General features: G+C 56.2%; 48 protein-coding genes and 1 pseudogene (2 of these 49 running past the window's edge). 16 read left to right on the top strand and 33 right to left on the bottom strand.

The features are described from left to right. From CXK91_RS01025 to sdhC, 5 genes are all read right to left on the bottom strand, one after another. Positions 1–1,318 carry the beginning of a 2-oxoglutarate dehydrogenase E1 component gene (locus CXK91_RS01025; protein WP_103454563.1) on the bottom strand. Its footprint begins 1,514 nt before the window's first position, so only the first 1,318 of its 2,832 coding nucleotides appear in the window; it begins with the start codon at positions 1,316–1,318; its stop codon lies off the left edge, out of view. A gap of 292 nt (positions 1,319–1,610) precedes the next feature. Next, complete coding sequence (locus CXK91_RS01020) at positions 1,611–2,315, bottom strand: succinate dehydrogenase iron-sulfur subunit (RefSeq protein WP_003285442.1); 705 nt, start codon at positions 2,313–2,315, stop codon at positions 1,611–1,613. A gap of 10 nt (positions 2,316–2,325) precedes the next feature. Continuing rightward, positions 2,326–4,098: a succinate dehydrogenase flavoprotein subunit gene (gene sdhA / locus CXK91_RS01015; protein ID WP_103454562.1), complete on the bottom strand. Its 1,773-nt coding sequence runs from the start codon at positions 4,096–4,098 to the stop codon at positions 2,326–2,328. Between the two features lie 3 nt (positions 4,099–4,101). Beyond that, positions 4,102–4,470 (bottom strand): succinate dehydrogenase, hydrophobic membrane anchor protein, encoded by a 369-nt coding sequence (gene sdhD, locus CXK91_RS01010; protein ID WP_102825659.1) that lies wholly within the window; start codon positions 4,468–4,470, stop codon positions 4,102–4,104. Next, entirely contained in the window at positions 4,464–4,838 is a 375-nt protein-coding gene (sdhC, locus tag CXK91_RS01005; protein ID WP_102825658.1) for a succinate dehydrogenase, cytochrome b556 subunit, read from the bottom strand. The genes sdhD and sdhC overlap by 7 nt, the downstream gene beginning before the upstream one ends. 360 nt (positions 4,839–5,198) lie before the next feature. Between sdhC and gltA the strand changes: the two genes are divergently transcribed. Next, entirely contained in the window at positions 5,199–6,470 is a 1,272-nt protein-coding gene (gltA, locus tag CXK91_RS01000) for a citrate synthase (RefSeq protein WP_103454561.1), read from the top strand. Positions 6,471–6,789: 319 nt separating this feature from the next. Here gltA and CXK91_RS22850 read toward each other — a convergent pair whose 3' ends face one another. Then, positions 6,790–7,041 carry a YkgJ family cysteine cluster protein gene (locus CXK91_RS22850; protein WP_103454560.1) on the bottom strand — a complete coding sequence of 84 codons (252 nt, stop codon included), beginning with the start codon at positions 7,039–7,041 and terminating at the stop codon, positions 6,790–6,792. 125 nt (positions 7,042–7,166) lie between these two features. Between CXK91_RS22850 and CXK91_RS00990 the strand changes: the two genes are divergently transcribed. Beyond that, complete coding sequence (locus CXK91_RS00990; protein ID WP_103454985.1) at positions 7,167–7,508, top strand: DMT family protein; 342 nt, start codon at positions 7,167–7,169, stop codon at positions 7,506–7,508. A 96-nt stretch (positions 7,509–7,604) separates the two neighbouring features. After that, the gene (locus tag CXK91_RS00985; protein ID WP_103454559.1) at positions 7,605–7,886 is read left to right on the top strand and encodes a pyrimidine/purine nucleoside phosphorylase; all 282 of its coding nucleotides are present in this window, start codon (positions 7,605–7,607) and stop codon (positions 7,884–7,886) included. A gap of 75 nt (positions 7,887–7,961) precedes the next feature. Here CXK91_RS00985 and CXK91_RS00980 read toward each other — a convergent pair whose 3' ends face one another. The 5 genes from CXK91_RS00980 to CXK91_RS00960 form a co-directional block, all read right to left on the bottom strand. Then, on the bottom strand, positions 7,962–8,249 hold the full coding sequence (locus CXK91_RS00980; protein WP_103454558.1) for a flagellar protein FliT: 288 nt from the start codon (positions 8,247–8,249) through the stop codon (positions 7,962–7,964). 65 nt (positions 8,250–8,314) lie between these two features. Further along, positions 8,315–8,692: a flagellar export chaperone FliS gene (fliS, locus tag CXK91_RS00975; RefSeq protein WP_103454557.1), complete on the bottom strand. Its 378-nt coding sequence runs from the start codon at positions 8,690–8,692 to the stop codon at positions 8,315–8,317. 237 nt (positions 8,693–8,929) lie between these two features. Further along, positions 8,930–10,327 carry a flagellar filament capping protein FliD gene (fliD, locus tag CXK91_RS00970; protein WP_181003895.1) on the bottom strand — a complete coding sequence of 466 codons (1,398 nt, stop codon included), beginning with the start codon at positions 10,325–10,327 and terminating at the stop codon, positions 8,930–8,932. Positions 10,328–10,391: 64 nt separating this feature from the next. Further along, positions 10,392–10,766 carry a flagellar protein FlaG gene (locus tag CXK91_RS00965; RefSeq protein ID WP_103454556.1) on the bottom strand — a complete coding sequence of 125 codons (375 nt, stop codon included), beginning with the start codon at positions 10,764–10,766 and terminating at the stop codon, positions 10,392–10,394. Between the two features lie 77 nt (positions 10,767–10,843). Beyond that, entirely contained in the window at positions 10,844–12,046 is a 1,203-nt protein-coding gene (locus CXK91_RS00960) for a flagellin (RefSeq protein ID WP_103454555.1), read from the bottom strand. A gap of 397 nt (positions 12,047–12,443) precedes the next feature. On the opposite strand from CXK91_RS00960, the pseudogene CXK91_RS22845 reads away from it, so the two are divergent. Continuing rightward, positions 12,444–12,542: pseudogene (locus tag CXK91_RS22845) on the top strand (IS66 family transposase); the annotation flags it as partial. A 143-nt stretch (positions 12,543–12,685) separates the two neighbouring features. Here CXK91_RS22845 and CXK91_RS00955 read toward each other — a convergent pair. The 18 genes from CXK91_RS00955 to moaA all read right to left on the bottom strand — a co-directional run bounded on the left by CXK91_RS00955 (position 12,686) and on the right by moaA (position 39,204). Continuing rightward, the gene (locus CXK91_RS00955; protein ID WP_103454983.1) at positions 12,686–16,174 is read right to left on the bottom strand and encodes a glycosyltransferase; all 3,489 of its coding nucleotides are present in this window, start codon (positions 16,172–16,174) and stop codon (positions 12,686–12,688) included. 45 nt (positions 16,175–16,219) lie between these two features. Further along, a complete protein-coding gene (locus tag CXK91_RS00950; protein WP_103454554.1) occupies positions 16,220–17,500 on the bottom strand; it encodes a CDP-glycerol glycerophosphotransferase family protein in 1,281 nt (426 codons plus the stop codon). Then, positions 17,497–18,768 (bottom strand): ATP-grasp domain-containing protein, encoded by a 1,272-nt coding sequence (locus CXK91_RS00945; protein WP_103454553.1) that lies wholly within the window; start codon positions 18,766–18,768, stop codon positions 17,497–17,499. The genes CXK91_RS00950 and CXK91_RS00945 overlap by 4 nt, the downstream gene beginning before the upstream one ends. Continuing rightward, complete coding sequence (locus CXK91_RS00940) at positions 18,765–19,460, bottom strand: WbqC family protein (protein ID WP_146048114.1); 696 nt, start codon at positions 19,458–19,460, stop codon at positions 18,765–18,767. Before CXK91_RS00940 ends, CXK91_RS00945 begins: the two co-directional genes overlap by 4 nt. Beyond that, positions 19,457–20,569, bottom strand: coding sequence for a DegT/DnrJ/EryC1/StrS family aminotransferase (locus tag CXK91_RS00935; protein WP_103454982.1), 1,113 nt, complete (start codon positions 20,567–20,569; stop codon positions 19,457–19,459). Before CXK91_RS00935 ends, CXK91_RS00940 begins: the two co-directional genes overlap by 4 nt. Before the next feature lie 224 nt (positions 20,570–20,793). Next, complete coding sequence (locus CXK91_RS00930) at positions 20,794–22,707, bottom strand: CDP-glycerol glycerophosphotransferase family protein (protein ID WP_103454551.1); 1,914 nt, start codon at positions 22,705–22,707, stop codon at positions 20,794–20,796. An 89-nt stretch (positions 22,708–22,796) separates the two neighbouring features. Continuing rightward, the gene (locus CXK91_RS00925) at positions 22,797–24,059 is read right to left on the bottom strand and encodes a glycosyltransferase (RefSeq protein WP_181003894.1); all 1,263 of its coding nucleotides are present in this window, start codon (positions 24,057–24,059) and stop codon (positions 22,797–22,799) included. Between the two features lie 146 nt (positions 24,060–24,205). After that, positions 24,206–24,604, bottom strand: coding sequence for an adenylyltransferase/cytidyltransferase family protein (locus CXK91_RS00920; RefSeq protein ID WP_103454549.1), 399 nt, complete (start codon positions 24,602–24,604; stop codon positions 24,206–24,208). Positions 24,605–24,691: 87 nt separating this feature from the next. Further along, positions 24,692–25,825, bottom strand: a complete 1,134-nt coding sequence (locus CXK91_RS00915; RefSeq protein WP_103454548.1) for a phosphonoacetaldehyde reductase — start codon at positions 25,823–25,825, stop codon at positions 24,692–24,694. After that, positions 25,822–26,940 (bottom strand): phosphonopyruvate decarboxylase, encoded by a 1,119-nt coding sequence (gene aepY / locus CXK91_RS00910; protein WP_103454547.1) that lies wholly within the window; start codon positions 26,938–26,940, stop codon positions 25,822–25,824. Before aepY ends, CXK91_RS00915 begins: the two co-directional genes overlap by 4 nt. An 11-nt stretch (positions 26,941–26,951) precedes the next feature. Next, positions 26,952–28,259 carry a phosphoenolpyruvate mutase gene (gene aepX / locus CXK91_RS00905; RefSeq protein ID WP_103454546.1) on the bottom strand — a complete coding sequence of 436 codons (1,308 nt, stop codon included), beginning with the start codon at positions 28,257–28,259 and terminating at the stop codon, positions 26,952–26,954. A 149-nt stretch (positions 28,260–28,408) separates the two neighbouring features. Continuing rightward, a complete protein-coding gene (locus CXK91_RS00900) occupies positions 28,409–28,831 on the bottom strand; it encodes a sugar 3,4-ketoisomerase (RefSeq protein ID WP_103454545.1) in 423 nt (140 codons plus the stop codon). 25 nt (positions 28,832–28,856) lie between these two features. Next, positions 28,857–29,966, bottom strand: coding sequence for a DegT/DnrJ/EryC1/StrS family aminotransferase (locus CXK91_RS00895; RefSeq protein ID WP_103454544.1), 1,110 nt, complete (start codon positions 29,964–29,966; stop codon positions 28,857–28,859). After that, positions 29,963–30,436: an acyltransferase gene (locus tag CXK91_RS22975; RefSeq protein ID WP_272868023.1), complete on the bottom strand. Its 474-nt coding sequence runs from the start codon at positions 30,434–30,436 to the stop codon at positions 29,963–29,965. Before CXK91_RS22975 ends, CXK91_RS00895 begins: the two co-directional genes overlap by 4 nt. 427 nt (positions 30,437–30,863) lie before the next feature. After that, positions 30,864–33,245, bottom strand: a complete 2,382-nt coding sequence (ligA, locus tag CXK91_RS00885; RefSeq protein WP_103454542.1) for an NAD-dependent DNA ligase LigA — start codon at positions 33,243–33,245, stop codon at positions 30,864–30,866. 247 nt (positions 33,246–33,492) lie between these two features. Then, positions 33,493–34,314, bottom strand: a complete 822-nt coding sequence (gene zipA, locus CXK91_RS00880; RefSeq protein WP_103454541.1) for a cell division protein ZipA — start codon at positions 34,312–34,314, stop codon at positions 33,493–33,495. Between the two features lie 182 nt (positions 34,315–34,496). Next, positions 34,497–37,985: a chromosome segregation protein SMC gene (gene smc / locus CXK91_RS00875; RefSeq protein WP_103454540.1), complete on the bottom strand. Its 3,489-nt coding sequence runs from the start codon at positions 37,983–37,985 to the stop codon at positions 34,497–34,499. Between the two features lie 223 nt (positions 37,986–38,208). Next, the gene (gene moaA / locus CXK91_RS00870; RefSeq protein ID WP_103454539.1) at positions 38,209–39,204 is read right to left on the bottom strand and encodes a GTP 3',8-cyclase MoaA; all 996 of its coding nucleotides are present in this window, start codon (positions 39,202–39,204) and stop codon (positions 38,209–38,211) included. A gap of 264 nt (positions 39,205–39,468) precedes the next feature. Here moaA and CXK91_RS00865 point away from each other — a divergent pair, with 264 nt between their 5' ends. Both CXK91_RS00865 and CXK91_RS00860 read left to right on the top strand, forming a co-directional pair. Further along, positions 39,469–40,311 carry an ion transporter gene (locus tag CXK91_RS00865; RefSeq protein ID WP_103454538.1) on the top strand — a complete coding sequence of 281 codons (843 nt, stop codon included), beginning with the start codon at positions 39,469–39,471 and terminating at the stop codon, positions 40,309–40,311. Between the two features lie 143 nt (positions 40,312–40,454). Further along, positions 40,455–40,868: a CopD family protein gene (locus CXK91_RS00860; RefSeq protein WP_103454537.1), complete on the top strand. Its 414-nt coding sequence runs from the start codon at positions 40,455–40,457 to the stop codon at positions 40,866–40,868. A 120-nt stretch (positions 40,869–40,988) separates the two neighbouring features. Here CXK91_RS00860 and CXK91_RS00855 read toward each other — a convergent pair whose 3' ends face one another. Next, entirely contained in the window at positions 40,989–41,465 is a 477-nt protein-coding gene (locus tag CXK91_RS00855; protein WP_103454536.1) for a DUF2231 domain-containing protein, read from the bottom strand. 147 nt (positions 41,466–41,612) lie between these two features. Here CXK91_RS00855 and coxB point away from each other — a divergent pair, with 147 nt between their 5' ends. The 4 genes from coxB to CXK91_RS00835 are packed head-to-tail and all read left to right on the top strand — an operon-like array spanning position 41,613 to position 46,226. Further along, on the top strand, positions 41,613–42,503 hold the full coding sequence (coxB, locus tag CXK91_RS00850; RefSeq protein ID WP_103454981.1) for a cytochrome c oxidase subunit II: 891 nt from the start codon (positions 41,613–41,615) through the stop codon (positions 42,501–42,503). Beyond that, positions 42,500–45,028, top strand: coding sequence for a cytochrome c oxidase subunit I (gene ctaD / locus CXK91_RS00845; protein ID WP_103454535.1), 2,529 nt, complete (start codon positions 42,500–42,502; stop codon positions 45,026–45,028). Before coxB ends, ctaD begins: the two co-directional genes overlap by 4 nt. Beyond that, positions 45,028–45,387, top strand: coding sequence for a hypothetical protein (locus tag CXK91_RS00840; RefSeq protein WP_103454534.1), 360 nt, complete (start codon positions 45,028–45,030; stop codon positions 45,385–45,387). Before ctaD ends, CXK91_RS00840 begins: the two co-directional genes overlap by 1 nt. Continuing rightward, the gene (locus CXK91_RS00835; protein WP_103454533.1) at positions 45,378–46,226 is read left to right on the top strand and encodes a cytochrome c oxidase assembly protein; all 849 of its coding nucleotides are present in this window, start codon (positions 45,378–45,380) and stop codon (positions 46,224–46,226) included. Before CXK91_RS00840 ends, CXK91_RS00835 begins: the two co-directional genes overlap by 10 nt. 31 nt (positions 46,227–46,257) lie before the next feature. Here CXK91_RS00835 and tusA read toward each other — a convergent pair whose 3' ends face one another. Next, the gene (tusA, locus tag CXK91_RS00830) at positions 46,258–46,509 is read right to left on the bottom strand and encodes a sulfurtransferase TusA (RefSeq protein WP_038660916.1); all 252 of its coding nucleotides are present in this window, start codon (positions 46,507–46,509) and stop codon (positions 46,258–46,260) included. 63 nt (positions 46,510–46,572) lie between these two features. After that, on the bottom strand, positions 46,573–47,622 hold the full coding sequence (gene rlmM, locus CXK91_RS00825) for a 23S rRNA (cytidine(2498)-2'-O)-methyltransferase RlmM (RefSeq protein ID WP_103454532.1): 1,050 nt from the start codon (positions 47,620–47,622) through the stop codon (positions 46,573–46,575). A gap of 164 nt (positions 47,623–47,786) precedes the next feature. On the opposite strand from rlmM, the gene acnA reads away from it, so the two are divergent. Together acnA and CXK91_RS00815 are read left to right on the top strand one after the other, a co-directional pair. Continuing rightward, entirely contained in the window at positions 47,787–50,462 is a 2,676-nt protein-coding gene (gene acnA / locus CXK91_RS00820) for an aconitate hydratase AcnA (RefSeq protein WP_103454531.1), read from the top strand. A 347-nt stretch (positions 50,463–50,809) separates the two neighbouring features. Then, on the top strand, positions 50,810–52,378 hold the full coding sequence (locus tag CXK91_RS00815; protein ID WP_102819783.1) for a methyl-accepting chemotaxis protein: 1,569 nt from the start codon (positions 50,810–50,812) through the stop codon (positions 52,376–52,378). A gap of 54 nt (positions 52,379–52,432) precedes the next feature. On the opposite strand, the gene CXK91_RS00810 is transcribed toward CXK91_RS00815, so the two are convergent. Then, the gene (locus CXK91_RS00810; protein ID WP_103454530.1) at positions 52,433–53,122 is read right to left on the bottom strand and encodes an alpha/beta family hydrolase; all 690 of its coding nucleotides are present in this window, start codon (positions 53,120–53,122) and stop codon (positions 52,433–52,435) included. Positions 53,123–53,185: 63 nt separating this feature from the next. Between CXK91_RS00810 and ccoN (CXK91_RS00805) the strand changes: the two genes are divergently transcribed. The 4 genes from ccoN (CXK91_RS00805) to ccoN (CXK91_RS00790) all read left to right on the top strand — a co-directional run. Next, entirely contained in the window at positions 53,186–54,610 is a 1,425-nt protein-coding gene (gene ccoN, locus CXK91_RS00805) for a cytochrome-c oxidase, cbb3-type subunit I (RefSeq protein WP_103454529.1), read from the top strand. A 13-nt stretch (positions 54,611–54,623) separates the two neighbouring features. Continuing rightward, on the top strand, positions 54,624–55,235 hold the full coding sequence (ccoO, locus tag CXK91_RS00800; RefSeq protein WP_103454528.1) for a cytochrome-c oxidase, cbb3-type subunit II: 612 nt from the start codon (positions 54,624–54,626) through the stop codon (positions 55,233–55,235). Positions 55,236–55,332: 97 nt separating this feature from the next. Further along, entirely contained in the window at positions 55,333–56,268 is a 936-nt protein-coding gene (gene ccoP, locus CXK91_RS00795) for a cytochrome-c oxidase, cbb3-type subunit III (protein WP_103454527.1), read from the top strand. Between the two features lie 359 nt (positions 56,269–56,627). Next, a protein-coding gene (ccoN, locus tag CXK91_RS00790) for a cytochrome-c oxidase, cbb3-type subunit I (RefSeq protein WP_103454526.1) crosses the window boundary here: on the top strand, positions 56,628–57,671 show its 5' portion. Its footprint extends 384 nt past the window's final position; the window shows 1,044 of its 1,428 coding nt (coding positions 1–1,044); the start codon lies at positions 56,628–56,630; the stop codon falls past the right edge of the window.

Here is a 57,671-nt window from a genome sequence, read left to right as displayed (position 1 = left end):
TGACGAACAGCACAGCCTCGGGATCGTCTGCGTTCACATGGAAGATCGGCGCCTGAATCATCTTCGCCACATCGGTCGCGTACTCGGTAGAACGAGCATCTTCCTGCTTGTTGGTGGTGAAGCCGACCTGGTTGTTGACCACGATGCGGATGGTGCCACCTGTGCGATAGGCACGGGTCTGCGACATCTGGAAGGTTTCCATCACCACACCCTGACCGGCGACAGCAGCATCGCCGTGGATGGTTACCGGAAGCACCTTGTCGCCAATCGGATCGCAACGACGATCCTGACGAGCTCGCACCGAGCCCTCGACCACCGGGGAAACGATTTCCAGGTGAGAGGGGTTGAACGCCATGGCCAGGTGAATTTCGCCACCTGGAGTCATCACGTTGGAAGAAAAGCCCTGGTGGTACTTGACGTCACCCGAGCTCAAGCCTTCGACCTTCTTGCCTTCGAACTCGTCGAACAGGTCACGCGGGTTCTTTCCGAAAGTGTTGACCAGTACGTTCAGGCGACCACGGTGGGCCATGCCAATAACGATTTCCTTGGTGCCATAGGAGCCGGAACGCTGGATGATTTCATCAAGCAGCGGAATCAGGCTCTCGCCGCCTTCCAGACCGAAGCGCTTGGTACCCGGATACTTGGTACCCAAGTACTTTTCCAGGCCTTCGGCAGCAGTAAGGCGCTCAAGCAGATGGCTTTTGATTTCCGGCGAAAACTCGGGGCGGGCACGCACGCTTTCCAAGCGCTGGACAAACCAGCTGCGCTGCTCGGAGTCGACGATGTGCATGTACTCGGCGCCAATGGTGCGGCAGTAGGTTTCTTGCAGCGCCTTGACGATTTCGCGCAGAGTAGCCTGGCCGTTGACCATGGCCAGATCCGCCGTGCGGAACACGGTGTCAAGATCGGCGTCGGTCAGACCGTAGTTGTTGATTGCCAGATCAGCAGGGACCGCACGCTGCTGCAGACCAAGCGGATCAAGCTGGGCTGCCTGATGGCCGCGCACTCGATAGGCCTGAATCAGGCGCAGGACTTCGATCTGCTTCTTCTCGTGCTCACTGCTGACGCTACCTGCGGAAACAGGCTGGGCACGACGCTGGTTCTTGGCCAGCAGGACGAAGTGGTCGCGAATCGTCGAATGCGATACATCGGCTGAAGCGCTGCCACCGGAGGGCAACTTCTGGAAATAAGTGCGCCACTCTTCGGGCACAGCGTTGGGATCGTGCAGGTAGAGCTCAAAAAGCTCTTCCACATAGGCAGCGTTACCACCGGATAGGTGGGCACTGTCCCACATGCGCTGCATTACGCTTTCTTGCATGTCTGGTCACCTTCGATAAGGAGACACCACCAGCGTGGAAACCGCAGCATGACTTCCCAAGTTCTGAAGCAGCGACTCAGGTAAAGCCACTACGGACCGCGCAGATAGTTCCCGGGCACAACCCGGATGCTCCTGCTGGTCATCAAGTTTTCAGAGTGAAATCCCGGCTTTGTGAGCTGGGATTCCTACTAAAACTACGGCGCCGAGCTTCAACTTCGGCGCCGCAGGTGTAACGGGTAAAGCGATCCGGCCGTTCCAGGCTAGCGCATAACCTTTCGCAGCCGGGGTGTCATCAAGTACCGCTCTGCAGCAGCATGTTGCGTATGTGACCAATTGCTTTGGTCGGGTTCAATCCTTTCGGACAAACGTCAACGCAGTTCATGATACCGCGGCAGCGGAACACACTAAACGGATCGTCCAAACCGGCCAAACGATTCTCGGTTTCAGTGTCGCGGCTGTCGGCCAGGAAACGATAGGCCTGCAGCGACGCGGCCGGACCGAGAAACTTGTCCGGATTCCACCAGAAGGACGGGCAGCTGGTCGAGCAGCAAGCGCACAGAATGCACTCATACAGGCCGTCCAGCTTCTCACGCTCTTCCGGGCTTTGCAGACGTTCGATAGCCGGAGGCGGCGTATCGTTCATCAGATACGGACGCACCTTCTCATACTGCTTGTAGAAGATGCTCATATCGACCGCCAAGTCACGAATTACCGGCAAACCCGGCAACGGACGGACGACCAACTTGTTGCCCTTGACCACAGCAGACAACGGAGTGATGCAAGCCAGACCATTCTTCCCGTTGATATTCATCCCATCGGAACCACACACGCCTTCACGGCAGGAGCGACGATAGGAGAAACCCTGATCCTGTTCCTTGATCAGAGCCAAGACGTCGAGAACCATCAGGTCTTTACCGTCGGTATTGACCTGAAAATCCTGCATGAACGGCTTTTCGTCCTGATCGGGGTTGTAGCGATAAACACTCACTTGCAACATATCGGCGACCTCAATAAGTCCGAACCTTGGGCTCGAATGCCGGAACGGTCTTCGGAGCGAAGTTCACGGCACGCTTGGTAACGCGCTTGTCACCCGGGAAATACAGGGTGTGGCACAACCAATTCTCGTCATCACGCTCTTCGAAATCTTCGCGAGCATGCGCGCCACGGGATTCCTTGCGGTTTTCCGCAGCAATTGCGGTAGCCTCGGCAACTTCCAGCAGGTTCTGCAGCTCGAGCGCTTCGATGCGCGCAGTGTTGAACGCCTGGCTCTTGTCCGAGATCTTGACGTTAGCGATACGCTGACGCAGATCCTCCAGCTGAGCGATACCCTTCTGCATGTATTCGCCAGTACGGAATACACCGAAGTAGTTCTGCATGCAGCTCTGCAGCTCTTTACGCAGCGGCGCAACATCTTCACCGGTGGTGCGTTCATTGAGACTGGCTAGGCGGTTAAGCGCGACATCCAGATCAGTCTCGCTCGCTCCACGATGCTCGACGCCTTCCTTGAGTGCCTTTTCCAGATGCAGACCGGCAGCACGGCCGAATACGACCAGGTCGAGCAACGAGTTACCGCCAAGGCGGTTGGCACCATGTACGGATACGCACGCCACTTCACCCACCGCGAACAGACCATCAATGATCGTGTCTTTGCCGCTGGCGTCCTGAGTAATGGCCTGGCCATGAATATTGGTGGCAATACCACCCATCATGTAGTGACAGGTCGGCACAACCGGCACCGGAGCAGTCACAGGATCTACGTGTGCGAAGGTCTTCGACAGCTCACAGATACCCGGAAGACGGCTGTGCAGAACCTCTTCACCCAGGTGATCCAGCTTCAGCATCACGTGATCGCCATCTGGACCACACCCGTTGCCAGCCAGGATTTCCTTGACCATCGAACGCGCAACCACGTCACGGCCAGCCAGATCCTTCGCGTTCGGAGCATAACGCTCCATGAAGCGCTCGCCATGCTTGTTGATCAGGTAACCACCTTCACCGCGGCAACCCTCGGTCACCAGCACACCGGCGCCGGCAATACCAGTCGGGTGGAACTGCCACATCTCGATGTCCTGAACCGGCACACCAGCACGCAGCGCCATGCCAACACCGTCGCCGGTATTGATCAGAGCATTGGTAGTCGATGCGTAGATGCGACCGGCACCGCCAGTGGCAAGAACCGTAGCCTTGGAGCGGATATAAACGGTTTCACCGGTTTCGATGCAGATGGCAATCACGCCGACGACCGCACCGTCCTGATTCTTCACCAGATCGACGGCATACCACTCATTCAGGAAGACGGTATTGTTCTTCAGGTTACCCTGATAAAGGGTATGCAGCAGCGCATGACCAGTACGGTCAGCAGCCGCACAAGTACGAGCAGCTTGACCACCCTTACCGAAATCTTTCGACTGGCCGCCGAACGGACGCTGGTAGATGCGACCTTGCTCGGTACGGGAGAACGGCAACCCCATGTGCTCAAGCTCGAACACCGCTTCCGGCCCGACGGAACACATGTATTCGATAGCGTCCTGGTCACCGATGTAGTCGGAGCCCTTGACGGTATCGTACATGTGCCAGCGCCAATCATCGTTCGGATCGGCCGAAGCGATTGCGCAGGTGATGCCACCCTGAGCGGAAACAGTATGCGAACGAGTCGGGAAGACCTTGGTGACTACCGCGGTCTTATGGCCGCCTTGAGCCAGCTGCAACGCAGCGCGCATACCGGCGCCACCGCCACCGACAATGATGGCGTCGAAGGAAAGCGTACGAATATTAGCCATGAATCAGATACCCCAAAGAATCTGCACGCCCCAGACGAAGAAAGTGAACATGGCGATGCCACACACCGTCTGGAATAGAAAACGAACGCCGGTAGCCCACTTACCGATCGCCATGTTGGTCAGGTAGTCGGTGGAAATCGTCCACATGCCTACCCACGCGTGCACACTCAAGGCGACCAGAGCCAACAGACTGAAGATGCGCATCCAGTTAGCCGAAAACAACTCGTGCCACTGGGCGTACTCCAGACCTGGGTTCGCAATCAGGTACCCAAGCAGGAACAGAAAATAAGCCGCAAGAACTACTGCAGAAACACGTTGCGCCATCCAGTCATACAGACCCGAGCGCGAGAAATTGGTGACATTGGTTACCATATCCACACCCCCGCCAGAACGATCAGCACCACCGAAACGGCGATTACGATTTTCGCGCCCAGCTTGCCGCCTTCCAGCGTCTCGCCATGGCCAGTGTCCATGATCAGGTGACGAACACCTGCCACAAGGTGATACAGCAGTGCGGACAGCAACGCCCAGCTCACCAGCTTAGCCAGGGGGCTGCTCAAATAGGCACGAACATCCTCGAAACCTTCAGGCGAAGACAACGAGGTATCGAGCGCAAGCAGCAACAAGGCGATACCGACGAACAGGATGACACCGGATACACGGTGGAGAATCGACGTGTAAGCAGTGATGGGGAGTTTTATTGTCCTAAGATCTAGGTTTACAGGTCGTTGGCTTTTCACGGCTTTTTTTCACACTTGAGAGCCCCAGAGCGCAGGGCAAAGTTGTTGGGAAGAGTACGCAGCAGTACCCGCTACCCACGAGTGACAACCTACAGAATACTGCCTGTAAGGCCCCTGCCGGTCGGTGTCCGAGTATAAACAGTTAGGTCACTAATGACAATGTGGTGAAGTGCCACTAAAGGCGGATAGCAGCCCCTATATAAATGCCGTAAACAGTGCATCCAAGCTGTACGCATCCCCCTGCAGAGCCCTCTACGGCATGGGTTCGCGCAAATTGACTTTGCGATTTATCACACTATAGTGATGCGGGCCCTGCGTGGGGGGCCATGATGATTCCAAGCACAAAACAGGAGGCCATACATGGCTGACAAGAAAGCGCAGTTGATCATCGAGGGCGCTGCCCCCGTCGAACTGCCCGTTTTAACCGGTACCGTAGGGCCTGATGTAATAGACGTACGAAGCCTGACCTCCACGGGTCACTTCACCTTCGATCCCGGCTTCATGTCGACCGCCTCTTGCGAGTCCAAGATCACCTACATCGATGGGGACAAGGGCATCCTGCTGCATCGTGGCTACCCAATCGAGCAGCTGGCGGAAAAGTCCGATTATCTGGAAACCTGCTACCTGCTGCTGAACGGTGAGCTGCCTACCGCTGAGCAAAAGGCGCAGTTCGTCAGCACCGTCAAGAACCACACGATGGTTCACGAGCAGCTGAAGTCCTTCCTTAATGGCTTCCGTCGCGACGCTCACCCGATGGCGATCATGTGCGGTGTTGTTGGCGCTCTATCGGCCTTCTACCACGATTCCCTGGACATCAACGATCCGCACCATCGCGAAATCTCCGCGGTGCGCCTGGTCGCCAAGATGCCGACCATCGCTGCAATGGTCTACAAGTACTCGATCGGTCAGCCGCTGATGTACCCGCGCAACGATCTGAGCTACTCGGAAAACTTCCTGCACATGATGTTCAACACCCCGTGCGAGATCAAACCGATCAGCCCAGTGTTGGCCAAAGCCATGGACCGCATCTTCATCCTGCACGCTGACCACGAGCAGAATGCGTCCACTTCTACCGTTCGCCTGGCGGGCTCCACCGGCGCCAATCCGTTCGCCTGTATCGCAGCCGGCATCGCGGCCCTGTGGGGACCGGCACACGGCGGCGCGAACGAAGCCGTGCTCACCATGCTGGACGAGATCGGAGACGTATCGAACGTCGAGAAATTCCTGGCCAAGGCCAAGGACAAGAACGACCCGTTCAAACTGATGGGCTTCGGCCATCGCGTGTACAAGAACTTCGACCCACGCGCCAAGGTCATGAAGCAGACCTGCGACGAAGTACTGAGCGAGCTGGGCATCAATGATCCGCAACTGGATCTGGCCATGAAGCTGGAAGAGATCGCACTCAACGACCCCTACTTCGCCGAGCGCAACCTCTATCCGAACGTCGACTTCTACTCGGGCATCATCCTCAAGGCTATCGGCATTCCGACCAGCATGTTCACCGTCATCTTCGCCCTTGCGCGCACTGTCGGCTGGATTTCCCACTGGAAGGAAATGATCGCCTCCGGGCAGAAGATTGGCCGGCCGCGTCAGCTGTACACCGGCCACACCAAGCGCGACCTGCCGCGTTAAGCGACAACCAGCACAAAAGAAAGGCTGCCTTCGGGCAGCCTTTTTTGCATATACACCACATCAACATCGACTGGCCGCTCCCTCGCTCGACCAGCCAAAAGAGGCTCAGCGCCCCAGTGCGCAAGCGAAGCTATCGTCACAGTACTGACGGAAAATCGGGAACACAGGGGGACAAGAGCGACCTCGGCGCCAGCACGCAGCAAATACCTCCATCTCACCTCGCCCACGAGGGTACAACGCCCAGAACATCTGCCTCGCAGAAATGCCATGCCAGGCCGCCCAACTTAGCCCGTCCGCATTACCAGCCACCAAACCCTCGTCAGGCTGTCGCCTCTTCCAGCCAGCCCAACAAGCGGATCGCTTCATCCCTGTTTTCGCCACAACAACCAGGATCGGCCGCAAAAGCGGCACACACAGACGGCCGCCGCGGATCACCAAACAATGAGCACAGAAAGTCAGCGCGCAGCTGAATGCACCGCTGCCCAGCTGCCTTGCCGTGCGGCATACCGGGGATAGGCGTACTAATCGAAGGGGCAATGCAGCAAGCACCGCAACCGGGCCGGCAATCCATGGATCAGCCACTCAAAGCAAAAGGGCGCCGATAATAATCCGCCTGAAGCGCTGACACTAGATATGCCATTGCAGACAGATGCGACAGGAAATACGCTAGCGCGTCTTCATCTTGAGTACATGTTCATGCCCGTCTGGCTGCAAACTGCCGCCCTACTCTGCTGCTCCAATCTATTTATGACGTTCGCCTGGTATGGCCACCTGAAGAGCCTGAACGGCAAACCCTGGCTCATCGCCGCCCTGATCAGTTGGGGTATTGCCTTCTTCGAGTACATGTTGATGGTGCCAGCGAATCGCATCGGCTATAGCGAACTGTCGATCGGTCAACTGAAGATCATGCAGGAGGTAATCACCCTGATGATCTTCGTCCCGTTCAGCGTGATGTACATGCAGCAGCCATTGAAACTGGACTATCTATGGGCGGGCATATGCCTGGTCGGCGCCGTGTACTTCATATTTCGCGCCTAGTGCCAATGCGCCCTTGGAAGGAGCGGCCGCCAGGTGACGCCACCATAGGCGCTTAGGCATACTGGCCACCTTTCTCAACCCTGCAAAGGAGTCTCAATGTTCAAGGTCAACGAGTATTTCGATGGCACCGTCAAATCCATCGCTTTCGAAATGGGAGCAGGTACCGCCACCATCGGCGTGATGGCACCCGGCGAGTATGAATTCGGCACAGCGCAGCTGGAAGTCATGCATGTAGTTGCCGGCAGCCTGGATGTCAAACTGCCCGGTAGCGAGAAGTGGGAAACCTTTGCTGGCGGCAGTCAGTTTACCGTTCCGGCAAACAGCAAGTTCCAGCTGAAGGTAACAGTGGACACCGCCTATCTTTGCGAGTATCGCTAAGCGAGAATCTCGGGCTCAGGTGGAAAGCAGCCACCGTTTTCCACCGCAGCCTGATGCCGAGGCTGAGAAAGCAGATCAACCGAACGCTTTATACGCCTGGTCAACCTGTTTTGATTGATTGAGGCGCGTTAAGTCGCTGGCGATTCGCTCACGCTCAGCGCGCGCGGCTTGTTGCAACTCTATATACAACCGCGACAAGGCTTCAATTTGCTCCCGAAGATCCGAATCAATGATTCCCGAATTGTTTCCCATCAACGCGCGACACTGTGAGTCCAGGACGCCGATCGCCTCCCAATCCCGGCTCTCCAGAGCCCCTGCCAGGGCGAGCCTGAGAGATTCCAGCGCCTCCAAACCGTGTTGCATATCGCCCCCAAGGATTCGGTTGACAAAACGAAGAAATTATTTATGTCTGCGCTTGCTCAGCTGTACTACGCAATAGCATCCCAGCCGGCCTTGACTTCGCGCAGTAACCCAGCAACCTCATCGATAATCGCCAAGTCGTTCTTCAGATTTGCTTCAAGCAAGCGTGAGCCCATGTAACCGTAGAGCCTATCAAGACTCACCGCAAGATCGCCACCAGCCTCCTGGTTGAGAGCTTCGCGCAGCCCCCCGATGATATCAACTGCCTTGCCGATCAAGGTTCCTTTGAGAGCTACATCGCCGCGCTCCATAGCACCCCGGGCCTGAGCTAGGCGCGCAAGACCGCCCTCCATCAGCATCTGGATCAGCCGGTGCGGACTTGCATCTACTAGCTGTGCGTTGGTATTGACTGACTGATATTGCTTCATAGCTGCCATGGCGTACATGGGGATTTCGCTCCAGATGTGCGGGACTATCCAGCTTATCGGCACCCGCCCAAGTAGCTTTAGCAGCAACTCCAAAAGGATCTTCGAAAAAGCATGCGGTCCGCAGAGCGCTTGCAGAAAGCAAAAGAACCAACGTTAGTAACCAGACCCCTAGGCACATGTAACGGAACGGATGGCAACGACCACCGCCCCTCTAATAGCCGCGACCGCCCGCCTTACGAGGAATCCAATGCCACTCTATCTACTGTTTTTCTTCACCACGCCAGGAAGGCTGGATAGCGTGCTATCTAGCCAACTACTAGTACTGGAAAGCTGAGCAACCAAAGTATCCATGGCGTTGAACTGTGCATAAAGGCGTGCTGTCATCGACTCAACGCGCAGCGCCAGCTTTTCTCGCTGGGCCTTAATGTCGGTGTTCGTTGCTTCCAGGCCGGAGACCCGCTGGGCCAAGATGCCTCCGGCCTGATTGAAGCCCTCAACCCGATTATTAAGACGGTTCATGAGGCCAGACTCACCGGTAAAGAAGCTGCCGACAGCGTCAAAGTTATTCTCGAGGGCTGCCTTCAGCTTCGTATCGTTGATCGCCAGAGTGCCATCTTTCTGCGTGGTGATGCCAAGATCGGACAGTACCCTTATACCGTCGCCTCCTCCGACTGAAATCAGCTCGTTCTGGATACCGGAAAGAATGCTGCGAACACTGGAATCACCTACCAAACCTCCCGTGAGCGGAGCACCATCCTCGCCAACCTTCGTCACCCGGGTTAGTGAATTGGTCGTGCTAATCAAATTATTGTAAGCCGCTACGAACTTTTTGATGTTAGCGGTAACACCTTCGCTATCCTGCGCAACCGTTACCGTGGAGGTCTTATCCTTATTCGCCGCCACCAGATTTAGCGTTACCTCAGGAATGGCCCCGGAAACCTTGTTGCTCGCACTTTGCAAGGCCAAACCATCAATGGTGAACTTAGCGTTTTGCGACCACTCCAAAACTCCCCCCGCCTCACCGGTAGCAGCATTGTCGGTATCAATTGCTAGAGCATCCAACCCATCACTGGCGTCGATCGAAACGTCTTTACCCTCCCCCGTGTTAGACGATGACATTACCAAACGGGTTTTGCCGGTGCTGGGATCGGTGAGGAGGTTGGCAGTAACTCCAGAGTCCTTAAGCGCTGTATTCAGTGCATCTCTTACGTCAGACAAAGAAGCGTTGCTACCAACATTGATGCTAACACCTGCATCGCTATCCCCAACCTTGACCGTCAAGGTTCCGGCAGCTCCCGTCCTGAAGTCGCCTTCCAATGCAGCGGTAGCTGTCTTGCTTCCCGTAGCCAGTTGCTCGACCTTAACAGTATAGGTTCCCGCCTGAGCAGTCTTGCTGGCAGTAGCGGTCAACAGGTCCGTGTTAGATGATTTGGCAGATCGATTTTCGAACAGCTTGATGTCGTTCAAATCCTTAAGCGCTGTTTGAAAGCTGCTCAACGACGTTCGCAATGTACCCAGAGCGGAAATTTTGGTGGTCGTAGCGGTTGCCAAACGGGTTAGCTGAGCTTCTTTCGGAGCTTTCTCCGCCGCAACCAGTGCACCGACCATCTTGTCGATGTCCATGCCTGAGCCAATGCCTGTGATACCTGCCATGTCACCACCTCGTCATCGTTTTGACGCTTTAAGCCATAGCTCTAAGAGAGCAAGAATCGCGCCGCTATGCCTTTGCATTGAATAAAAGACTACGGGCCTCTTCCAAGTTCTCGGCTAGTCGCAGAGCTTCTTCGGTCGGGATCTGCCTAACAACGTCGCCGGTGGCTCGATCCGTCACTTTTACCACCATCTGACCGCTAGAATCATCCAGATCAAAATTGAGATCACGACGGATGGTTTGCACGAAATCTTTGATACTGGAAACAGCCCCCTCAAGCGAGGCCGTAGTGGCCGTCCGATCTGGAGCGGGAACAGCCTTTTCGATAAATTCCCGGCTGGAAGATGGACTCGCAATGCTTCGACGCTCGCCCTCTGGCACCATCAATTGAACTGTTGTTTGAGCTGTATTGGTAGGCAGCCCTGAAAGCGCAATGTCCATTTTTCACCTCGCAACGGCAAAACGGGAGGAAGCGCCAAGCACTTCCTCCCGCGGTTACTGCAGACCTTCCGTATCAATCACTGCAGGAGGCTAAGAACCGCCTGCGGCAACTGGTTGGCCTGGGCAAGAATTGCAGTACCTGCCTGCTGCAGGATCTGGTTTTTGCTCAGTGCTGCAGTTTCAGCAGCGTAGTCGGTATCCTGGATACGGCCTCGGGCAGCCGATACGTTCTCGCCAATGTTCTGCAAGTTGGCAATCGTATTCTCGAAGCGGTTCTGCACCGCACCAAGTTCGGCTCGCTGCGAGTCGATCGACTTGATCGCCTCGTCGATGGCCTGGACGGCAATCTGTGCGCCTTTGGCCGTAGACAGGTCAATCTTGGCGATGGTTGTGGAAGTTGCCGTACCTGCTGTGGCCGCAACCGTTGTAGCACCCGCGGTGAAACCGGTACCGCTAGTCTGAGCCATGCTAGTAAGGGCAAATGCTGACTGCCCAGTGGTGTTAGCGTCCTCTTTAGCGACAACAGTTATTGCACCAGTAGATTCGTCTACGAAGGCACCCACGCCCGAGTTGGTATCGTTAATGGCGGCAGCCAATTTCTGGTTGATTTGTACGTCGGTATCGCCTTTGGCGAACTTTGCATCAACCGAATACGACTTGGAACCGACCGAGAAACCTACCGTAACGCCACCACTGGCCGCAGCGCCGGTCGCCGGAGAAGCGGCCGCGGTTGCGCTCGAAGCAGCGATAGTGGACTCGTAGTGCGTAGCATCAAGCGACTTGGAGCTCATCTCGCCAATGGAAACACTGATGATCTCGTTGGCCGCTGCACCCACCTGGAAGCTTGCAGTGCCGAAGTCGCCGTTGAGCAACTGACGACCACCGAAGGTAGTGGTATTGCTGATACGGTCCAGTTCTTTCTTCAGCTGGGTGACTTCGTCGTTTAGTGCACCACGCTCAGAATCACTGTTGGAACCGTTTGCAGCCTGCAGGGACAGGTCACGCATACGCTGCAGGATATTCGTAGACTGCTGCAGGGCGCCTTCAGCAGTCTGCGCCATGGAGATGCCGTCATTGGAGTTTTTAACCGCAACATTCAGACCACTGATCTGGCTTCCCAGACGGTTGGAAATCTGCAGACCGGCGGCATCGTCCTTGGCGCTGTTGATGCGGCTACCGGTTGACAGGCGCTGCATTGTGGTCTGCAGGGAGTTGGCGGAGTTGCTGAGGTTGCGCTGAGTATTCAGGGAAGCAACGTTAGTGTTGACGGTCAAAGCCATGATGTGTGTCCTCCATCGGACCTAGCTTGTTTGCCTGAGTGTGCGACCTTAGGGAGGGACATTACCCAGGCACCCATAAAGTTCGCATTCATGATTTATTTCGGCGGTACTCTCAAAAGCTTTAGGGGAAAAGAGAAAAAATCTTCGTCACCCTTGACTTCCTCGAACGCTCGTACCGACGCCTTGTCACTACATCGGCAAGTCGGCGGAGAACCTTAGGAACTAACTCATCATGGGGCGTGTGACAGCCGCGCAAGCCCCCAGGCGAGATCGAAGCCGTGCTAAGCGTTCACGAGCCCATAAAGAGAGGATGCTGCGCTCCTCTTTCTGAAGAGCTGGCTTCGCCGGACAAACCGGTGACTCTCTTCAAGTACTCGATCAGCCGCACAGGACGTACCTTGGAGATGGCATTGAGCGCCTGGCCTGCTGGACACATGCGCGGCGTACATTTATCGAAGCACAGAAGGCGCAGGCCGAACGCTCCGACATGGCGCTCCAGTGGCAACGCTAGCCGAATAGGGGAGTCGGTCCTTGCCAAGGCCAGACGACCTTATAGCGAGGTACCCCGGGAAGGGGCACCTTCGATTTCACCAGCCGAGTCGGGCCGCATCGCCTGATTGATGCAAACCAGCCAGCGGTCTAGGGAAGCCAAGCCTTTCGCCAGGATTCCAGATTCGCACCTTCAAGCATCCATTTGCTCAATACGACATTCCGTAGGTCATCACCTGCTCTGGAGGCTGCATCAAGATCGTTGATGTGAGCCCTGATCGCATCCACCCAATCTCGGAAGCGGTTCTTCACCAACATAACTGGAAGGTCACCTCGATAGCACCGAACATCACTGGCTATGACAGGGAAGCCGCAGGCGCCGTACTCAAGCAGGCGCAAATTGCTCTTGCATTCATTGAAAAGGTTTTGCTCGAGCGGAGCCAGTGCAAGATCCAGGTTCATGCTGGCTAGAACCGACGGATACTGATGAATCGACACGCCCCCATGGAATTCATGAACGTAAGGCCTCAGCTTATCGGGGCACATCCCAAAGAAGACCCATTCGACCTCGTCGGCGAGCTCTTTGATCACGTCGACAATTAGCTCCAAATCGCCCGTATGACCAACCCCTCCAGCCCAGCCAACCCTCGGCTTTAGACCAACCCGTCGTTCACTTTGCTTTCCCTTCCACCAGGTAGCTGGCAAGCGGTTCTCGATGACCTTGATATCGTCGTGCAACCCTGCGTAGGCCTCTGCCAACGGCTGGGTGGAAACCACAAAACGATCAACGTATCCCAGTGCACGCCGCAAAGTACGAACGATGTCCTTTGGCATATGCAGTCGGTGGATACTCTTGATCGGCAGGTTCGGCAGATAGTCGTCCAACTCGTATATTTTGAACGCGCTAGAAAACTCCCGCACCCGCCGCATCTGCTCCAACTGCTCTTCACCCACCTGACGTTGCAACAACACGACGTCAGGCGCGTAACGGGCCAGCTCGACCGGGGAAAGCAGGCCGACAGTTAACGCCCCCTCAATGAGACCGGCATCGCGCATGGCATTGAACGGTTGGATCACACGATAGTGGCCGCAACCCTCGCGATCCGCGTAGTGGCCCAAAACAACCGGCAGTGGTCGCCAGGATTGCAAGGGACGCCAGGACAACTGAGGATCGGCCAACTTGAAACCTTGCTCAACCTGCAAGCTGAACCCAGCGTTATAGGCAGGGTCGTGAGCCAAGACCGGCAACCAACGCCGGTAAAACTCATCTTCCTCCGCAGCGTTGGTGACCGCGTCAGGCGGGGCATCCATCAACAACTGTACCCGGGGAGTCCAGACGTTGAGATATCCCGACTGCTGCAAACGAAGGCAAAGATCCACATCAGCCCAACGCGCGAGCATAGGCGACTCATCAAAACCACCGAGCTGCTGAAATAGCTCTCGATGGACCATCAGACACTCGCCACTGAGGGCAGAATAGTTCTGGTCGATCTGCAGACGCTGCATATAGCCTGCATCATCAAACGAGGCCCCTTCAAAAGCACGGCCGACGGGACCGCAGAGACCGAGCAACAAGCCAGCGTGGCGGATATTGCCATCTGCCGACAATAATTTGCCGCTCACTGCCCCGACTTCTGATCGCTGACCATGGTTGAGTAGTTGCTGCAACCAGCCTTCTGCCATGACGCCGGCGCCATCGCCCAGCCATAGCAGGAAGTCACCTCTCGCTTGCTCGGCCGCCTGGTTGCACAAAGCCTCGCGCGACAAAGCAGAATCGAAGTGCAACACCCTCAATTGATCCACAGCCATCGCCTCGACGCCGGCGAGCCACTCACGCATCGGTGTTGACTGATTACCATGGTCGAGCAACAGCACTTCGTAATTTGCGTAGTCGGTATGCTCCAACAGTGTTTCCATGCATCGCTGAATCTGTGGCAAGCGATCCTTGACTACTATCAGAATGCTCACAGATCCCAGTTGCGCATGGCCATAATCGAGTTCATAGCGACCTGGCAGCCGGCTATCCACTTTAGCCTGCGCGTATCCTCTGGCATGCAAATGCCGCTCGATCACAGCGCGCTCCTGAGCACTGTCTCGGAGCGTAAATGCAACGCTTGTGAGGAGCGGCTCACTTATATGGCCTATACAGGCTAGGCCGTACCGCTCAACTAGGCGCAGCTGGTAGTCCAACTCGAACGCCTCTTCATATTCAACAGCAAAACCGCCCAGCTCCACCAACGCTTCGCGTCTTAACAGCCAGTGTTTGCAAAGCCCAGCGGGAAAACTGAGCAGTAAATCCAAGTTGAAATCCGGACGCAACGCCACCCCACTTCCACCATCTTCCAGACGCATCAGCTCATCTGCATATACGGCAAGGCAAGACTCCGGCGCGCCCAGCAGATCTAATGCCGCGATTAGCAAGCCGCTAGAGGTAAATTCAACGCCGGCCTCCGCCACCAACATCCACACAGCTTGGCTGGAGGTAGCGACGACATTATTGAGTACAGCAATTGGGGTGCTGCCAGCCAGCGGGAACAGCTCCGCCCGACCGTCGAGGCCCGAGAAGGCCATAGACGAAACCACTTGGATATCAATGTTTCGGTAGCAGTTAGTGCTTTCCAGACTCCGTATCGTCTTTTCTACAGCTTCTCGGTCCGCCTTTACATCAAGGACTGCCACAGCTATACGCGGCCCGCCATTGCTGCAAGCCAAGCGTTCCTCTATGAGTCGTCGCTGAACATCCTTCGGCCAGCGCTCCCCCTGCCAAGCCTGCAACGGGACAGTTCCCAAACCGATAGCCCGCATTAATGCTGCAAGCACGTTTACCGGCTTGAACACCCTTGCTTTGAGCTGAGTGATAGGTGCCACGCGCACAAACCGACTGTCCTCGTCAGTGCGATACCAGCCCAGATCGCGAATCATCTGCCGAAAATTCTCGTGCCCTTTTTCCCCTATACCTGGCTGGTCGCGACCTAATTGGCTGAACTGCTCCTCTGAGACCCGAAAATCGGACAGCGCCTCGCAACGCATCGCCAAGTTTCCCGAACGCAATAACTTGGCGTAGATGGCGAGATCACCAACCCAATGGATTCTCACACCATTCAATGTGCTTAGCTGATTGCCCATTGCCAATACATCGGCGCGCCGACACATAACGGAACTGGGCTCGCCTATGAAATTAATTGTATGGTCGACCAAGAATGAAACAAGCTGTTCGCCATCAATTAACGCATCAGTTTCGAAAGGAAATGCCGTGGCATATATATCAGGCAGTCGTTTGCCTGAAGGTCCTATACGACGCCGCCGGGAGCTGGCAAGTGAAACACTGGCATCGCCCTGCATGAGTTCCAACAAGGATGCCACGCATTCGGGGTGAAGCACGTCATCATCATAAAGAAATTTAACATACTCCCCGCTCGCCAACTCGATACAACGCGCAAGATTATTTATTTCATTTAAACGCTTCGGATTATGCTCGTATATCACCTTGAAGTCGGCACGCTCAATGAACCGCTCCACGATCTCGCGAACCTCACCTCCCCGGCAGTCATCACAAATTACTAGCTCCAAAGGCCGGTAAGTTTGTCGAAGCACGCTATCAAGAGCAGTTTCCAAATAAGCAGATTTGTAAGCCGGCATGGCCACGCTAACCAAGGGCTTGACGTCATTCGTATCAGTCACCGGTCACTCCTCAATACTTAGTGCGCGCAGCCTTTCGACGACTCGCCGGGAATTTTGATCATCTTGATAATTAAAAAAGAATTTCTTGCAGGTCCGATAGGCTTCGGAAGGTACTTGGTTAGCCTCGACCAACTCATCCTGTAATTTCACCAGCAAGTCGTCAAAATCGGTCACTACCGGTCCGGGGAAAACTAGATCCATGTCATACAACAAGCCATTCTGGCTGCTTTTATAGTGCCCTAGATCATAGGCAAAGCTAATAACTGGCTTATCCAAATAAAGTGCATCAATATACAGTGATGAATAATCAGTCACCACCAAGTCAGCCTCACGCAATATCGGGGCTATTTCACTAACAACCGCATGCCCTAAGTCGACGATTAACTCTCCGTCGGCATAATATTCGAGATTAAATAACTGATCGCCCTTGCGGAAGTAGTGCATCCGAAAACCTAAAACGGCGTCGTTCTGCCGTAATAAATCCTTGAGCCGCACCACCTGCTCCTCGTCAAACTGGTAACATCCAGCACCATTAAAATCAGCTTCACGAAAAGTCGGCGCATAAACCACCAAGCGCCTGTTCTTCTTAAGATTACGAATATATTCAACTTCATAACGAAGAAAACGCGGAAGCGCCTGCTCAGGCATAAGGAGAAAATCATTACGCGGCAACCCAGTGACCCAGACCCGCTCATAATCAATAGGATGAAATATGGCCGCCATCGCATAACTATCAATATCGGAGGAAGCGATAAGACCTCTATAGAAGCGCCGCTCTTTACGGCGAAAGGCGACCCTATCCGCACGCCGACGCTGTTCGCGATTAGCCAGAGCGAAAAGCCGTTTTAATGGAATGCCATGCCAAAGATTGACCAGCACGCGCCGCGTCAAGCTCGGCCGCACCACGCTAAAGGAACCATCTGCCCAGCGCCATGACATATCTAGGGCTACCGCGTTGGACAGCAGGTAGACTCCACACCGCGCCAGCTCAGCCAGGCCTCGCAGGCTCTGCACATCGATCACCTCGGTATTACAGGCGTCGTCAAGATGCAGATCTGCCGCTAGGTCGCGAGTGAACACTCGCTTGTGAATGCTTGGGTCGCCCTTCACCGCCTCAAACATGGCCCGCGAGTTTTCAACCAACTGGCTGGGCTTGAGCGGGTGGACGAAGAATGCCCAGTGATTGGCTCGTTTTATTGTCAGCCGGTCATAAAGCCACCACAGCGGCAGGATCAGCAAGGCAGCCAGCCACCTGCGCCGGATCGGTGCTTCCCAACGCTTCATGGAAACAACAGCTCCAACGCGTCCACATCGAACACCGGGATCCCACGGTTAAGCGCCACATCCAGACGCTCAGGGAAATGGTTGTCAATGAAGATAGCTGCTCCCTCGACCACGGAGGACTTCGGCTCACCCGATCGCAGATGGATGATCTCATCGAATAAAGATTCGGCGATTCGCGCTTCGGCCAGAGCAGCCTCAAGGCTGCCTTCATGGCGGGTGAGCAGAACCAGACGCCTGCCCATCTCCAGCACTCTGTAGGCAAAGCGCATGGCCTGAGGGTTAGCGCGCCCGCCGCAGACAAGCGTGTCGTCGAAGTCCATGTAAACAGTGTCGAAGGCATATGCCAGCACGGCATGGCTAGCGAGGCAGCGCTCGACCAGTACAACTCGGGGCTCGTCGAGCACTTTCAGATCACGTGCCATGAAATCTTGCACAGCCATCAACGGCAGGTTTACGCCAGCCACTCGTTGAACCACAGAACTGCTGGACAGGCGACAACTGACCTCGAGAAGTTTATAACCGCCCTGCTCGTCACGCTTGAGCTGAAAGAACCAAGGGCCACGAAATTTCAGGCGACCATGGATCGCTTTAGCGATCCGCCCCACCTCTTGAGTCACAGGAATGCGCCGCGAGCGCATGGCAATACCGCCTACCACCCGCTCTCGGCTACGAGGGCCGATATACAGCAGCTGCCCGCGCCAGTCACTGAAGCAGTCGACCGTCAGCTCCTCGCCCGGTAGGTACTCGCAGATCAGCGGCTGATCCAGAGTAGCCAGCGCCACCTCGGCGGCCATACGATCCGTGACCAGCGTCACGCCCTGCCCTCCCTGGCGCTGGTCTGGCTTGAGTAAAACAGGCCAACGCTCCACCTCATCTAGTCCCGCAAACAGCCTGGGAAGCCAGTCTTCCCCAGCGAGCAGTGCGTAGGTAGCCGCCTTGCTACGAGCAATCTGTGTGCTTTGCGGGTCGCCGTTAACTAGATGGACACGCCATGCCGCCATTCGCGGCGCCAGATAGGCCAAAACGCTGTCGTGAGTGGCGAACACAAGCTGAATATCCCAGCCCGCCAGCAACTCCGCGAAGCGTTCATCAAAATCCGCATCGACGATATTCGGCAGCTCGATGTAGCGCTCGAATGCCAGGCGACCATGATCGTCGCGGCTGGAGGCGCCGTGCAGATCGACGTGGATCGAGCGAGCGAGCGCACGCTGAATCTCCAAGCCCACTTCACTACCGCAAGGAAACACCAGCACGTTGATGCGCTTCATGCTGCCTCCACTAGGTCGAAATCCAGCAGCATCTCGCATACCTGCTCACGCGAGTTGTGCATCAGGACGTCAATAATCGACAGCCCTGGCACAAATGTTCCCACGCCCTGGTTGTACACAGCAAAACGATTGCTCACAAAGCGCAAGCGCACACCCTGCGCGGCAAAGTGCCGACTGTTATACAGTTCCTGCCCACCCGCCGCGTTGTGATAGGCGTCAGCGCCGAAGTGTTGGCACAGTTCGAGTATCCGTTGCTCACCACTCGCCGCAGTGCGCGGCATTGTTGAAGCGAACTGAGTGGAAAACGGCAGCTGAAGATAATCGAATACCGCGCATACCGACGCCGCACTCTTGCGTGCAACATTGCGTTCCGGTGCTAGGCAAACGGCCTCGACCAAGGCAAACACCTCGGCAAAAAAAGGCGCTCGGCTGTAGGCGTGGCGCAACTGCTCCAGAAAAGTATCGAACACACCGGTAAAATAGTGCTCGTCGATCCTGCGGTTCTGGCTGACCCGCTCCACCGCGATGCTAAAGGTGAACGGATGGCCGCTGAGCAGAATGCGATTGCGGTTGATGTAGCCCTTTTTGATAAAGGCCACATCGTCGAGAAACACAAAATGGTCGACACTCCCGGCCAACTGAAAATAGCCGAGGTAAGGAAACAAATAAGGCTGCATTACCGCGATAATCACCGTAGCCCCGCTGAAATAATGAGCTGGCAGATGATGTCCACTTCCTCGTCCGCCAGATCCGGATAAATTGGCAGGCAGATGACCTTACCGGCGATGGCGCGAGCCACCGGCAAGTTGGCGGGCTCCGCAGAGGGCAGGCCGCGATACATCGGGAAATCACTGATGAGCGGGTAAAAATAGCGTCGAGCTAAGATGTCGCGCTCGCGCAGGCGCTCATAAAGCTCGTCTCGCGCCAAGGGAAACTGCGCCTCAACCAGGATGGGAAAATAAGCGTGATTGCTGTTGTCAATCAGACCCTCGAAGCAGCTTATCCCAGCTACCCCGACCAATCGCTCGCGGTAATAGTGGTCAATCTGCTTACGGCGCGCCAATGCCTGGTCAATGTAGCGTAATTGCAGCAACCCGAAGGCAGCGTTGACTTCGCTCATCTTACCGTTGATGCCTGGCGCAATTACGGTTGTCTCGTTAACGAACCCGAAATTTTTCAGGTGCCCGATGCGCCGGTAAGTCTTCGCATCCGGGCAAATAATCGCCCCGCCCTCGAAAGTGTTGAACACCTTGGTGGCATGAAAGCTGAGCACGCTTAGATCGCCATGGCGAAGAATACTACCGCCCTCGTCGCGCACACCGAAAGCATGAGCTGCGTCGTAGATAACCCGCAGATTATAGGTGTCCGCAATACGCTCGATTGCCGCCACGTCGCATGGCCGTCCGTAGCAGTGTACCGGCATGATCGCCGTGGTCGAGGGGGTAATTGCCGCTTCTATTTTCTCTGGGTCAAGGTTGAGAGAAACCGGATCGATGTCCACGAACACTGGCTTGACGCCATTCCATAACAGTGAATGAGCTGTAGCGACGAAGGAATACGGCGTGGTTATGACCTCACCAGTTACACGCAGCGCCTGCAAAGCGGTAACCAGTGCAAGGGTGCCGTTAGCGAACAACGCCAAGTGCTCAACCCCTAGGTACTCGCACAGCGCCTGCTCTAGTTGCTGATGCATAGCCCCACCATTAGTGAGCATACGACTTTCCCAGATACGCTCGAGGTAGGGAATGAACTCATCCAAGGGGGGCAGTAGGGGGCTGGTGACGGTGATTGGCTTTTTAATTTTCTGTCCCCTGTCGTAATGATGAAGTAGAGGTATTTTCACCTGTCCGAGACACCACGTGCTAACTAATTCTGTAAGCGACCGCTTTTAAGTCGAAGCCCCTGCCATCGCCTAACCACTCACAAGGCGCATCAGAGCTATCTCCGTTCGATGCACATGGTGCTTAAAGTACCCCACAAAAAATTGACGTTAGGCTTATCCACATGAATGCATACCATGAAGACCTAGCGTATACCCTTAGATATTTCACTGACTATTCTTTCCGACGGCATTTCCCCAGCAAAGTAAGGATTAATTTCTTTGCTTAGAAAATCTTTGTGAGCCTGCAATATTTCCTTATCTGAAATAATCAAGCGCTCCACAAATACCACGACATCTTCAAAACAATAGCCAATTTCGCACCCTTTTAACGCAGCGGTGCCAAATTCAGAATAATATTCGCCCTGATTACTTTCAGCCAGCAAGTACAAAACTGGTTTTTCAACATATAAGAATTCAGCCAGAAATGAACCTGAATCGTGAATCATCGCATCGGACGAAAGAAACAAATCGGTATATTCACCTTCATCTAGCTGCGTGTGCGATTCATTTTTCCAAAAATCATAATATGCATCCGTTTTCTCTCGCCCCCAACAAGCATGCCTGTATAACTTTGCCTTTAGCAAAGGATGAGGCTTGAAACTCCAAACAACTTTTTCCTTCATCGACTCTGAGAAATCCCTGAACGCTTGCGCATACCTCAGAAAATTTGAGTACGGCAAAAACGCATCAACGATTGTATGATGCGGAGCCCAGATGATCCGGCGGCGATCGTCTTTGGATTTCCAAACATCCAGATATCGACCTTTTGCTTTCTTTTCTATCAGAGCCTCCATCGCAGGATAGCCTGAAACAACAACATTCTGTCCTTTTGCCACCGCCACATCCACATACGTTTTCATTGAATATTCGTGCGGCGCGAATATTCTCCAAAGCGCATTATGAAAATCCTGATTATATTGTGCTGCATCTCCCCCATAACGGCAAACCTCGTGGTGATACGGGACATAACAACTCAGATAATTTAAATAAGCGTCTTGATAGTATTCTCTGCGAGTCAAATTATGTGGATTGGTAAAAAAAACAATATCTGGCTCCAACTCCTCCAAACGCATCCAACGACTTTCAGATCCATTATAAGCAGAGGTAAACGGGTAACCCTTTTCTTCAAAAAAAACGCAACACTGCCGCATATCATCCCACATGCGCTCGTCCCCATAAGATATAAAGGGACAGACAAGAATCACCGGATCAAACAACGGATTGGCCAGCATCCTGTTAAATACAGAATCTACCTTCCATACACTGTGATGAATGGCTAGAAATACAACCCTTATACGATCTTTGCCCTCAATTTTCTTTAAAAAACACTTATGCTTCTGTCGCTGACCAACCACGAGACAGCCTTTCATTCTTCTCGAAAAAGAATCTAAAACGCTTATGCCATAGAAATAAACTTTACTATGATAAGCCGCATCCAAAGCAGTTAGATCATTGCCGTTCAACACCAAAATAACATCATTTTCTTCAAGTATTTCGCTGGGATAACTTTCCCGGCTATTAGCTATTACCAACTCAATCCCAGAGCACGGCAATTCATTGAAGTGTATGGTCTCGGTGACAACCACCGTCACACGAAGGCTTATCCCCCTGCCGGAAAATAGCGCTTGTTTCTTCTTGACTCTATTGCAGATAACCTTTAAGTCTTCCGAGCTTGAAACAACGGGATAAATACAAACGCTTCTATCGCTGTCTATTTGCTCCATTACTGACCGGCCATTCCAGGCGAGGCTTAACGGCAATATTATGTTTTTCGCATCGCACCCTTGCTCTAACAAATTATTTTCAAATACTCTACCAAGTCTATTTGAAGCAATTAAAAATTGAGAGCTTTTTAATTGGAGAGCAGTGAGGTCAGATCTTTTAACGACTGGAACGCCTAGATAGCTTTCCATAGTCGGTTGATCTTCAACAAAGCCCTGTAGCACGTTTTTCACGTCTAAATGCTCAACCTGTCTTTTATAAGACACTCCCATCATCCCTGCCCCGTAAATATACAAAGGCCTAGTAAAATCAATTTCGGGAAGAGGAAAAATCATAACACTTATCTCTACAGGTTATGCAGAATGACATCGCACACTTCTCACTTAGGATGGCCATGCTGTTGCAAAGCGAAGCACCAGCACTACTAATCACCCACTATCACAGAAGCAGGGACTCTGATTATTTTTCTGTCGTCGACATTTGCCTGCTCCATCAGTAATTTCTTTATTTTAAAGAAGTACCCGCTAGCCACAAGGACACAGTCAACCTCATTGATGATTAACTCAAGCTGCTTTAAATCAATCACCTTCAAACCAAAACAGATTTTTTCACTTAGATCTGGGTCAGTATTACATGCATACAAAATTTTAAACCCATCCCCAAGTCCATAAAAGGTATTCTTGGCACCTAATGCTGTTCCAAAAATCACAGCCTTTAAGGGAGGGGCATAATCCATTTGATCATCGCAGAGCTCCTTATTTCCCACCAAAAACCTATGCCTACGCAACATGTTCTTTCGCATCAAAGCGACAAGCTCGAAGTCAACCTTAACTTTCTCAGCCCGTACAGCAAGCAAATAATCATGCCATTGCTGCGTCACTATCTGGTGTGTGACAAAACAGTTAAAATACTCTTCTGCTAAGTTTCCATTTTTATCCAGAAAAAAAGACAAAAAAGGTGACGTCCTATTCATTGGGTGAAGAGGTTTTATCATCTGTGAAGTCCAGCCATTCTCATGCTTTCGATACCCCACAAGTATCTCAGGAAAATAATGCACTCCGTCAGCGAGTAATGCGCGAAAGTACATGAGATGATCTTCACAGTCAGGATAGGTCACCGGGGTACCGAAACTTTTGTAAGTATCTATCCGGTACGCAACAGCAGCACCTAAAAAATGTATTGCAAAATGATACTTTTGGTACTCAATCATGCTATACATGTTATTAGCATGAATAGAATAATCTTGATTATTATATTGAAAGGTTGCCAATCCACTAACGATAGCTCCGCTCTCATCTATCTCTTCTAGACCATGCGCCACCAAAGATGGTTTACCGGCCTCCAACCACTCTTGCACGATTCTAGAAACTCTATTCGGCTTTGATACATCATCGCCAGCACACATCACCACGAGTTCGCCGCCGACGAGATTTTCCATTAGGAAGGCAAAATGGCGGCCAATACCCAAGTTGACCGGATTCTGATTCACAACCACATCACAACTTCCCGCATAGATATCCAGCAAACCCCTAACAACACTAACTGTGTTATCACTGGAAGCATCGTCGGACACGACAATATTCAAGTTAGGATAATCTTGATACAAACAAGAATTAACTGCCTGCTCTATATATTTTTCTTGGTTGTAACATATTAGAGCAAGCGTAACCTTCGGAAGGTTAGCCATATCAGCAGTCCCACAATGCATTTTATGCCCCCGCAATGGCATCTAAAAAAATATCTTCACGATTATTAACCCCGAATAAATAAAGCGTCTGCGCCAATTTGTTACGGAATAGTCAATCTAGCCAACTTAGAGAGTCGATATAATTTTTACTTGGCCGCCTGAAGAATTAACGCCTGCTTAATGGCTGAAGAAGAAATGCCCTGGGTTCTATCAAGATAAACGACCCGGCAGATATTTGAGAGATAATCAAATTTTCCTGCCCAATCACAGCCCATCACAAATACATCGACAGCATGCTCTGCTATATCTCTTTCCTTTTGCTCCCAAGAGCATTCTGGTATTACCAGATCAACAAACTTTATCGCGCTTATGATTTCCCGGCGTTCTTCATAAGGTACCAAAGCCCGCTTACCTTTTAAAGCGTTGAACTCGTCAGTCGATACAGCCACGATTACCTGCTCACCCAGTTCACGCATACGCTCAAGCAAACGTAAATGGCCAACATGAAACATATCGAACGTTCCATAAGTGATCACTGTTTTCACCTTCGCCCTCTTCGTTTGCCTGTCACAAAATTCATAAATTTGCTTTATAGGGAACCTTATTAAGGGCCTTGGCAATAATGACTGACCTCACCCTAGGTCTTCGCCAGCATTTTTTACGAGCGCCAGACGACTTTCTGTGGCAGATAGAATTATTTTTTTGAACACTTCAGCCGAGATTAAGCCAGCATAATTCCCGACTCTGTCAGGATGATACATCTCACCGCTGAGTGAACAGATATTCTCTCTACTGACATACTTATTAATATGGGCATCTAGCTGAAAGCTTTTTAACATACCTTGAACGCAGCGCAATAACTTTTTTTCGGGACAGTTAACATTACTGTCTAAGTAATGATCGATAAGAGCAGGCAATGTAAAGCTACATGCCAATCCATGTGGAACACCATAATGGCTAGTTAATGGATAGGACATAGAATGCGCAATTGCTGTACGCGTTTGGCTGATTGCCAGCCCCGCTAATAGACTGGCCACTTGCATAGCGCCACGAGCTTTTAGATCAAAGGGATCTTCCAACACCTGCGGCAGAGAATTAACAGTTAACTCTAACGCCTGCAGCGCTAAACCCCGACTTATGGGATTGCTATTAATATTCCATATAGATTCGATGGCATGCGAGACTGCATCGAGCCCAGTGTATAATGTCTCTATTTCCGGCAAGCTAAGAGTTAGCTCCGGATCCAATATTGCTCTGTCTGGAAAAATCATATCTCCAGTTACGGAATATTTTTTGTGTTGAGTTCTATCCCAGACAGTAGCAAAAGGGGTAACCTCTGCACCTGTTCCCGAAGTTGTAGGTACGGCTATTAAGGGTATCTTTTTACTCCAAAGCTGCGGCTGCTTCTCACGTAAAATTTGAATCAGAGGTCGAGGCAGATGACTAGGAATTGACACAGAAAGCACCTTGGCTGCATCCAGCACACTTCCGCCTCCAATAGCTAAAATTCCTTGAACACCCTGACCACGATAATAACTTGTTAGCTTTTCTAAATCATCAAGCTCCGGATTTGGAGTGACCTGATCATATATAACTAGATTTATGCTCGGCAAAAGTTTCTGAACTTGGCAAGTCATGCCGCGACAGGTAAATCCGTTAGTTGTGACTAACAGCCAAGTCCCGGAACACAACCATTGCGGTAATTGCTTTAAGCTACCCTGCCCAGCATTAAGCTTAACGGGATTATGGAAAGACCAATTACTCACAACCCAGCGACCTGCATAAAGGCCCGTTTATTTTCTTGCGGCGTGCTGGTAGGGCGCCCCAGATCATCACGCGAACCTATGGCGATCTTTATTTCCAAAAACACCGGGCCAGGCTGCTTTTGAATAGCCCGCCAAGCTGCAGTTATACCTACAGCGTCACTAGCGACCTTATAATCCTTATAGCCACTTGCAAGTGCTATACTTTTGAAATCGATCTTCCCCCCCACCGTCGGCTGTCCTCCGACGGACTCATGGGCGGCATTATTCAATAGCACATGGACTAAGTTCTTTGGCGCCAGATCACCAATGATAGGAAGTGCCCCCATGTGCATAAGCACTGATCCATCACCATCAATACAGACTATCTGCTTATGTGGATTACCCAGTGCAGCTCCTAATGCAATCGATGCCGTGTGCCCCATAGCCCCAACTGATAGAAAATCACGCTGAATTCCGCCGTGCTCGGCACGGAGCTCAAATAACTCGCGCGAGGTCTTTCCCGTAGTACTTATTACTAGGGCGTCACCAATTAGACTTAGGAGACAACGTAAAGCGTCTTCGCGCCTCATTTGTGAAATAGAATCTGGCTTGCGCTGACTTTCGTATCTAGTAAAAGTACCGTTGCGTACGAGGATTGCTATAGGGGCGCCGGTCCTCTTAAGCTCTTGCATCGCAGCTTCTAGCGTTACATCTAAGTCAGAATCTTTGTCCAATATCCAATTCGGAATGCCAAGAATATTCAATTGCTGCTGAGTAATTTCGCCCTGCTTAACATGCTGCGGTTCGTCCTTCACGCCTGGCTCGCCGCGCCACCCAACAATCAATACCATTGGAATTTTATAGACCTTAGAGTCAGCAATCGAAGTTAACGGATTAATTGCATTCCCCAATCCAGAATTCTGCATATAAACTGCAGCCAGACTGCCGGTAGTCAGATGATACCCAGCGGCTATAGCTACTGCATTGCCTTCGTTAGCGGTAATTACATGCTCTCCAACCCCAGCATGATCCTCAATATAGGCACAAAGGTCCTTAAGCAAAGAGTCAGGCACTCCCGCGAAAAGGCCTACATCGAATTCTTTTAGTTTTGTATAAAAGGCTCGCGAATTGATCATGGTGTGCGCCCTTATTTTGTCCCCGGTATCAGTTCCAAAATCTCTTTGATCGGCAACATTTTTTCGTCACATTCTTTAGAGCGCTGGTGAAGCAAAATGGATTTTGCAGTTTCCAACATAGCTGGATAGGCACTACGCAAAAGCTGATTTGCGTAGATCACAATATTAACCCCTCTTTCCTGCAGCTCCGTCTCGAACACCCGGTTATAGCTTGAGGGCACAACTACCAATGGCTTCCGATTTTCAAATTTTCGGTAATGATCACAGAACTCGAATATCTCGGCCGGATCTTCCTTGCGGCTATGTATCATTATGCCGTCAGCACCAGCATTCAAGTACGCCATTGCTCTTGCGACTGCATCATCCATGCCTCGGTCAAGAATCAGACTTTCGATCCTAGCAATGATCATGAAATCATCAGTGGCCTGGGCTTTTTTACCAATTCTTATTTTTGCGGAAAAATTTTCAATGGTATCTTGTGCTTGAGCAACCTCATTGCCAAAGAGCGAGTTTTTCTTCAGCCCTGTCTTATCTTCGATTATCGCAGCAGAAACCCCAAGGCGCTCAAGCGTACGCACAGTAAATTCAAAGTGCTCCGACTGCCCACCAGTATCTGCGTCGTAAATTATTGGTTTGGTCGTAACTTCCAGCACTTCATTTAGGGTATTCATTCGAGCTGACACGTCGACCGCTTCAATGTCAGGCTTGCCCTTAGCAGTAGAGTCAGTTAATGAACTCCCCCACATACCGTCGAACTCGCGCAAACCTTCAGGCGTAGAGACTTTTGTGTTCTCGATTATCAGTCCGCTCAAAGCGTTATGAATATCAAGAAAACGTAACAATGGTTTGACTTGCAACATTCGACGTAAGGACTTTAAGCGCAGATCGGGGGTTGTACCAATTTCTCGAAGCGCTTTATTCAACTGTGTAGAAGAAATACCCGCAGTATAAGGAATCTCAATCAGCTCGCCGCCCCATTCGGTCAAAGCATCAATAACTCGTTGGCGGGTTTCGCGCTGAACGCCTTCACGCCAGTCATCACCATGAACTACATAATCGGGCTTAAGTGCGCGCAGGTTTGGCACATAATCCAGAGTGGTTTGCGGAACCACACGCGACACGCTTTTAATGTTCTCTATGACTAAGCGTCGCTGTTCGAATTCCATATACGGAATTCGCTTGTAACTGGCTATGGCCGCATCCGTTAGGAGCCCGACCACTACTTCACCATACTCGGCAGCTTTCTTAAGAATATTAAGATGGCCAGGATGAACAAGATCGGCGCTCATGCCAACGTAAACCACTTTACCTGCAGTCATTATTATCTCGATATCTAATACACTGAATGTAAACGACCTACCAATTTACTTGAGGAACCAATAGAAGCTTCGCTACGTATAAAAAAACTGCAAAATGACAAGCACATATTTCACTCATATCAGCCTTAACGCATAACCTACGCCTCGCATTAGCCATGCACCGAACCATTACCAACTGCCTGAGAGAACTCCTCATAATTACGATAGTAATCCTCTTCTGTATAATGAGACGACGCTAGCACCATGCAGACCGAGCCGCTAGAGAAGTTATCCATTTCCCGCCAGATCATAGGTGGTATATAAAGCCCATAGTAGGATCGGTTCAGGTGATACTTGAACTTTGTACGCCCATCATCAAGTGTAATGTCGAAACTGCCTGACATGGCGATCAGCAACTGATGAAGTTCTTTATGTGCATGGCCACCGCGATACGATCCGCCTGGCACATCATAGAGGTAGTAGACCCGTTTGATGTCGAAAGGTATATGTTGTCCGCCCTCAACAAAGGTCAGATTGCCTCGCGGGTCTTCTATCTTCGGCAGGTCGACGATCCTGCAATGCTGTAGTGACACGCCAATGCTCCTATATCTAATTTTGTTAACTTGCCATGAAACTATTGCAGGCATTGATTACCTGGTCAATTTGCGGCACTGACAACCCTGGGTAGATTGGCAGGCTAAGAACCTGTGTGCTGAGCATCTCTGTGACCGGCAAGGATAACTCTCTCATCTCACTGTATGCTGCCTGCCGGTGAATCGGCGTGGGATAGTGAATTAGCGTCTGCACTCCGGCCTTAAGCAGATGTTGCTGTAGGGCGTTTCTGTACTCGCTGCGGACAACGTAAAGATGCCATGCATGAACTTCATCGCCACTTCGCAGCTCGGGTAGATACAAGATTCGCCGATCCAGGTTCTGGGAATAGCGCACAGCGATCTCGTGGCGCGCCTGATTATCTGCGTCTAGATGTCTGAGTTTTATGCGCAGAAAAGCGGCTTGCAACTCGTCCAGCCGAGAGTTGCACCCCTTGCGATCGTGCTGATATTTGACCGGGGAACCATAGCTCTGTAACGAGCGAATGATAGTCGCCAGCTCCGTATCATTGGTCGTCACCATGCCCCCATCGCCGAGTGCACCCAGCGGCTTACCCGGAAACATACTGAAGCCCGCTGCTAGGCTCCAAGCACCCGCGCGACGTGGACCGAGCCGCGCGCCGTGCGCCTGCGCAGCATCTTCCAGTAACAACAAGTCGTGACGCTTGGCAATTTCGGCGAGGGCCTCCATGTCAGCCAAGCGCCCATAGAGATGTACTGCAAGAATTACCCGAGTGCGCGTGCCGATTGCCGCTTCAACGGCTCGCGGGTCGACGTTGAAACTCGACAATTCCGGCTCGACCAATCGTACTTTCAAGCCACATGCACTGACCGCTAAGACGCTTGCGATGAAGGTATTGCCCGGCACGAGGACTTCATCGCCTGGCTGCAACCGGCCTGCCTCTAGCAAGGCACGAAGAATCAGCACTAGGGCGTCCAACCCATTGCCGACCCCAACTGCATGGGCAACACCACAATAGCCGGCAAATTCGGCCTCGAATGCACGGCATTCCTCGCCGTGGATATACCATCCGCTAGCTAAAACGCTTTGCAGCGCGGCAGCGAACTCGTTCTCGAAGCGGCTGTTAAGCATCCGAAGGTCTAAGAACGGAATCATGACCACTCCTCTGCGTCAGCCAACGTGCGGACTACTCGTGCCGGATTGCCCACCACCAGTGTCCTAGGCGGTACGTCGTGAGTAACTACCGCGCCTGCTCCTACCAGAGCCCCATGACCGATAACTAATCCAGGTAGAATTACCGCACCTGCACCAATTGACGCGCCAGGTTCTATCACGGTGGCGGCAAAAGAATCCGGGTAATCACGCGATCGCGGATATAGATCGTTGGTGAAGGAAACATTAGGGCCTATAAATACGTCATCAGCCACTCGCAATCCGTCCCACAATTGCACACAGCTTTTTATGGTTACTCGATCACCGACAAGAACATCATTTTCGATAAAACAGTGTGAGCACACATTGCAGTCAGCACCTATACGAGCCCCCGGCAAGATCACGACGAATTGCCAGATGCGCGTATTCTCTCCTATAGAACTCGACTGAACGTCCGCCAATGGATGAATCATCCTCATATGTTATGCGCCGTTTCCATGTTTTACACACTACCCCCACCGTGATGTAGAGAGCATCTCTCGAAGTTACTCATCTTCGTTTTTTGAGATGCAGTATGGCCCACACCCCTCGGGCGCAGAGCCTTACACGTTCGTTCCACGCTTCATCCGCTGGGACCATAACTACGCACATACCGGATCCTCAGCGATGGCAGTGTGATCTAGCATTCTTGCTGGCTAATCGACAAAAAATTGCCACTGCTAACGCAGCAGCAAAAACCTGGCCAGAACGCACAAAATCTGCTCGAGACGTGCCCGCTCCTCACGACAGAAGGTGATTTATGCACTTAAGTCAGATTAGCTCTTAATCAGCTACCGGGGCGGGAATCGGATAAATTGTTGCGGCTGCTTGTAACGAGCACCGCTTATCCTTAATGCCGGATCAGACTACGACCTTTGCCTGTTCAAGCCGCGCAAGCCGCTCTAAAAATGCCTGTTCATCAAACACGCTTAAACCTAGCTGAGTGGCTTTGGCGAGCTTGGATCCAGCACCCGGGCCCGCTACAACGACACTGGTCTTGGCCGATACGGAGCCGGAAACTTTCGCCCCTAGCGCTTCCAATTTCTCCTTGGCCTCGTCGCGGCTCATGCTTTCCAGCGTACCGGTCAGGACCCAGGTCTGGCCGGCGAGCGGGAGGCCTGCGGCTTCCTTGCGCTCGCTCTGCCAGTGCATACCGAATTCACGTAGTTGCGCTTCGATCATGCGGGCGCGGTTGGCGTTTTCGGGGTTATTGAAGTAGTCGCGCAGTGAGCGGGCAGCTTTTTCGGTGAGGCGTTCGACCTGGCGCAGGTCAAGCCAGTCGGCGGCGATGATCGCATCCAGGCTACCAAAACGCTCTGCAAGCCGCTGGGCACCGGTGCGGGCGATGTAGGGAATATTGAGCCGATCGAGCATATCGGCGAGCGTTGCGCAGGCGGCGAATTCGGGGTGGACGTCGCCCTCCTCCTGCGGCTCGACGCCGCGTTCGCGCAGCAACGCAATCACAGTGCGATTGTGTTCGTCCTCGAAGAAGCTGTGGATCTCGTGCGCAACCTCGAGTCCCACATCGGGCAGGTAGACCAGTACATCCGGTAGCGCTTTCGCGATTCGCTCCAGCGAGCCGAGCGCTCGCGCCAGCAGCTTGGCTGTCTCCTCCCCTACATCTGGAATCCCCAGCGCAAACATAAAGCGCGCCAGGGTGGGTTTGCGGCTGGCATCAATGGCGCTGAGCAGATTGCGCGTTGACGTTTCAGCGAAGCCCTCAAGCTCGATGACCTGGGCATCAGTGAGGCAGTACAAATCCGCCGGGGAATTGACCAGACTCTTATCAACCAGCTGCTCGACAATCTTGTCGCCCAATCCATCGATATCCATAGCGCGGCGCGAAACGAAGTGGATGATCGCCTGCTTGAGCTGAGCCTGGCAGGCCAGACGGCCAACGCAGCGGTAGATCGAGCCTTCGCTGACCGACTCACGACCCTTGCTGCGTTTGATCAGCTGGGTGCGTTCCACCGCAGAGCCGCACACTGGACATTGTTGCGGCACATGCACAGCCTGCGCATCATCCGGTCGGCGCTCAGCAATGACACCAAGAATCTGTGGAATCACGTCACCTGCGCGCCGGACAATCACGGTATCGCCGATCATCACACCCAGGCGCGCCACTTCATCCATGTTGTGCAATGTCGCATTGGAGACGGTAACGCCCGCCACTTGCACCGGCTTGAGCCGCGCAACCGGCGTGATAGCGCCAGTGCGGCCAACCTGAAACTCGACGCCGAGCAGCTCGGTGATTTCCTCGCGTGCGGGAAACTTGTGAGCAATAGCCCAGCGTGGCTCGCGGGCGCGAAAGCCCAGTTCACGTTGCTGAGCCACGGAATTGACTTTGAACACCACGCCGTCAATTTCGTAGGGCAGCGCATCGCGCTTTTCGCCGATGGCGTCGTAGTAGGCTCGGCACTCGGCGACACCATTGGCTAGTTTCAGCTCGCGACTGATGGGCAGCCCCCAGCCTTTCAGCGCGTTGAGAATGCCGATGTGGGTGTCCGGAAGATCACCATCACTACGGCCTACGCCATATGCACAAAGCTCCAGCGGGCGGCTGGCGGTGATTTTAGAATCCAGCTGACGCAGGCTGCCTGCCGCCGCATTACGGGGGTTGGCGAAGGGTTTGCCACCGCCCTCCAGTTGCCGTGCATTAAGTGCCTCAAAGCCGGCCTTGGGCATGTAGATTTCCCCACGCACCTCAAGCACCGCGGGCCAGCCGCTGCCTTGAAGCTTCAACGGGATGTTGCGCACGGTGCGCACGTTGGCGCTGATGTCCTCGCCGGTGCTGCCGTCACCTCGGGTGGCGCCGCGCACCAGATGGCCGTTCTCGTAAAGCAGGCTGACCGCAAGACCATCGAGCTTCGGCTCGCAGCTGTACTCGATCACGGGGCCTTCACCAAATAGGTCCCCAGCGGGCAAGTCCAGGCCCTCGCGCACACGGCGGTCGAAATCCAGCAGATCCTGTTCTTCAAAGGCGTTGCCCAGGCTCAGCATTGGCACTTCATGACGGACCTGGCCGAACGCCGCAAGCGCTGCACCGCCGACGCGCTGGGTTGGTGACTCAGGAGTTACCAGCTCCGGGTGCTCGGCCTCCAGGGCCTTCAGCTCATTGAACAGACGATCGTACTCAGCGTCCGGAACGCTGGGCTCGTCAAGGACGTAATAGCGGTAGTTATGGGCATCGATTTCGCTGCGCAGTTCGGCGATGCGCTCGGCAGCGGTTTGGGCGGAAGGCATAGGACAGAGCCATGGCTGGGGCTGTACTGATTCAGACCAGATCAGTGCCCTTTGGTTGATATGAAAGCGCCGGATTTTAGCCGATTAAGAGCGTGACTGAAGGGTTGCGGGTATTCGGAGGAGCTTGGGGGAGGTGCCGCTGCGGGGTGACTGAAGCCCACCTTGTGACGCATTTCGAGAAAGCATCAGCATCGCGGCACTGTTCCGAGGAGGCATCGGTGGGCTGAAGCCCACCCTACGGTATTGCTCAGCGCTGTTTGACGGTCATCTGACGGCGCTCGAACTCGACTATGCGCTGCCGGTAGTGCTCGATGGTCTGGGCAGTCAGCACGCTGCGCTGATCGTCCTTCAGCTCACCGTTGAGTTCCTGGGACAGCTTGCGCGCCGCGGCAACCATGACATCGAAAGCCTGTTTGGGATGACGCGGGCCCGGTAGACCGAGGAAAAAGCTCACGGCCGGCGTGGTGAAGTGATCGATATCGTCCAGATCAAAGGTGCCAGGCTTGACCGCATTGGCCATGGAAAACAGCACCTCTCCATTGCCAGCCATGCTCTCGTGGCGATGGAAAATATCCATCTCGCCAAAGCGAAGACCGCTTTCGAGAATGTTCTGCAGCAGCGCAGGACCACGGAAACCGTGGGGATCGCGGCAGATGACGTTGATGACCAGCACTTCCTCTACAGGCGCCAGCTCTTTCTGCGGCTGATCCTTTTCGCCCTCATCGTCACCCACCACCGGATCGAGCAGCGTTGGCACGGGCTCGTCGCTGCTCAGCTGAAGATCACCCTGAAACGGTTCGTCCTGACGGCGACGCTTGCCGGACTCACGGGCGCTCATGGGCGGCATGTCACCCTCGTCCAAAGAGGGCTCGTGGTCACGATTCACGACACGAGCCGGGCCGAGAACCTCGGCAGAATCTTCAGCATCAGGAAGGGTGGAGAGGCTACGGTCCAGCTTGAATTTCAGCTTGCCCTTGCCACCGCGCATGCGACGCCAACCGTCAAACAGAATGCCGCCGATGACAATGATGCCGATGACGATCAGCCACTCGCGCAGACCGATATCCATTAATGCATTAACCTCTGACTTCGATGATAAAGACGCATCAAACGATCACTTAGGACCGTTTCATGCGCATCGTAAAAATTGTGCTCTAAGCTAGCACGACGAACGGTAACTTTGCACCGTGCGGTAGTTCTCTTTTTATTGCCTTCCTTGTATCAAAAAGGCTCAAACACGCGGCTTAATCCTCAAGATTCGACCAGCGCGACGGCCTGTTCCACATCAACCGTCACTAGCCGCGAACAGCCCGGCTCATGCATGGTCACACCCATCAATTGATCGGCCATCTCCATGGCGATCTTGTTGTGGGTGATGTAGATGAACTGCACTTTCTCCGACATCTCCTTCACCAGCCGCGCATAACGCCCCACGTTCGCATCATCCAGCGGTGCGTCAACTTCGTCGAGCATGCAGAACGGTGCAGGATTGAGCTGAAAGATGGCAAATACCAATGCCAGCGCCGTCAACGCCTTTTCACCGCCGGACAGCAAGTGGATAGTGCTGTTCTTCTTTCCAGGCGGGCGCGCCATGATCGCCACCCCGGTATCGAGTAAATCTTCTCCGGTAAGTTCCAGATAAGCATTGCCGCCGCCAAACACTTTGGGAAAAAGCGCCTGCAGGCCACTGTTGATCTGGTCGAAGGTTTCCTTGAAACGATTGCGGGTTTCGCGGTCGATTTTGCGGATGACGTTTTCCAGGGTATCCAGCGCCTCGACAAGGTCGTCGTTCTGAGCATCGAGATAGCGTTTGCGTTCCGATTGCTGCTGATACTCGTCGATCGCCGCCAGGTTGATCGGCCCGAGGCGCTGAATGCGCTGGCCAAGGCGTTCCAGTTCCGCTTCCCAGCTTGGCTCGGTCGCCTCGGCTGGCAAGGTGGCGAGCACGCCGTGCAGATCATATCCGTCTTCGTCCAGCTGCTCCTGCAGCGCCTTGCGCCTGACGCTTAGCCCCTGCCAATCCATCCGCTGCTGTTCCAGCTGACCACGCAGCAACTGCGCCTGCTGTTCGGCCTGGGTGCGCCGCTTTTCCGCGTCGCGCAGCTCACGGTCGGCGTCTTCCAATGCAAGTCGCGCATGCTTGAGTTCGTCTTCAACGCCCATGCGTCGTTCCAACAGCTCCTCGAGCTTCATCCGCAGCTCTTCCAGGGGTGCCTCACCTTCCTCCAGATTCAGACTCAGCTGCTCACGACGTTCGATGGCTCGCTCGAACTGCTGCTCCAGCCGTTCCAGTGCCTGCCGGGTGGACTCGTGCTGTGCCCTGAGCGAGCTAACGCGCAGCGCCAGCTGGTGCGCGTGGTCTTTCTGTTGGCGGGCCTCCTGACGAACGCGATCTAGCTGCTCGCGAATTCCGTCCCGCCCAGCCAGCAAAATTTCGCGCTGCTCGGTGTCCTGAGCCATCGCATCCAGCGCGTCCTGCAGTTGCAGACGCGCCTCGCCGAGTTGCTCGGTCTCAATCTCGCGCTGTTCTTGTTGTTCGGCGAGCTCTTCATCCAGCCGTCGGCGGCGCAGTGCCAACTGCTCGAGCCGGGCCTGTCCAGCGGACAATTGTGCCTTGAGATCACTGAGGCCGCGCGCTTCGTCCTGCTCCCGACGGCGCTGTTGCTCTCGCTCATCCTCAAGGCGGGCCTGATCAGCGCGCAGCCCAGCAACGCGCTCTTCGACCGTTGTCAGAGCGACTTCACGCTCATCGCGCTCCGCCTGTAGCCGCTCTAATTCCTGCCCGCGCGCAAGCACACCGGATTCTGCCTTGCTAGCGCGGCTGACCCGCAAAAAATGCTGACCAACCCAATACCCATCACGGCTTATCAGGCTTTCGCCTTCACCTAGGCCGGCGCGCGCGGCCAGCGCTTGATCCAAGGATTCGACAGGCCGCACGAGACCCAACCAGGGCGAGAGGTCCAGTTCTGATTCGACCAGGTCAAGCAAGCTACCGGGGCGATGCGCGCCACCATTGCGCGGGCTGACCAGACGCAGATCACCCTGTTCGAAACTGCCGAGCTCGATCGCCGCAAAATCGTCCAGCAGCACAGCGTGCAAGTCCGTACCGAGCACGGTTTCTACCGCCAGCTCCCAACCGGATTCGACACGCAACCCTTCGGAGAGACGCGGCCGCTGTTCCAACTCCTGCTCATGCAGCCACTCGGCGACACCCTTGCCTGGGTCCATCGCGGCCTGTTGCAATGCCTCCAGCGACGCAATGCGACCGTTCAACCGTTGCAGTTCGCCCTGCAGCTGCTGTTGCGTGAGAGTCCCCTGCTGCAGCGCTTCGCGCAGTTGCTCCAAACGTTCATTGAGAGCGTCCCCCTCTGCCGCCAGTGTTTCGAGCTTAAGCTCACTCACTGCAAGTTGCTCACCGAGCTCGAGGATCGCGACATCTTCAGGATCGCCAGCCAGCAGCGTACGCTCGTCATCCAGGCGACGCTGACGCTCGGCCAACCGCTCCAGGCTCTGCTCCAGCTGCTGGATACGCGATTGCTGAACTTCGGCAGCACGGCGCGGCTCTGCGCTGTGCTGATTGAATCGTTCCCACTGCTCCTGCCAGGCCTGCATGGCCGCTTCGGCCTCTTCCAGCTGCGCAGCGGACTCCTCGGCGGCGATCCCTGAATCCAACTGCCCGGGCTCGAGCATCGCCAGTTCCTCACCCAGCGTGGCGAGCAACGTGCGATCGTGACCGAGGTGCGACTCGGTCTCCAGGCGTGCCTGTTCCGCTTCGCGAAGGTCGTCCTGCAACTGTCGCAAGCGCTGCTGGCCGTGCTGGATACTTTGCTCGACGCGGGCGATATCGCCGCCCACGGAATAGAAACGCCCCTGCACCTGGTTGAACCGCTCAGACAGCTCGTGGTGACCGTCACGCAGGCGCTCGATGCTTGCATCGGCGTTACGCTGCTCGGCGACCAGCGCCTCGAAGGCCACCTCCTGATCACCGATCACCTGCTCGCGCTGGCCCACCTGATCGTTCAGGGCCTGCCAACGTAGTGCCGAAAGCTGCGCCTTTAGCTGGCGCTCCTCGGCCTTGTACTCCTGATACTTCTCTGCTGATTGCGCCTGACGGTGTAGCCGTTCGAGTTGTCGCTCCAGCTCTTCGCGCAGATCGGTCAAGCGCGCAAGATTCTCGTGGGTGCGACGGATTCGGTTCTCGGTTTCGCGCCGGCGCTCCTTGTACTTGGAGATGCCGGCTGCTTCCTCGATGAAGTTGCGCAGATCTTCAGGTTTGGCCTCGATCAGCTTTGAGATCATCCCCTGCTCGATGATCGAATAGCTGCGCGGCCCAAGGCCGGTGCCGAGGAATATGTCGGTGATGTCGCGGCGCCGGCATTTCACACCGTTGAGAAAGTAGGTGTTCTGCGAATCGCGGGTCACGCGACGGCGGATGGATATCTCGGCGAATGCCGCGTACTCGCCGGTCAGCGTGCCGTCTGAGTTATCAAAAATGAGCTCGATACTTGCCTGCGTGACCGGCTTGCGCGTATTCGAGCCATTGAAGATGACGTCGGTCATCGACTCGCCGCGCAGGTTCTTCGCCGAGCTTTCGCCCATCACCCAACGCACCGCATCGATGATGTTGGATTTGCCACAGCCATTGGGTCCAACTACGGCCGCCATGTTGCTCGGGAAGCTGACCGTAGTGGGATCGACGAAGGACTTGAAGCCGGCGAGTTTGATGCTTTTCAGTCGCATGCAGCCTATCCGTGGCAGTCAGCGGGGGAACGAACAAGCGAAGTCGCCGTGAACATCGGAAATCCTGGCATGGAATGGCTACTGGCAAGAAGCCACGGAGTTTATCACGCCGCCCGGTCCTGCTCGCAGCGTGGCGGCGCACAGAACCGCAGCGATGAAAAAAACGGAGAGAGAAGCCAAGGCTGGAAGAAGTCGTCGATCGAGGAGCAGGAGCGTCTTGGAACTAACCGCCCGTCATGCTCATGAAACGCACCACCTGAACCTGCTCGTCGGTACGAAAGTGGTGCTTTTCCGGCTTAAGTTGCAGCGCACTCACCAAGGCATTGCGCAACCGCTCGCTATCACCGGGATAACGCCGCATCAGGCTTTTAAGATCCAGCGCGCCTTCATGCCCCAGACAAAGCACCAGCTTGCCCTCGGCAGTCACGCGCACGCGATTGCAGCTGCCGCAGAAGTTGTTGCTATGCGGCGAAATGAAGCCGACCTGGGTTTCGGTTCCCGCGACCTGCCAATAGCGCGAAGGGCCGCCGGTGGTGTGGCTGCTGCGCACCAGCTGATGGCCTGCTTCGATGCGCTCGCGCACCTCATCGCTGGAGCAGAAGGTGATTTCGCGCTCGTGGCTGGAGACATTGCCCAGCGGCATTTCTTCGATAAAGCTGATGTCCAGACCTCGCTCGACGGCGAAATTCACCAGATCCAGCACTTCGTCATCGTTACGGCCTTTCTGGATCACGCTGTTGAGCTTGATCCGATTGAACCCAGCATCAATTGCCGCATCGATTCCCTGAACCACCTGATGAAGCATGTCGCGGCGCGTGAGCTCGGCAAACCGCTCACGCTTGAGCGAATCCAGGCTGATGTTAAGACGCTTGACGCCGGCGTCATGCAAAGCAGTGGCGAGTAACGGCAGCTGCGAGCCGTTGGTGGTGATGGCCAGGTCTTCCAGTTCTTCGCGAGCACCGAGTCGCCCCAACAGCCCGGTAAGGCCCTTGCGCACAAGCGGCTCGCCACCTGTCACGCGAATACGTTTGACGCCGAGGCTGATGAACGCATCGGCAACGGCATAGAGTTCTTCCAGCGTGAGAATCTGCGCGCGGGGAGCGAAGACCATGTCTTCGCTCATGCAATAGGTGCAACGGAAATCGCAGCGATCGGTTACCGATAGCCTCAGGTAGGTGATGCGCCGACCGAATGGATCGACCAACTGGGAATCGGGCATTGCACTCTCCACTGCTTGCTGCGCTTTTGTTCAGACTATGCGCTAAGCGCGAATCAGGCAAAGTGGTGTTACCAACGGCCATAGGGCTAGACCGCAGCACGACATGCAGCTGACCGATAGCAGTGCTTTAATGGCTCGCTTTGGCGGGCGAGGTTGGCATCTTGCCATTTAGTACCCGGCTGCGCCGGAGCCCGCAGGGTTATGCGGCTCACGACGAAGCGGTGACGGGCGCTGATCTGCCACTTATGCGAGAGACCACGGCGAATGGACAACGACTCCCTAAAAGCAATGAGCTGGCGAGAGCGGCTATACATCATCATATTTTTCACCAATACCCCGGCCGGCAAACGCTTCGATACCTGGCTGCTGGTGATCATCATGACCAGCCTGATAGTGGTGATGCTCGACAGCATCGCCTCGTTCAACGACCGGCATGGCCAGCTGCTGACCAATCTGGAGTGGGGATTCACTGCAATATTCGCCGTGGAATACGTGGTGCGCATTTACTCGCACCCCGAGCCACGCAAGTACATTTTCAGCTTTTACGGCGCCATCGATTTGCTGTCGGTGCTGCCCGCTTTCATTGCCCTGCTGCTGCCTGACGCGCAGTACTTGCTGGTGGTGCGCATCGTCCGCATGCTGCGAATATTTCGCGTACTCAAGCTCACTCCGTACCTGAGCCAAGCCAACTTCCTGCTCGTAGCACTGCAGGGCAGTCGGCAGAAAATCATCGTCTTTCTGCTTAGCGTCACCACGCTGCTCGTCGTCTACGGCACGCTGATGTACGTGATTGAAGGACCTAGCAACGGCTTCACCAGTATTCCGATGAGCATATATTGGGCAGTGGTCACACTGACCACCGTCGGCTTCGGCGATATCACCCCGCATACGCCTCTGGGCCAGGCCCTAGCGACTGTGGTGATGATCACCGGTTACTCGATCATCGCGGTGCCAACCGGCATCTTCACTGCGGAGCTGGCCAATGCCATGCGTCAGGAGAGCCTGCAACACAGCTGCCCAACCTGCGACAAGCTCACCCACGAACCCAATGCCGCTTTTTGCAGCCGTTGCGGCAGCCAGTTGTTCGAACGCCGCGAACAAAACTAGCGATCTCCCCCTGCCCTAACGCCAAGTACCCAATCGGCGTCGGATATAGCCCGTGCTTCGCCGCTTCATCCGCGCAATGACGAACTGCCCGGAAGCAGGACTGTCACATCCTCAGATTCGCATCAGGCAGGATGGAGACCGGCATGCCACTGCTCAAACTGCTGCACTTTGCCGCCCTGCTCTGCTGGTGTGGCTCGCTGCTTTATCTGCCGGCGATGATCGCCGCAGGCACCAAGCGTAACGATCAGCTCTTCTATCGCGACCACGCGCACCTTACCCGCATGGTTTTCACCCTCATCAGCACACCCGCTGCGCTGGTGGCGATCGGCTCCGGCACGGCGCTGTTCCTGCGCGACGGCACGCTGGCCGGCTGGCTGATCGTAAAGCTCACTTTGGTGACGGCCATGGCGCTCTGCCACGCGCTGTGCGGTGTTCTGGTGCTGCGCATCGAACGTGAACCAGACCGAGGCGTCACATACCAGTGCATGGCCCTGGGTGTGCTGGTGCCGGTCTTGATCACTCTCACCCTCTGGCTGGTGCTTGCCAAGCCCTTCTGACTCAAGGAACGACCGCCCCGCATGACCGCTCGCATGGCTCGATTCGACTATCTTCCCCGCCCTGGTTCAGTGCAAGAACGAGGGCTGATGGCCGCCTCTTCCAGTCGGCTCAGTGAGCAGTCAGGAACTGCCGCCTTCGATATCCACGCCAACAGCATGTTCGTAGACCAGTCGCCCGCCGAGAAAGGCTGCAAGCGAGATCAGCACGGCGGTCAGCAGCGAAAGGTACAAACCCCACATGGCGTCGCCATCACCACGATCCATGCCCTGATAGCGCAACAGCCAGTTCAGCGAAGCCAGCGAGAGCATCATCACCGCCAGAATCGCATGGCACCAGGCGGTGATCTTGCGGCGAATCTGTTGCACCGAGACCAGATCGATCACACCGGCGATGCTTGCGATCCAGCCACCGATAGCACCCACACCAGACAGCCAGAGCCCGGCACGCCACCAGAATTCGTCGAGCGTCCACAGGTAGGCAAGGTCTGCAGGCACCAGACCTATCAACGCCGCGACCGGAAAATGGATCATCATCGGATGCAACGGATGACCGGCAATGGCGGCGTTACTGTTGATGGACTCGCGTTCTGTGGCCATCCGGCCCTCCCAGGCACTGAATTGAAACTGGCCGCCCACGCATCGAAACGAGGCGGCAACCCTTTCAAATGGACCACGCTGGCGCTGGCAGTTCCTTTACTGGTTGGCTGCGATGGGCCGCAGTCGGTGCTTTCCCCCGCCGGGCCGATGGCGCGTGACGTGGCGAACGTCTGGTGGGCGATGTTTGGCTTTTCCGTGCTGGTGCTGCTGGTTGTGAGCGCGCTGTGGATCTACGCCATGCTGCGTCGCCCGCAAAGCCACACCGCTGAAGAAGCAAAACGCATAAATCGGCGCTGGATCATCGGCGGCGGCATCATCCTGCCCACCGTGAGCATCATTGCGCTGTTGGCTTTCGGCATTCCGACAGGGCGCAACATGCTGCCGCTACCCGTCGAGGGCGAGCAGCCGCTGCGTATCCAGGTCATCGGCCATCAATGGTGGTGGGAGGTGCGCTATCCGGAGAGCGGCGTGGTGACGGCCAACCAGTTCATTCTGCCGGTCGATCGCCCGGTCGACGTCGAGGTCACCAGCGCCGACGTGATTCACTCGTTCTGGGTGCCGCGCCTGGGAGGCAAGTTGGACATGGTCCCCGGACGGACCAACACCTTGCGCCTGCAGGCATCACAGACCGGCGTGTTCCGCGGGCAATGTTCGGAATTCTGCGGCAGCCAGCACGCCCATATGATTCTGCACGTCGAGGCTCTCGAGCCCGACGCTTTTGCCAGCTGGATCGAAAGCCGCACAGACCTTCAGCACCAGGCGCCAACCGGCGCCGCAGGCAACGTCTTCAACGATCGCTGCAGCCAATGCCACCGCGTAGCCGGCGTCAGCGATGGCAATCGCGCCCCAGACCTGAGCGACCTTGCTACGCGCCCAACCCTGGGTGCAGGGGTGATCGCCAACGACAGTGAAGGCCTACGGCGTTGGCTGAGCGATCACCAGAGCCTGAAACACGGCATCGCAATGCCTCGCCACGACGACATTCCTGAAGAAACCCTCGGCCAGCTTGCCGACTGGCTGGAGACCCTAGCTCCATGAACCCAACGCAAAAAAGTGGCGCAGCCGCAACCGATCTCGAACAGATGCAGGACGAATTTGACAAGGTCTGGGGCAACCCGCGCGGGTGGCGCGCACTGACCATTGTCAATCACACCACCATTGGTCTGCGCTTTCTGGTCACCGGCGCGTTTTTCTTTCTGGTAGGCGGCCTGCTGGCCATGCTCATCCGCACGCAGCTTGCGCTGCCCGGCTACGAGCTGATGGAGCCAGACGTCTACAACCAGGTCTTCACCATGCACGGCACGGTGATGATGTTTCTCTTCGCCGTACCGATGATGGAGGGGCTGGCGGTCTACCTGATCCCGAAGATGATCGGCGCACGCGATCTGGTGTTTCCGCGCCTTTCCGCCCTTGGCTATTACTGCTACCTGTTCGGCGGACTGATCCTGCTCTCGAGCATCTTTCTCGATCTCGCGCCCAAGGCGGGCTGGTTCATGTACACGCCGCTGTCCAGCTCGGCGCATACCCCCGGGGTGAACTCAGACTTTTGGCTGCTGGGCATCACCTTCGTGGAGATTTCCGCAGTGAGTGCGGGCGTCGAGCTGGTGGTGTCGATCCTGCGCACCCGCACCAACGGCATGGCGCTACACAAGATGCCACTGTATGTGTGGTACATCCTGGTGATGGCGATGATGATCGTGGTCGGTTTTCCGCCGCTGATCCTCGGCTCCATCCTGCTGGAGCTGGAGCGCGCAGCCGGCATGCCGTTCTTCGATGTCGCCCGCGGCGGCGATCCGGTGCTCTGGCAACACCTGTTCTGGCTGTTTGGTCATCCGGAGGTGTACATCATCTTTCTGCCGGGTGCCGGGATCGTCTCCACGCTGATTCCAGTGTTCTGCCAGCGCCCCCTGGTGGGCTACCGTTGGGTCGTACTGGGCGTACTGACCACCGGCTTCATCAGCTTCGGGCTGTGGGTGCACCACATGTTCACGGTGGGCATCCCCCAGCTGGCCACGGCGTTCTTCTCGGCAGCGAGCATGTTGGTGGCAATCCCCACCGGCGTGCAGATTTTCGCCTGGCTGGCAACGCTCTGGCTCGGCAAACCGGTGTACAAGGTGCCAATGCTCTGGTTGGTGGGATTCTTAATCGTCTTCGTCGCCGGCGGACTGACCGGGGTGATGCTGGCGCTGGTGCCTTTCGACTGGCAGGTGCACGACACTCACTTCGTCGTCGCGCATATGCACTACGTGCTGGTGGGCGGCATGGTCTTCCCGTTGATGGCCGGGCTTTACTACTGGCTGCCGCATTTCTCCGGGCGCATGCCCTCGGCGAAGCTCGGTCGCTGGGGCTTCTGGCTGTTCTTCATCGGCTTCAACGTAACGTTCCTGATCATGCACTGGACCGGCCTGATCGGCATGCCACGCCGCGTCTACACCTACGACACGGGCCTGGGCTGGGACATGCCCAACTTGGTGTCGTCGATCGGCAGCTTCATCATGGCTGCAGGCGTGGCGACCATACTGCTGGATATCATCCTGCATTTCCGTTTCGGTGTTCGCGCGCCGAAGAACCCATGGAACGCCGATACGCTGGAGTGGGCCACAAGCCTGCCGCCCAGCGCGTACAACTTCGTCAGCCTGCCTGATGTGACGGACCGCCATCCCCTATGGAAAGATCCTGAACTGCCAGACAGCATCGCCCGCGGTGAACATGCGCTGACGGTAATCGACCATGGTCGGCGGGAGACTTGGGGCAGTGATCCGCTGACGGGCAAGGTCCGCGAGATCATTCATTTGCCGGGCAACAGCTGGCTGCCGTTCATCGCCTCGGTGTTCCTTGCCGCGCTTTGCCTGAGCCTGCTGAACAAGGCCTACATCCTCTCCATCATTGCCACTATGGCGACGCTGATCGTGCTATTGCGATGGTCTTGGGAAAACGGCGCCCACCCGGCTGCCGCCCCCGATGCGCATACCCAGCCAGGTGAGCCCCCACTGCATTCACGCACCTTCGACGGACCAGGTCTGTGGGGTATGGGTGTGACGCTGCTGGCCAATGGCGCGCTCTATCTGTCGCTGCTGTTCGGCTGGTTCTACCTGTGGACCGTCTCGCCGCAATGGAAAGTGCCGGACAGCGGCCTGAATGGTTGGCTGATGCTGGCCAGCGCGCTGCTGCTCAGTGCCGGCACGCTCTGGCTGCACCGTTTGATCAAACACCTGCGGGCAGGCACACACAGTGGGCTGATGCAGCAGCTCGCGCTGTTGGGGTGCATCGCGCTGGCGCAGTCGGCCATGTTGCTTTGGCTGATGTTGACGGCAGGGCTGGCCCCGACCGAAACGGCCCACGATGCGGTGATCTTCGTGATGCTGGCGTACAACCTGATCCACTGCACGCTGGCAGCAGTGCTCACCGGCCTGCAGGCATGGCGGGTGAGCCTTGGTTACGTGGGTGACAAGGCACCATACGAGCCCGTCGTGGTGGAGCAACTCTGGTACTACAACCTTGGGGTGCTCTGGATCAGCTATGCGGCGATTGTGCTGTTTCCAGCAACTTGGGGAGGCGCCTGATGGCATACGCTCGCACTTCACCCTTCCACCCGGTACAGATCCCGATCGGGCTGATCATCTGGAGCCTGTGGTTCGTCGCGATGTACGGTGGCCAGGCAGTGATCTGCAAAGTAAGCCCGCCGGACCCCGCAGAAGGCGTATGGAACTGGCTGAACGGCGGCCTCGGCGTGCTGACCCTGCTGACGCTGGCACTATTACTCTGGCTGGCGCGCTACTTCTGGCGCCTGTCGCGACCGCCTCAAGAGTTGAACGAGCGGCAACTTTTCGTCACCAAGGTGGCCGCGGGCATTCACTTTATCGCAGCGCTGGCGACCCTCTTCGTTGGCATTCCGCTGTTGCAGATTCCGCCATGCCTGTAGACCTTTCTAAGAATCGCTGGACGCGGACTCTAGCGTTGACGGCGATCACCCTGCCTCTGCCCGCCCATGCTCATGGCCTGTTCGACGCCCATATCCTCGAGCGCGCGCCCCTGCTGCTCACGGCCGTTCTGGTCGCGGCCGCGTGGCTGCTTTATGTGCTGGGCGCCCGCAAGGTGCCACCGCGGCGCAGCGAAGCATTCTGCTTTCACAGTGCCATGCTACTGGTCGTATTGGCCGTATTCGGGCCAATCGACGATTGGGCGGAAAGCAGCACCAGCTGGCACATGACCCAGCACATGCTATTCATCATCGTGATTGCCCCGCTGTGGGCGCTGGCCAGGCCGCTGCCGCAATGGCGCGGTGTCACCGGCAGGTTCGCGCAGCCGGTGTGGACGGGCATCCTTCGCGCCGGTCGTTATCCCACGCTACTGGCATTGCTGCACGGAGCGATCATCTGGATCTGGCACACGCCGAAGCTCTACGTGTTGGCGCTGGACAACCTGTGGTGGCATGCATTCGAGCACGCCTGCTTTCTGTTCACCGGCTGGCTGTTCTGGTGGTCGGTGTTGCGTGCCAATCCAAAGCAGGTACCGCAGGCGCTGATGGCCGTATTGCTGACGCTGATGCACACCGGTCTGTTGGGCGCCCTGCTCACCTTCGGCACTGTCTCGTTCTACGGCGAAGGTCGTTCGGTGGAGGACCAGCAACTGGCCGGGCTGATCATGTGGGTGCCGGGCGGGCTGATCTACCTGATTGGCGGCGGCTGGATCGCCTGGCGCTGGCTGACCCGCATGTGGCGGCGCCAGCAAGCGGGCGGTAATCGCGAGGAATTGACCTGAGGCCGAGTGATCGAACCGGCACGCCCATCGATCACTCGCTCTTCTTACGAATCCAGTAGAGGTAGGTGCCTGCCGCTTCCTGCTGTTCGACCAGATCATGGCCAAGGAAAATGCAGAACTTGGGGATGTCGCGCTGGGTCGAGGGATCGGTGGCGATCACCTTGAGCAAGGCGCCACCGGCCAAATCGCGCACCTTGTTGTGCAGCATCATCACCGGCTCGGGGCAGTTCAGGCCGCTGGCATCGAGTACGGCATCGACGGTCATTTCAGCTGATTGGGTCATCTTGGGCTCCGGAAATCAGGTCGGCATTGTCGCGCAAGCAGGCGAACAGGTCATCCGCGTGTATCAGAGGCGCCGCAGATGACAGGTCACCTCTTCACGATCGTGATACAGCTGCTTGCAGCCGATACTGGCCTTGACGCCGCGCGCGGCCAGGCCATCGGCAATTCGCTCCAGCAGTCTTTTCACTTCGGCATAGCGCTGCTTCATCGGCAGTTTGAGGTTGACCACCGCTTCGCGGCATAGGCCTTCGCCAATCCATGTTTCCAGCAGCGCCGCATTCCGTGCCGGCTTTTCGACGATGTCGCAGACCATCCAGTTCACCGGTTTGCGCGGACGAAAAGTGAAGCCGTCAGCCCGGTAATGCTCGACCAGTCCGGAATCCATCAGATCAGGGTCCATCGGTCCGTTGTCTACCGCGCTGACCTTGATGTGCCGATTGACCAGCTGCCAGGTCCAGCCACCCGGCGCCGCACCGAGATCGACCCCGGTCATGCCCGCCGCCAATCGTGTGTCCCACTGGTCACGCGGAATGAAGTGGTGCCACGCCTCTTCCAGCTTGAGCGTGGAACGGCTCGGTGCCTGGCGGGGGAACTTCAGTCGGGGTATGCCCATGGGCCACAGCGCGCTGTTATTGGTCTCGGCGATGCCGGCGAACACCTCTCGGCCGCTCTTGAAGGTCAGCAGCAGACGCGGGCCTCTGCCCTGCTCGTCGAGGCGACAGGCCTTGATCAGCGCCTTGCGTAGTGGTGCCTCGAACTTGCGGCAGAAGTTGGACAGCTCCTTGCCGTCGTTGGTATCCAGTACCTCCAACCACAGGCCGCTGCACACCGGATAACTCGAGAGATACGCCAGAAGCACACTGATGCGATCCGTTTCAGGAAGTTGCAGGTACTCGCCACGCGCCCATTGCCTGGGAAAGATCAGCCCGGCGAAATGCAGCTTGCGCATCAGACGCTCAGCATCGCCGGCATCGCTGCAGATGAACTCCGCGCAAGCACTCTCCGGCCGCGCTTTGGCGTAACCGGCGACGTCGAGTGCGGCGGCATGTTCGCTGATTTCCGCGCAAACCTCGCCTTCGAATCCGGGGCGGCAATGCAGCAGCAATGTGTTCATGTTCGAATCCTGTCAGCGGGCGGACCTGCGCCAAAGCCGCGCATCATAGCTGACCACGGGAACCCTCGCCCGCATGACCCGGTCCAGTGCAGTAGCGAAGCCCTCCGGGCTTCACCGCTCATTCATCAGCCAGCCCTTACCGTGTGGGCACAAGGAGATGAGGAATGCCTTCCCTGGATAGCCTGAAATGCCGCCGAAGCCTCGAAGTCGCCGGCAAGACCTACTACTACTACAGCCTGCCCGATGCGGCTGCTCAGCTGGGCGACATCAGCCGCCTGCCAACCTCTCTCAAAGTGCTGCTGGAAAACCTGCTGCGCTGGGAAGATAACCTGACCGTGCGCGCCGACGACCTGAAGTCGTTGGTGAGTTGGCTGCAGACCCGCAGCTCTGACCAGGAAATCCAGTACCGCCCAGCTCGCGTACTGATGCAGGATTTCACCGGCGTACCGGCTGTTGTCGATCTGGCTGCCATGCGCGATGCCGTCGCAAAAGCCGGGGGTGATCCGCAGAAGATCAACCCGCTTTCTCCGGTGGACCTTGTCATCGACCATTCGGTGATGGTCGATCGCTTCGGCACCAACCAGGCGTTCGAGCAGAACGTCGCGATAGAGATGCAACGCAACGGCGAGCGCTACGAGTTCCTGCGTTGGGGCCAACAAGCCTTCGATAACTTCGCCGTGGTACCGCCGGGCACTGGCATCTGTCACCAGGTGAATCTGGAGTATCTCGGCCAGGTGGTCTGGACCCGTGAAGAGAATGGCGAAACCTTTGCCTATCCCGATACCTTGGTCGGCACTGACTCGCACACCACGATGATCAATGGCCTGGGGGTGCTCGGCTGGGGTGTCGGCGGTATCGAGGCCGAGGCGGCAATGCTTGGGCAGCCGGTGTCGATGCTGATCCCGGAGGTCATCGGCTTCCGCCTGACCGGCAAACTCAACGAAGGCGTCACCGCCACCGACCTGGTGCTGACCGTGACGCAGATGCTGCGCAAGCACGGCGTGGTCGGCAAGTTCGTCGAGTTCTATGGCCCTGGCCTGGATCACCTGCCACTGGCCGACCGCGCCACCATCGGCAATATGGCGCCGGAATATGGCGCCACTTGCGGCTTCTTCCCTGTCGACCAGGTGACCATCGACTACCTGCGCCTGACTGGCCGTAACGAAGAGCGCATTGCCCTGGTGGAGGCCTACAGCAAGGCACAAGGCATGTGGCGCGACAGCAATTCGCCCGACCCTGAGTTCACCGCCACCCTAGAGCTTGATCTGAGCCAGGTCCGGCCCTCCGTCGCCGGCCCCAAGCGCCCGCAGGACCGCGTGACGCTCGGCGATATTGGCGCGAACTTCGATCTGCTTCTGGAAACCAGCGGGCGCCAGCAACAGACCGATACCGAGTTTGCAGTCGCCGGTGAGAACTTTGCGCTCAAACACGGTGCCGTCGTCATCGCCGCCATCACCTCCTGCACCAATACCTCAAACCCGAACGTGCTGATGGCCGCAGGCCTGGTTGCGAAGAAGGCAATCGAACGCGGCATGAAACGCCAGCCCTGGGTCAAGACATCGCTGGCGCCCGGCTCAAAGGTGGTCACCGATTACCTCGAGCGTGCCGGGCTGACGCGTTACCTGGACGAACTCGGTTTCAATCTGGTGGGCTACGGCTGTACCACCTGCATCGGCAACTCCGGCCCGCTGCCAGACCCTATTGGCCAGGCGATCACCGACAACGACCTGATCGTCTCCTCCGTGCTCTCCGGCAACCGCAACTTCGAGGGTCGCGTACACCCGTTGGTAAAGGCTAACTGGCTGGCATCCCCACCACTGGTGGTCGCCTTCGCACTGGCTGGCACTACTCGTATCGACATGGACCGTGAGCCACTTGGCTATGACGCGCAGAACCAGCCGGTGTACCTGAAGGATATCTGGCCGAGCAGCGCCGAGATCGCCGAAGCGGTCGCGAGCATTGATGGCGAGATGTTCCGCAGCCGTTATGCCGACGTGTTCAGCGGCGACGAGCACTGGCAGAAGATTCCGGTCAGTGCCGGGGACACTTATAAGTGGGACGCCGGCTCCAGCTACGTGCAGAACCCGCCCTACTTCGAGGATATCGGCCAGCCACCGACTCCACCGGCAGATGTTGAGAACGCTCGAGTGCTGGCGGTATTCGGCGACTCGATCACCACCGACCACATCTCGCCGGCCGGCAACATCAAAGCCAGCTCACCGGCGGGCATGTACCTTCAGTCGCTGGGCGTAGCGCCGGAGGACTTCAACTCCTATGGCTCGCGTCGGGGCAATCACGAAGTGATGATGCGTGGCACCTTTGCCAATATTCGTATCCGCAACGAGATGCTTGGCGGCGAGGAAGGGGGCAATACGCTGTATCAACCGAGCGGCGAAAAACTCTCGATCTACGATGCCGCCATGCGCTATCAGGCCGAGGGAGTGCCACTGGTGGTAATTGCCGGCAAGGAATACGGCACCGGCTCCAGCCGCGACTGGGCGGCCAAGGGCACCAACCTGTTGGGCGTGAAGGCGGTGATCGCTGAGAGTTTCGAGCGTATTCACCGCTCCAACCTGATCGGCATGGGCGTTCTGGCATTGCAGTTCGTTGGCGAGCAAACGCGTCAGTCGCTGGGCTTGAACGGTACGGAGAAGCTGTCGATCCGTGGGCTCGATGCCGACATCAAGCCGCGCCAGACGCTGACCGTTGACGTCGAACGCGCCGACGGCTCGCGCGACTCGTTCCAGGTGCTGAGCCGCATCGATACCCTCAACGAGGTGCAGTACTTCAAGGCCGGCGGCATTCTGCACTACGTGTTGCGCCAGCTGATCGGCAGCTGATCGAAACCGGAAGCGCCGGTGCGATTCCTTTCGCACCGGCGTCCGCCGGTCCATCGGCGAGTGGTTTCCAGCTGCCCTGAACATCCCTGCCCGCTGCCCGGCTCCCTGATCGTCACTTCGCATCGCAAAGCACCCGGACACACGTCGACAATCGCCCAAACCTCATGACAGAACCATTAAGCCTTGGCGGCCGCTGGTCGCCTGTGGGCAATAGAAACTGATCCAAGGATCAGCTTTCGCTCAAGAACGCCACTCTCCGGCCGACCAACTGGTCAGCCTGGCCCCTTAAAAAAATACAAAGGTCAGGTGCGCCACCTTACGATTCCTCTTGCCAGGCGTGATAGTCGATGCGTAATAACCAGCCCGTAACTCAACGTGAATACGCCTTTCCAGACCAGAAGCGGCTCGTCTCAACCACGGACCTCAAAGGCCAGATCACGTACTGCAACAGCATCTTTGCCGAGGTTAGCGGCTTCGATCGCGAAGAGCTGATTCGCGCCCCGCATAATTTGGTGCGTCACCCAGACGTGCCGCCCGCCGTATTCGAACATATGTGGTCGACCCTCAAGCAGGGCAAACCGTGGATGGGTATCGTCAAGAATCGCCGCAAGACTGGCGATCACTACTGGGTCAATGCATACGTCACCCCCATTCTCGATCAACAACGGCAAGTCACGGGCTACGAGTCCGTGCGGACCAAACCGACCCGCGAGCAGGTCCAACGGGCGGAAGCGCTCTATGCGCGCATCAATTCCGGCAAAAGCGGGGTGCCCCGCCGCGACACCTGGCTACCGATCCTGAGCAAGTGGATACCGTTCATTGTCATCAGCCAGATCGGCTTTTTCGTCGGCGCTGGATTCGATCATCCTCTAGCGTTTTTTGCTGCAGCGCTGCTGTCCGTGCCGCTGGGTCTCGTGGGTCTGCAATGGCAGCAGAGAGGCCTGAAGCGTCTGTTGCAGCTGGCACGTGAGACCACCAGTGACCCGCTTATCGCATGCATGTACACCGATAGCCGAGGTGTCGAGGCGCAACTGGAGATGGCGATGCTCAGCCAGCAGGCTCACCTGAAGACCTGTCTGACTCGCTTGCAAGACACCGCTATCCATCTTCAGGGCCAAGCCAAGCAGGCCGACTCCCTGGCACAGAACTGCGCCAATGGTCTTGTGCAGCAGCATCAGGAGACCGAGCAGGTTGCAACAGCCATCAACGAAATGGCTGCCACCACACAGGAGGTGGCAAGCAACGTCGCGCTAGCGGCCGAGGCAACCAGAGAAGCGAGTCGCCTGACTGTTCATGGCCGTGAGGTTACCGCCGAAACACGTATCGCGATCCAGCAGCTGTCCGACTCGGTGGCCAAAACGGGTGAAGCGGTCAATCAGCTGGCGAACGATAGCCAGGCGATTGGCGGCGTGGTCGATGTCATCAAGAGCATCGCTGACCAGACCAACCTGCTGGCGCTCAACGCAGCCATCGAGGCCGCACGGGCAGGCGAAAGCGGGCGCGGATTCGCTGTGGTGGCAGATGAAGTACGCCAGCTCGCCCAGCGCACGACTTCAGCCACCGGCGAGATTCATCAGCTGATCGAGAGATTGCAGTCTCAGGCGCGTCATGCAGTGCAGACAACCGAAGATGGCCACGTGCATGCCGCCCGTGGCGTCGATCAGGTGGCCCAGGCCGACCAGGCCCTCGCCGGCATCAATGAAGCGATGGGCAATATCATCGACATGACCACACAGATCGCGTCTGCTACGGAGCAGCAAAGCGCGGTCGCTGATGAGATCAGCCACAACGTCAGTACCATTGCCCGTCTCGCCGACCAAACCTCGGGGGATGCCCGCAGTTCTGCACTGCTCAGCGAAGAACTCACTGCGACCGCGGAAGGCCAGTACTCGCTGGTGGAGCGGTTCAACCGCTGAGGGCAATCCACGGCCGTTGTTGTGAGGCGTCGGCCGTGGATAGCAGCATTCTCATTACCTCACCAAACCATGCAGAAAAGCCGCTACTGCGTCGGCGGCGCTATCTAGATGCTGATCATGGGTCAGTCCGGAACGTTTCAACGGCTTGAGATCATGATCTGCCGCCGCGAGCCAGTACAAACTGATCGCTGGCGACAGTTTGTACTGCTCAACCGTTTCGCGGTTGCCCAATGTGTCGCGCTCACCTTGTATGACCAACGTCGGTGTCTGTAGCGCGGCGAGGTGGACTACCCGCGGTTTATCCTGGTTACCAGCAGGATGAAACGGATAGCCCAGACAGACCAACGCATCTGCCCCTATTTCGTCGGCCAACAGACTGGCCATACGACCGCCCATCGACTTGCCGCCGATCGCTAGAAGCCCTGTGGCCTGCTGTCGCACCTGGGCGTAGATCTCGCGCCATTGCGCAAGCAGCTGCGCCTGTGGACTGGGTGGTCGCTTGCGGCCTTCCGCACGACGCGCCGCCATGTAGGCGAACTCGAAGCGGCACACTGCAACCCCGCGGCCAGCAAGGCGATCAGCCATTTCATTCATGAACGTACTGTCCATCGGTGCACCCGCGCCATGGGCCAGGACCAAGCTCGCCCAAGCACCGCCTCGTGGTTGGTTCCATCTGACGAGATGACCTTTGTCACTTTGTGTGTATTGATCCGTGTCAATACCGGCAGATTGCCCTTTCCCCATCCTTGCCTCGCTTTCTATTAGAAAGAAAAAAACTGCTCATTACCCGTGGATGGAAGCCCATACATGAACACAGCAACCAGTACCGCCTACAGTTACAAGGTGGTCCGCCAATTCGCCATCATGACGGTGGTGTGGGGAATCGTCGGGATGGGGCTCGGCGTTTTCATCGCAGCACAATTGGCCTGGCCATTTCTTAACTTCGACCTCCCGTGGACCAGCTTCGGTCGTCTACGCCCATTGCACACCAACGCGGTGATTTTCGCCTTTGGCGGCTGTGCTCTGTTCGCAACGTCCTACTACTCGGTTCAGCGCACCTGTCAGACCACCCTGTTCGCGCCGAAACTGGCCGCGTTCACCTTCTGGGGTTGGCAGTTGGTAATCCTCCTCGCTGCGATATCCCTGCCGCTGGGTTTCACCAGTTCCAAGGAATACGCGGAGCTGGAATGGCCGATCGACATCCTGATCACCATCGTCTGGGTGGCGTATGCCATCGTCTTTTTCGGAACGCTGGCGACGCGAAAGGTCAAGCACATCTACGTCGGTAACTGGTTCTTCGGTGCATTCATCCTGACCGTGGCGATCCTGCATATCGTCAACAACCTGGAAATTCCGGTTACCGCGATGAAGTCCTATTCGCTGTATGCCGGTGCAACCGATGCGATGGTGCAATGGTGGTACGGCCACAACGCCGTGGGCTTCTTCCTAACCGCTGGTTTCCTCGGAATCATGTACTACTTCGTGCCGAAGCAGGCCGAGCGTCCGGTGTATTCCTATCGCCTGTCGATCGTCCACTTCTGGGCACTGATCACCGTCTACATCTGGGCCGGCCCGCACCACCTGCACTACACCGCGCTGCCGGATTGGGCGCAGAGCTTGGGCATGGTGATGTCGCTGATTCTGCTGGCTCCGAGCTGGGGCGGCATGATCAACGGCATGATGACGCTGTCCGGTGCCTGGCACAAACTGCGTAGCGATCCGATCCTGCGCTTCTTGGTGGTATCGCTGGCGTTCTACGGCATGTCGACCTTCGAAGGTCCGATGATGGCCATCAAGACCGTCAACGCCCTGTCCCACTACACCGACTGGACCATCGGCCACGTACACGCCGGCGCCCTCGGCTGGGTTGCCATGGTATCCATCGGCGCCCTGTATCACCTGGTCCCGAAAGTCTTCGGTCGCGAGCAGATGCACAGCATTGCGCTGATCAACACCCACTTCTGGCTGGCAACCATCGGTACCGTTCTCTACATCGCCTCGATGTGGGTCAACGGTATCGCCCAAGGCCTGATGTGGCGCGCGATCAACGACGACGGCACCCTGACCTACTCCTTCGTCGAATCGCTGGAAGCCAGTCACCCCGGCTTCGTAGTGCGGATGATCGGTGGTGCGATCTTCTTCGTTGGCATGCTGGTGATGGCCTACAACACCTGGCGCACCGTGCAGGCTGCCAAGCCCGCCGAGTACGACGCTGCCGCGCAGATCGCCTGAGGAGCCTAGGTAAATGAAACAGCACGAGAAACTAGAAAAGAACGTCGGCCTGCTGGCCCTGTTCATGATCCTCGCGGTGAGCATCGGCGGTCTGACCCAGATCGTTCCGCTGTTCTTCCAGGACGCCGTGAATGAGCCGGTAGAGGGCATGAAGCCCTACACCGCACTGCAACTGGAAGGCCGTGACCTGTACATCCGCGAAGGCTGCGTTGGCTGCCACTCGCAGATGATCCGTCCCTTCCGCGCCGAGACCGAACGCTACGGCCACTACTCTGTTGCCGGTGAAAGCGTCTACGACCATCCGTTCCTGTGGGGCTCCAAGCGCACCGGTCCGGACCTGGCCCGTGTCGGCGGCCGCTACTCCGATGACTGGCACCGGGCGCACCTGTACAACCCGCGCAACGTAGTGCCCGAGTCGAAGATGCCGTCCTATCCGTGGCTGGTCGAGAACATCCTCGATGGCAAGGACACCGCCAAGAAGATGTCGGCCCTGCGCATGCTTGGCGTTCCGTACACCGAAGAGGACATCACCAGCGCCCGGGACTCCGTCAATGGCAAAACCGAGATGGATGCAATGGTGGCCTACCTGCAGGTACTCGGCACAGCACTGACCAACAAGCGCTGAGTCGTACTGACCAAGAAAAATGACCGGCTGGCAAATCAGCCGTCAGGTACTTCAATCGCGGACAGCCAGAGTTGCTCGGGCTGTCCAGGAGTAGCACATGAGCACTTTCTGGAGTGGATACATCGCCCTGCTGACGCTGGGCACCATCGTCGCTCTGTTCTGGCTGATCTTCGCCACCCGCAAGGGCGAATCTGCCGGCACGACCGACAAGACCATGGGGCATTCCTTCGACGGTATCGAGGAGTATGACAACCCGCTGCCCAAGTGGTGGTTCATGCTGTTCATCGGCACGCTGCTGTTCGGCATCGTCTACCTGATCCTGTATCCGGGTCTGGGCAACTGGAAAGGCGTTCTGCCGGGCTATGAAGGCGGCTGGACCCAGGAAAAGGAATGGCAGCGCGAAGTCGATCAGGCTGACGCCAAGTTCGGCCCGATCTTCGCCAAGTTTTCGGCCATGAGCGTCGCAGAAGTCGCTCAGGACGAACGCGCACTGAAGATCGGCGCTCGCCTGTACGCCAACTACTGCGCCATCTGCCATGGTTCGGACGCCAAGGGTTCCAACGGCTTCCCCAACCTGGCCGATAACGAATGGCGCTGGGGCGGCGAGCCGGAAACAATCAAGGCAAGCATCCTCCACGGACGAATCGCAGCGATGCCGGCCTGGGGTCAGGTCATTGGCGATGAAGGCGTGAAAAACGTCGCGGCCTTCGTACGCAACGAGCTGGCTGGACTGCCGCTGCCTGAAGGCACCGAGGCCAACCTGGCCGCCGGTTCCGAGGTATACGCGCAAACCTGCTCCGTCTGTCACGGTGCAACCGGCGCAGGCATGGCCGCACTCGGTGCACCGCAGCTGACCAACCCTGCCGCCTGGATCTACGGTTCAAGCCTGCCGCAACTGCAGCAGACCATCCGCCACGGCCGTAACGGTCAGATGCCGGCGCAGGAACAGTACCTCGGCAACGACAAGGTGCATCTGCTGGCGGCATACGTATACAGCCTGTCGCAAACGCCTGAGCAACTGGCGAAGCAGTAAAACCCCTAACAGGGCGGTACCCCATACCGCCCTGTTTTCAATCAAGCCTCCCACCTAAATGACGACATGCGACGCTCTGTCGCAGACCACTCGACACATCCCTTCTTTGCCATACGAGCAAACCGCTTCCATACTCTTCGGCACTCGCCAAGATCCCGCAGAACTACAAGGCGAAACCCTCGATTCAGCACAGCATCGTGGTGTGCCAAGCGATCCTGCGACCCGCATGGAAGACGCTTGAAATCAGAGCCGGAACGGCATCAAGGGGGCTGGAGCTCGTTTGCATTACCCCCCTCCTTTCTCCATACTTGCCGCCGTTTTTGCCCCCCTTGATATGCCATTTAGCGTGGAAGCCTTGCATGAGCACAGCAATAAGTGAGACTGCATATAACTATAAGGTGGTTCGCCAGTTCGCCATCATGACGGTGGTGTGGGGAATCATCGGGATGGGTCTGGGAGTCTTTATCGCCGCGCAGCTTGTGTGGCCGGGACTCAACTTCGACCTGCCCTGGACCAGCTTCGGTCGTCTGCGACCGCTGCACACCAACGCGGTGATCTTCGCCTTCGGCGGTTGCGCCTTGATGGCCACCTCCTTTTATGTGGTGCAGCGCACCTGCCAGGCGCGACTGTTCTCCGACAGCCTGGCCTCCTTCACCTTCTGGGGTTGGCAGGCGGTGATCGTTGCCGCAGTGATCACACTGCCGCAGGGCTTCACCAGTTCCAAGGAATACGCCGAACTGGAATGGCCGATCGACATCCTGCTGGCTGTGGTCTGGATTTCCTATGCGCTGGTGTTCTTCGGCACCATCATGAAGCGCAAGTCCAAGCACATTTATGTGGGCAACTGGTTCTTCGGCGCCTTTATCCTGGTGACGGCGATGCTGCACATCGTCAATAACCTGGAAATCCCGGTTACCTGGTTCAAGTCCTACTCCATCTACGCCGGCGCGACCGATGCGATGGTGCAGTGGTGGTACGGCCACAATGCCGTGGGCTTCTTCCTGACCACCGGCTTCCTCGGCATGATGTATTACTTCGTGCCCAAGCAGGCCGAGCGTCCGGTGTATTCCTATCGCCTGTCGATCGTCCACTTCTGGGCGCTGATCACCCTTTATATCTGGGCCGGCCCGCACCACCTGCACTACACCGCGCTGCCAGACTGGGCGCAGAGCCTGGGCATGGTGATGTCGATCATCCTGCTGGCACCGAGCTGGGGCGGCATGATCAACGGCATGATGACCCTGTCCGGCGCCTGGCATAAGCTGCGTACCGATCCGATCCTGCGCTTCCTGGTGGTCTCCCTGGCGTTCTACGGCATGTCGACCTTTGAAGGTCCGATGATGGCCATCAAGACCGTCAACGCCCTGTCCCACTACACCGACTGGACCATCGGCCACGTACAC

The organism is Stutzerimonas stutzeri (assembly GCF_002909485.1).
In the GTDB taxonomy this organism is placed as follows: Bacteria; Pseudomonadota; Gammaproteobacteria; order Pseudomonadales; family Pseudomonadaceae; genus Stutzerimonas; species Stutzerimonas stutzeri_AH.
The sequence above is the reverse complement of the archived record's forward strand: the minus strand, read 5'-3'. Positions and strand labels throughout refer to the sequence as shown.

Excerpts from the sequence above, each read along its gene's own strand:
- sdhD (WP_102825659.1), bottom strand. The coding sequence starts at position 4,470 with ATGGTAACCAATGTCACCAATTTCTCGCGCTCGGGTCTGTATGACTGG.
- CXK91_RS22975 (WP_272868023.1), bottom strand. The coding sequence starts at position 30,436 with ATGATTCATCCATTGGCGGACGTTCAGTCGAGTTCTATAGGAGAGAAT.
- CXK91_RS00810 (WP_103454530.1), bottom strand. The coding sequence starts at position 53,122 with ATGGGGAAAGGGCAATCTGCCGGTATTGACACGGATCAATACACACAA.
- CXK91_RS00855 (WP_103454536.1), bottom strand. The coding sequence starts at position 41,465 with ATGGCCACAGAACGCGAGTCCATCAACAGTAACGCCGCCATTGCCGGT.
- ctaD (WP_103454535.1), top strand. The coding sequence starts at position 42,500 with ATGAACCCAACGCAAAAAAGTGGCGCAGCCGCAACCGATCTCGAACAG.
- CXK91_RS00865 (WP_103454538.1), top strand. The coding sequence starts at position 39,469 with ATGGACAACGACTCCCTAAAAGCAATGAGCTGGCGAGAGCGGCTATAC.
- smc (WP_103454540.1), bottom strand. The coding sequence starts at position 37,985 with ATGCGACTGAAAAGCATCAAACTCGCCGGCTTCAAGTCCTTCGTCGAT.
- CXK91_RS00895 (WP_103454544.1), bottom strand. The coding sequence starts at position 29,966 with ATGATTCCGTTCTTAGACCTTCGGATGCTTAACAGCCGCTTCGAGAAC.
- CXK91_RS00980 (WP_103454558.1), bottom strand. The coding sequence starts at position 8,249 with ATGCAACACGGTTTGGAGGCGCTGGAATCTCTCAGGCTCGCCCTGGCA.
- aepY (WP_103454547.1), bottom strand. The coding sequence starts at position 26,940 with ATGATCAATTCGCGAGCCTTTTATACAAAACTAAAAGAATTCGATGTA.
- rlmM (WP_103454532.1), bottom strand. The coding sequence starts at position 47,622 with ATGAACACATTGCTGCTGCATTGCCGCCCCGGATTCGAAGGCGAGGTT.
- fliS (WP_103454557.1), bottom strand. The coding sequence starts at position 8,692 with ATGTACGCCATGGCAGCTATGAAGCAATATCAGTCAGTCAATACCAAC.
- CXK91_RS00835 (WP_103454533.1), top strand. The coding sequence starts at position 45,378 with ATGCCTGTAGACCTTTCTAAGAATCGCTGGACGCGGACTCTAGCGTTG.
- CXK91_RS00925 (WP_181003894.1), bottom strand. The coding sequence starts at position 24,059 with ATGGCTAACCTTCCGAAGGTTACGCTTGCTCTAATATGTTACAACCAA.
- coxB (WP_103454981.1), top strand. The coding sequence starts at position 41,613 with ATGGCGCGTGACGTGGCGAACGTCTGGTGGGCGATGTTTGGCTTTTCC.
- acnA (WP_103454531.1), top strand. The coding sequence starts at position 47,787 with ATGCCTTCCCTGGATAGCCTGAAATGCCGCCGAAGCCTCGAAGTCGCC.
- ccoN (WP_103454529.1), top strand. The coding sequence starts at position 53,186 with ATGAACACAGCAACCAGTACCGCCTACAGTTACAAGGTGGTCCGCCAA.
- aepX (WP_103454546.1), bottom strand. The coding sequence starts at position 28,259 with ATGACTGCAGGTAAAGTGGTTTACGTTGGCATGAGCGCCGATCTTGTT.
- CXK91_RS00860 (WP_103454537.1), top strand. The coding sequence starts at position 40,455 with ATGCCACTGCTCAAACTGCTGCACTTTGCCGCCCTGCTCTGCTGGTGT.
- CXK91_RS00965 (WP_103454556.1), bottom strand. The coding sequence starts at position 10,766 with ATGGACATTGCGCTTTCAGGGCTGCCTACCAATACAGCTCAAACAACA.
- ccoP (WP_103454527.1), top strand. The coding sequence starts at position 55,333 with ATGAGCACTTTCTGGAGTGGATACATCGCCCTGCTGACGCTGGGCACC.
- zipA (WP_103454541.1), bottom strand. The coding sequence starts at position 34,314 with ATGGATATCGGTCTGCGCGAGTGGCTGATCGTCATCGGCATCATTGTC.
- CXK91_RS00815 (WP_102819783.1), top strand. The coding sequence starts at position 50,810 with ATGCGTAATAACCAGCCCGTAACTCAACGTGAATACGCCTTTCCAGAC.
- CXK91_RS00930 (WP_103454551.1), bottom strand. The coding sequence starts at position 22,707 with ATGATTTTTCCTCTTCCCGAAATTGATTTTACTAGGCCTTTGTATATT.
- CXK91_RS01020 (WP_003285442.1), bottom strand. The coding sequence starts at position 2,315 with ATGTTGCAAGTGAGTGTTTATCGCTACAACCCCGATCAGGACGAAAAG.
- CXK91_RS00990 (WP_103454985.1), top strand. The coding sequence starts at position 7,167 with ATGCCCGTCTGGCTGCAAACTGCCGCCCTACTCTGCTGCTCCAATCTA.
- ligA (WP_103454542.1), bottom strand. The coding sequence starts at position 33,245 with ATGCCTTCCGCCCAAACCGCTGCCGAGCGCATCGCCGAACTGCGCAGC.
- CXK91_RS00955 (WP_103454983.1), bottom strand. The coding sequence starts at position 16,174 with ATGCCGGCTTACAAATCTGCTTATTTGGAAACTGCTCTTGATAGCGTG.
- CXK91_RS00950 (WP_103454554.1), bottom strand. The coding sequence starts at position 17,500 with ATGAAGCGTTGGGAAGCACCGATCCGGCGCAGGTGGCTGGCTGCCTTG.
- CXK91_RS22850 (WP_103454560.1), bottom strand. The coding sequence starts at position 7,041 with ATGGATTGCCGGCCCGGTTGCGGTGCTTGCTGCATTGCCCCTTCGATT.
- CXK91_RS00960 (WP_103454555.1), bottom strand. The coding sequence starts at position 12,046 with ATGGCTTTGACCGTCAACACTAACGTTGCTTCCCTGAATACTCAGCGC.
- moaA (WP_103454539.1), bottom strand. The coding sequence starts at position 39,204 with ATGCCCGATTCCCAGTTGGTCGATCCATTCGGTCGGCGCATCACCTAC.
- fliD (WP_181003895.1), bottom strand. The coding sequence starts at position 10,327 with ATGGCAGGTATCACAGGCATTGGCTCAGGCATGGACATCGACAAGATG.
- gltA (WP_103454561.1), top strand. The coding sequence starts at position 5,199 with ATGGCTGACAAGAAAGCGCAGTTGATCATCGAGGGCGCTGCCCCCGTC.
- CXK91_RS00985 (WP_103454559.1), top strand. The coding sequence starts at position 7,605 with ATGTTCAAGGTCAACGAGTATTTCGATGGCACCGTCAAATCCATCGCT.
- tusA (WP_038660916.1), bottom strand. The coding sequence starts at position 46,509 with ATGACCCAATCAGCTGAAATGACCGTCGATGCCGTACTCGATGCCAGC.
- sdhA (WP_103454562.1), bottom strand. The coding sequence starts at position 4,098 with ATGGCTAATATTCGTACGCTTTCCTTCGACGCCATCATTGTCGGTGGC.
- ccoO (WP_103454528.1), top strand. The coding sequence starts at position 54,624 with ATGAAACAGCACGAGAAACTAGAAAAGAACGTCGGCCTGCTGGCCCTG.
- CXK91_RS00945 (WP_103454553.1), bottom strand. The coding sequence starts at position 18,768 with ATGAAGCGCATCAACGTGCTGGTGTTTCCTTGCGGTAGTGAAGTGGGC.
- CXK91_RS00840 (WP_103454534.1), top strand. The coding sequence starts at position 45,028 with ATGGCATACGCTCGCACTTCACCCTTCCACCCGGTACAGATCCCGATC.